Source organism: Enterobacter cloacae complex sp. IR53041, from assembly GCF_049238285.1.
GTDB classification, from domain to species: Bacteria; Pseudomonadota; Gammaproteobacteria; order Enterobacterales; family Enterobacteriaceae; genus Enterobacter; species Enterobacter roggenkampii.
The window spans coordinates 56,540-105,015 of sequence record NZ_JBMKHB010000017.1 but is presented as its reverse complement, the minus strand read 5'-3'; the positions used below and the strand labels follow the sequence as shown (position 1 = coordinate 105,015).

Genomic DNA, 48,476 nt, shown 5'->3' with positions numbered 1-48,476 from the left:
GCTGTTCCTGCTGTTCCTGCTGTTCCTGCTGTTCCTGCTGTTCCTGCTGTTCCTGCTGTTCCTGCTGTTCCTGCTGTTCCTGCTGTTCCTGCTGGGCAGGATTTTTATCAGCGGCCTGCTGAGCTGCAAGCTTTTCCGCTTCACGCTGAGCGCGCTGCTCTTTGGTTAATCCGGCCATTGGGCCTCCAGAAAAACAAAGGGGCCGAAGCCCCCTGGGTTAACCCATGATGATGGCGGAATGACGTGGCGCCACAGCAGCCACGCCCCACGCCAGACCCACTTCATAACGCACCTGACGGTACTGGCGGTACAGCGCCACCTGGAAGGTGATGCCAGATACCGGGTCGGTCACATTCATGACGTCATCAGCAGTATCGCCACCTTCAGGCATCGCCGGGGTACGACTGGCCAGCAGGAATGCCCCGCGGTCAAACGCCATGTTCGGAACGAATTCGCTCAACACGGTGACATCAGCCTGATCTGCCAGATCCTGACGGAGGCCCGGCGCGCTAATAGTGATAGTGGAAGACGTAGCCGCAACGACCAGATACTGATTGTCATCACCGGCAAACTTCACCGCAGTCCCTGCAGCAATACCGCCGGTGCCAGCAGAGATAGCGATGATGATATCGCCCTCTTTCTTTGCGCCATTGACCCTATAGCCAGCAGCAGCGCTTTTCGCGGTACGCTTGATGCTGAAGGATTCGTGGAGGTTGAAGCCCATGATGCGACCGATAACACCTTCACGCAGCAGCTGGTCGGTTCCCGCTTCGTTCGCTTTGAAGAGGACAGCCTGTTTACCACGGATGGATGCCATCGCTTCGCCACCCAGCACCATACGCAAATCGGTAGTCGGCGCACCGTTATCGGTCAGGATTTGACGCGCCAACGCAGCATCAGTCAGATCGTCTTTGATGCTGAACGGGGTATTCTTCGGCGCGCCAACAGCGCGGGAGGAGTTGAGGTACAGCGCAGCGAGGTCTGCATCCACTTCGTTCGCCAGCGCACGGAAAGCCTGCTTGAACTGGTCAGCCAGGATGGTGTTGTAGGTACCAGCCGGGCCCAGAGCCAATTGCTCTTCACCATTCCATTTCACCGGGGCCATTTTGGATTTGGTGATTTTGACATCCACACCACCGATGGTCTGGTCGCCAGAATTAGGCGCTGAAGGACCAGGGACAATATCTTCAGTGGTGGCTGCAGGTGCGACTGGCGCACGTACGGTCTGGTCTTTTGCAGCAGCATCCGCTTTCGCGTCACGCGCCACCGCAGGAATAAAACCAGTTTGCTCGCGGGACACTACGTCCAGCGCGGTATAGATGGTCGGGATCAGACCAGTAAGGGTATTGCCTGCCATTTATGGCTCCTTTCGATTTAATCGACGATGCTGATGCCGTCTTTCAGCGCTGCTTGCTTGCCAGCGTTATCCAGGGAATCAAACGCACCGCGTTTCATGGTTTTTTGCCCGGCCTGGTGCTGCGACTGGTGAGAACCGCCGCCGCTGTTACCGGACGCTTTGAGGATGTAATCTTTCTGCGGATGCGACTCGACCAGAGACTCCAGGGCCTCATCAAAGCTGGCTAACTCGCCGGGCTTGGTGCGAGAGAACACCTTATTGCCCTGGCCGTCGTAGGCCACAACCTTCCCTTCTTCGATTTTGAAGTTCTGACCGAAGTAGGAACGCACGAACTCAGTCGGGATCGCCATCTTCTCGGAAATGAACTTAGAGCCACCGAAGCGGCCGCCGATCATCTCGTCGTAGAGTTGAGTTTCCAGCTGCTGGGTCTTGCTGTTCGCTTCGTCCAGCTGCTGTTGGAAAACTTTGGTGATCTCCGCCTTTACCTGGTCAACGGCACCAGCATCGATCAGTTTTTTCTGGTCGATTTTGGTCATCATCTCCAGGGCTTCGAGCGCCTTGGCCGGGTCGGTGATGCCCGAGAATTTCGCGAGATTGGCTTCCGCCGCTTCCTTCGCTTCGCGGTGAGTTTTCGCCTCGCCATTCAGGGAGGTGATTTTGGTCATCGCTGCGACCGCATCGAACGGGATCTCTTTGCCATCATCATGGATGTACACAGGCATGCCGTTTTCAACGACCACATTTCCGTTAGCATCAAGTTTCAGTTTCATTGTTTTTGCTCCAGCCTTCCGGCCATACGTAATGGGTCATCCGACCCGGGCACCGCGTCGCATCCGCTCAGCGGCAGGCATAAAAAAAGCTGCCCGGAGGCAGCCTGATGTTGATGGGGTTTGTGTTACTGGAACGCCGACGCATCCACGCGGCGTAGCTCGTCCAGGGTCAGGAACTCCCCGGCATCGTTGAACATCTCCGGCACGGTGATTTTGCCGTCACGCAGCATCTGCGCGCGAGTAACGCCCAGCACCTGCTCCTGCCGCGCGTAAGGCTGCCTCGCAAGCCAGTCGGCATAGCTGGTATGCGCTGGCACCTGTCCGTCCATTGAGGCGCGCGTGGCGATGCTCAGCTCGCCAGAGGCTATCTGCATCTCTTCCCACGATTTAGTGATCAGAATTTCGCATGAGCGACAGCAGAAATGAATTTTGCCGGGCCCGCGCAGATATGGGATTGCATGGCCCAGCGGCTTACCATCGAGCGAATAGAGTTTGCGGTCGCGGATGATGCACCACTGGCTGGTGTGGGTGTCCAGAGTCGAAGACCACTGTTTGGCCTTCACGATATCGCTGTTGGCTTGTGCAAACTCCTGGCGCGCCGTTGCTGCCATATGGTTCACCGCGGTGCGGGCAACAACAGCAAGGTCACGACGTGAGGCATTGATAACCCCGTCTTGGCGGTTAAGTTGCGGCGTGCCGGCGACGCGCTTCACGATCTGCTCGACGGTTTCACCCTGAAGAAATCCGGTACGCACCGCACTGGTGATTTTATCCAGCCGATCTGATTCAAGCTTTTGGCCCCACTCTTTCAGCAATCTCCCCTGAAAAGGTTGCGCCACCGCAGAGGCGTAGACCTGCTCTGGGGCAATGCTTTGCAGCGGGACGTGTTTCAGCACCTGCCCGGGTATAAGGCTGCTGAACAGGTCCATCTGATACCCGGTCTCATAATCCGTGTAACGTGCCAGCTCACGCGCCAGGGACGCATTAACCGGTTCGTAGGCTTGATGGTTCAGTTCACGAACACCGGCCAGTAGAGAGGCCAGGCGACGCGCACTGTAGGTATCAGCGCGCTTGCCATCCAGCAGCACCAGCAGCCTGGCGGCCAGTTCAGCATCTAACTTGTTCAGCAGCGCGACCATGCGCCGGGCGACGCCGGTACCGTAACGCGTCACGTACAAGCCGTGCGCGATGGTCTCGTCCAGTAGCCTGTCATTCACGGAACGGGCCATATCATACCCCCGGCGGTGGTTCACTCAGTGACGCAGACTCGGCCAGCAACTCGCTCAGCACCGTATCAGGATCCGCGTCGGCATCAATCAGGTTGAGTTTTTGCAGGGCTTTAATCGCATCGATACGGCGAAGGTCACCGCCCTGGCGCAGGGACTGAATAGCCAGCGCAGCAGGCGGGTTGAATTCTTTCGACTCAACATCCAGCTCGGTGCGCACATCTACGTTGCCGCCCTCCTTCTCGCCGATGTACTCAGCCATGATCTGCAGGATGTTGTCGATCGCGTCTTCGAGGCTGGTGGCCATTGTGTAGAGCGGCGACTGCTCCTGCATTTTCTCTTCGGAGGTCTGGTCTACCGATTTGGTCGAGGTATTCTCCGTTCGCAGCAGCTTCGCGCCAGCCTGGCGCATCTGCTCCACCAGCTCTGCCAGCGACTCTTTGCCGGCACCGATAGAGGAGCCAGTGTGCTCGACGTATTCCAGTCCCTGCCTTTGCCGATCCGAGAACGACGTGGCAGAAGAAGACCCAATTACCAGCTCCTGGTTTTCTTCCAGTCCGAACACCGTCAGTATAGGCACCCGGGCGACGTGCAGTATGTTGTCCTGCTCACTTTGGCTCTGCCAGTGCTTGATATTCAGCAGGGCCATGTTGAGTAGAGGCGGTGAACCACACATAAACCCGGTGCGCTTGGTGTAGAGCGTCACCAGGGTGATATCTTTACGAGAGGTCTCCCATTGATCGAATATTTCCCAGTTCGCCGCGCCCTCGGTACCTCTGGACTTGCGGTAGATTTCCACCTTTCCCGGCGTCAGATAACGTATCTGTTCCACCTTTGTTTGCCCGAAGTCGTCACCGTCCTCGACAACCACCTCTTTGATGCGCAACGCGGTGAGAACCAGCTTACCGTCCGCCATCTTCGACTTCCATCCGATTACCTGGCGGGGATTAAGCATTGTGACGTACGGGCGCGCTCCGGTAGCTTTCTCATCCGCTTTGGTTTTTACCCTTTCTGGGTCCACCCTGGGATAGTCCACCAGCGCATGGGAGAGGCCATACTGCATCGCCAGGCCGAAGAATGACTGAGCCCAGACATCAAGGCGTGTACCTTCCAGGTCGATGTTCTTCGCATACTCGCGCAGTTGATCAGGAACGTTCTCGGCCAGCTTAATCGGCTCGGCGAATACACGCCCGATGTTTTGCTTAATGGTCTCTTCGTAGGCTGGCAGAAGCGTGGCCACGGCGAGGCGTTTTTTGTAATCCTCTTTGTCTTCCTTGGGCCAGCGAGGGAGATAGGACTCGCCCAGCTGGCGCATATACAGCGTGCCGCCCATCAGGGCATCGTTGATATCCCACGCCTCGACCATGTTCCCATAGTCCAGATTTGGGGTTGAAATATCAGGCATGGGATTAGATCCGTAGGTTGGTGACTTTGCCGACTTTCTTCGGCGGTGAATGCAGGACGGCATATCGAGTGCCATCCCAGTCGTGATCTTCCTGCTGAGTGTCTACGTCATCAGGGTTCTTACTGTCGCGAACGAGCACCGGAACACGGCTTATCCAGCCGCGGCAATAGTCGAAGACGTAGAATGCTGGTTTCTCAGGTACACCAGATTCCAGCTTCTTACCCTCAAGGACGGCCTCCAGCATGTCAGCAAAGAGGGCCGCTCCGTTTACGCGCGATCCCGGTTTCTTGTTGGATGGAACCCACTTAACGCCCTGCGATTCCATCTTCTGGGCAATAGAGAGCTCGTCATCGCCAGTGTTGTAGATGGCACCGTCAGCTGGGCCCGGCACAACCTTTTTGCAGATACCGGGCATGATGTTCAGTTGCCCCTGAGTTATCCCATTGAGTTTTATCTCTTCAGGTTCAGGCAGCTCTTCGCCCATCAGCCGCTTATCTATCCAGGCCACACCCTTGGCGACGTTTGTCGAGCTCATATTGAGCCCTTTATTCAGCTCGTCAGGTGGACAGCCATACCACTCGCCAATCAGGATCAGCGACCCGGCTGGCGGGCAGAACTGGCGACCATCAGGCAGCTCTGCGGCGGTACCGTCGGCGCGAGCCCACCAGAGATTAGAGAACGGCTTCGACTCGCCCCAGTCGTGGGAGCGGTCAACAGTCCAGCTATCAGGGATGCGGAACGGCTTGATGACGTGATGCGAGGCATTCCACAGATGGTCGAAGCGTCCACCACTGGTGACGTCCCAGGAACCCTCTACCCATGCTTTGCGTCGGTTAGGGTCTTTGATGGCCATCAGGGTAGCGATGTACTGCGGATCCAAATACGGGTTCTCTTTGAACGAGCCGTGAATCGCAACGCGGGTAAGCGTGATTTCCTCTTCTCGTTCAGTCTGGGGGTTGAATACCATTTGCCGGTCGCGCTGAACGGTTCCGCGTGGCGCTGGCTCAATGAAGCGTTTCTTCACCCAGGTGTGCCCGATACCAAACGGGTTGGTTGTGCTGAACGTCTCCAGCGGGATCGGCCTCAGTAACTTGCCATTCTCCAGCGGGTAGTTTTCCGGCCTGAACGATGAACGTCGGCAGGAGAACATCATTTCGTAGAATTCCGGGGACTGCTGTTTAGTCAGTTCGTTAAAGCCAATGAACGGGAATTCCTGCCCGTGGAAATCCCAGTAGTCGTCCGCCTCTTTGCCAAATCGGAAGAGCAGTTCCTCGCCAGTAGGCCATACCCATCGCAATTCGCTCGCAGATGACAGATAGCGCGCACCGTCGTTGAACAGGCGAAACATACGCTTCGACTGAGTGATGATGTCGGCAAGGTTCTTATATTCGGTGTCGAAGATGACGCCGCGCCAGAACGAACCATAGCCCACGCCGACATTGCGCCGGAACCTGGCTAACTGCGCAGCGGTTTTACCCGGGCCGCGAGTGCCTTCGAACAGGATTTCGTTACACGGGCAGCTCAGCGCCAGAGACTGCGATCCAGGCAGTGGCTTCCATACAGCTTTGTAATTCATCCACCGAGCACCCCGCCCTGTTGTCTCTGCGCCGCCGCTTCCCAGTCATCCACGCTGTCACTGGTTGGCACCAGCATGACGTTATGCGTTACCTCTTTCGTTTCCGCCTTATTCTCGATGCTGTACGCCTCACGCTCGAGGCCGATCAGCGTCTTCAGGCTGTCACTCAGGTCTTTCATGGATTTAACACGGGAAGGCAGGCTGATTATTTTGTGGTACAGATCGTTGAGTTTATCCATACCTTTGTCATCTTCACGTCGCATCAGTTCCCCGAGCTGTTCAAGCGCGGCCACGTCGCCACACTCTCCGGCCAACTCATCGAATAGCGTGTTGGTCAGTTCGCGAGCCCGGCGGATATCTCCTCGGTGTTCCATTCGAACAGTGGCGATCACCTCTGCCGTCGCCTCGATTAGTTGCCGCTCTGAAATAGTGCTTTCGGTGGCAACCTGCCTGGCAACCTCACGTTTGGCAACCAGCGCATCTGCCTTTGCCTGGACTTTGGCTTTTAGATCTCGCTCCCATCCATCCTTTTTGGCTCTCTTGCTGATGGCCTGGTGAGAGATGCCATATTTTCCGGCTAACTCCCTTACCGATAGCACTCCAGCCCGGTAAGCCGATTCGATAGCCTCCCAGTCCGGTTTTGCCATAATACTTACCTCACGTTGACATTATCGAAGCCCCTCAGTGAAGAGCTTCTGTAATGCCACGATCAGCCAATAAGCAACTCGGGCTGCGTTACCTGCATGATGTGCTCATGCTCGAGCTCCAGGACGCGCTTCTCTTTCTTCCGCTCGTTCATCAAACGGCTTCCGATCGTGCCTTTCAGCTTTGAGCGCGTTTCTTTGATGGCGTAGCGATGCTGCAATTCTTCACCCATCGCCATGCGCCGGTTTAGCTGCTCGGCCATCCAGTTGAAGGCATTGATGTAACACTCCTTCACTGCGGCAGCTGTTTTGCCAGTGAATCCCATCACTAGCATCATGCATCCGTCGCGAGTGATGTTATACATAGGCTGAACATCGCCATTTTTATCAATGAAATCAATGGGCGCAAAATTGCGCTGGGTGAAGTCATCGGAGCATTTCAGGTTACGTATGGCACGCAAAACGTCTTTGTGTCGCTTGCCAAAGTAATCCGCCACCTTGAGTGATGTGGTGATTATCTTGTTGTCGAGGGTCGTGACCATTTCGCGGAAGTCGAAGGCCGGAATAACTGACGGATTATTCATAGCGTCTTTACCTTTTAGAAAGTGAGCCTGTCTCACAGAAAAGCCGCCCGAGAGAGGTCGCCACCTATAACGGCTTTTCTCAGGCTCGCTTACTGAAAGGCTCTCGTTGATGTGCGCGTGAGATGCGCATAAAAAAGCCCCGCTATTGCGAGGCTCTTGATGATTCGATTTTCCTGATTGCTGCCTTATCCAGATTGCACTGCCCCAGCGCCGTGTAGAGCTGAGCGTTTAACTCGAGACTTGCCTGCCATGTGAACGGAACCACCATTCCGGGGATCGGTGTGTCTGCGGTCAGGTCAGCGCTTATCGGCACCACCGGGGCCGGAACGTAAACTGTCTGCGTATTCCCGCAGGCTGTCAGCAGCGGCAGAAGGAACAAGCTGGTTAGCACACGGATCGCCTTCAAGCGCCTGCCTGATGTAGACAATGCGCGTCTCGCCTTTTTTGGCCAGTTCGTTCTTTGCATTCTGGGTAGCCTGTGAGATGTCGCGGATGAGGTTCATCGTGGTGATCACGTTGTTGGTGATCGCCTCCGATGTATCTGCCCTGCCCGTTGCCTTGTCCCGCTGGTCTTTGTAGGTAATGGCGTTGTCGCGGTAGTGGTTCACGAGGAGCGCCAGCACGCCGATTAACGCCAGCACCAGAAGCTGCAGCCAGTAACGCTTAACCAGTGCGCCAATCACGACAGGAACAGAGCGCGCTCCGCCTCACGCCGACGGGTCAGCCCATTCAGGACCTTGCCGCCAGCTTTATTCCAGCGCAGGAACTCATCGGCAGCGCCAGCGTAATCACCGGTGTTGAGTTTTCGCAGAAGGGTCGATGTCGACAGTGACCGGGCGCCGAGGTTGTAAGTGAACGACACCAGAGCATCGAATTGCCCCTGAGTCAGGTCAACTTTGACCAGGCGGGACACGTCGTTTTCATAGCTGACCAGCCCGGTCTTCAGCAGGCGTTCTGCAGTTTCCTGCTTAATCGTCATCCCGGCTCGGATCGGTTTTCCGTCGACAGGCTTGGTCCAGCCATAGCCGATCGTCCACACTCCGACGCTGTCCTGGTACGCGGTGAGTTTGCAGCCTTCGAATTGCTTGATCAGGGCAATGCCTTTATCACTGATTTGCATCACCGCCTCCAAAGCGAGAATTAAACACCCGGGAAGCCATAACCTTAACCTGCTCTACGCCAACAAACCCTAGCGCGCCGCCGATAGCTATCGACAGAGACTGTGGAAGGTTAAAGTAATCAAGAGCTGACACAGCAGTAAGGGTCAGAGCCCCACAGATTGCCCCCTCAAGGAGCATTTTCTTCCAGCCGCCACCGCCGTAAGCGATTCGCATGGCGGCCATGACAACCGATAGCAATACGGCACCCATCGGCGTTTCGCCACGCCACCAACTGTGGAGTAGTTCGATAAACTCCGTCCAGGAGTGGGGATCGTTATGCATTTTCATAGTCTCTAACCTCCGGCTTAAAAGCGGGGGCTGTGTGTTTGAAAGGGGTAAGGCCCTCGGGACGATTTAACAAGTAGGCGTGTCGATGATGGTTCCCGGAGCCTGAAATAAAAAAACCCGGCGACAGGCCGGGAAGATGAGGGCAAGTTAATGTCGGCTCTCTGGCCGAAGGGTCCCAGGTTGTGGGTTTGGTTTGTGGTGGCCAGCGCTGCTATCCGGCATTCACGGCTATCGCTTTACGACGCCATCAGGACATTCACCACAACGAGGATCGCTTTGCCGTGCCAGGGAAATGTACCTGGTCTCGCCGGGATGCCGTCACATACTCAAAGCGATTTCCGTTATGCAGAAATGAAAAAGCCACCGGCGTTAACCAGTGGCTCTAAATTATTGGTGATGGCTCAAGTCGGGTTTTGGCTGTCGCCACACAATTCAGCTTTTGGGCTTTCGATGTCCCCGATTCATGAGCGCTGTCATCTTGCACTTCATCACCGCGCTCTTTCGCCTTTGACGTCCGAGCATATACTGAATTATGCACTTTCATTTCGCCAAATCAACACTTTCAGATAAATATTTTCTAATTAAGTGGCCTGAAGTTCGTTTTCTTTCTCCATCTCACGTTGTAAGGCATAAAAGAGTTCTGATTCAAAAACCTTCTCGCACCACACGACCCGGCGGCGGCACTGCTGCACATCCACGCCGGTTACTCTGCTCATTGCCTGAGCGATATGTTGAGTGCAGTTGCGCTCACAATAACGTTTAATTGCATAATCGCGGACTGGGCTTTCCCGGTGAAACAGCTTAACCATCACTTTTTCTACGAACGCGGCATCATCTGATTCTTTGGCGAGAGCGATGATGTTGCTGGCTGATGACTGAGGGATAACCAGTTCGCGAGCTTTTTTATAAAGCGCCTCACCTCTCAGCGCCCCTCCTTCATCGCTATAAAGCCAGTTGACCATCCTCTCGATGTGTCCACCCATATCAGGACTCCATTGGCTGCGGATCATCAATCGGCCAATGACGTTAATGGCACCGGCAGGAGAATCATCGCCACGGTTAATGCGACCCCACACAGTCAGCATGTACTGCACCCATGCCCGTTGCTTTGGGGTTATGGTCTTTTTGGGATGCTTCCAGACACGGCGGAAGTGAGCGTCATCGACAAAGTTGACCATGGAGTAAATTGGTGTGAGCTTTCTCATGCTGCTTCCTTCTAAGGTTGTTTGGTCTGGCTGTGCTTTGCTACTGGCGGTAGGCTGGCGCGCTTAACGCTTTCTGCCTGGTACCGGGTTATCTCGTCTCTGGTCACGGCGCGCACTCCCCGATGATGATCTGCCCCTTCTCTCCCCAAAGTTTTGTCACCCGTCCATCCCAGACTCGGCTGTCGTCGTCGAAAATGGCATCGAGTAGCGCTTTTTCCAGGTTGTCTTTATCCGGTTTCTGCTGATGCGCCTGGCCGTTGAGTTGCGCGCGCTTCTTCTGGCTCCAGCTTTTTGGCATGGGAATGATGAAGGTGATGTGATAACCGGACTCAGGCAGACAGATCCCGAGCTGGCGTACTTCGGCTTTAAAAGCCCAATATGCTGCTGTTGCCGGACGTTTTACCCACCGGTCCCGTTGAGTCATGCGGGGTTTGCTGACTGGCGTGATATCGAAAATATTCATATTTTCACGAGCCCCTCTCTCAGCCAGATGACCTGCGTGCGAGCCATGCCTTCCAGCGCGCACTCCTTTGCATATTCCGCATCGACCAGACGGGTGCGGCGATCAATCTCGTCGTGGCAACTGCTGCATGCGATGGTGGCGATCAGGTCAGGCGGCTTGATTCCGGTCCCGCAGAGGCCAGCAATACGGATGTGGGCCAGTACCGAGGTTTCAGAGTTGCCGTTGCATATGCCTGGGATCCGAACCTGACATTCGCGGCCGCGTGCCGCTTTGCATAAATTAGCCATGCGCCTTCCTCGCCGCGAGACGCAGCCATTTCTGATCCACCAGGCGGGCGGTGTAGTCCTTGAAAGTCGGGATGTCGGAGGGCTTAACCACTGACTTACGCTGGCGGCGCGCCGGAACGCGGAAGATTTCGTTTGTGATGACTCGTGCGAGAGGACTACCCACGGGAAGCCCTCCATTCTTGCGCCCAGGCGATGCGCTTACTGGATGCTTCGGAGAACTTCACGCCGCGGTCGGTGCCGAACCAGTAAATCGCCTCAATGACGTCGACCATGTAGCGCTTGCTGGATTTGGATGTGCGGACGCCGAAATATACCCGGCCGCCGTTGATGCCCGGCGCGGATTTCTGCTCCTGGTCCTGGGTCTGGTTCACCAGAACGGTGATGAGGTCCTTCCACTCTTCGCGGGTCAGCTTTTCGCCGTACCAAACCACCTGGTCAGACAGGTCTTTCAGCAACGGCCACATCAGACGGTTTTGCTTGTCGGTGCGCGTCTCTTCTCGGGCCTCAACGACCATCGGCGCGCGAGGGTTTACCGGCAGGGTGCGAATGTACGCGATGAGGTTGTCTTTAACGGTGTCGTTAACGATGCAGTAGTGCTGCTTCATACGCCACCTCCGAGAGGTAACGCAGAATGCAGAAAATCGCAGGTGCATTTCTGCATCTGTGACAAAGTGAGGAGTTCAGATTGTGGTCGCATTTAAGTCCCCTTAAATGCGCAGAAGTCACCGGAGTTGTTCAGGCTCCGATGACATGATTATGGACGGTTGATTCAACAAAATCAACGCGAGAAAAAGGCCTCCGGAGAGGCCCTGGCTGTCGATATGGGGATTCCCATATCGCTTGTATGGCAGTTACATCAAATCGGGCAATTTGAAGCCTGCCATGTCTTCCGCCCGGATTGGAGGCGATAGGCAGTCAGCAAACACCAGGGTGCCATCGAGCAAAATCACGAAACCCCACCCCATAAACAGGTTGGCACTACACCAGTCAGCCTTTAGGGGCACATCTGGCATCTTGTCTGGAAAGACTGGGTAATGCTCAGCCAGCCACTCCATTGCGTCGCAGCGATTGAGAGTATATTTGTCGTACATCATGCCTCCTGCTGTGGTGCTGCTGGCAGAGGCATCCAGTGGGTCACTCCATAACCATCCTCAAGCGGGAACACATTCACGGTCGCATTACCTCGCCTGAATGTTGAGCCGGTAAACTGGGCATCGTGGATGCTTGGTGGAACAGTATCAGAATTGAAATTTATGAAAATAAGCACCCTATCATTCTTAGTCGGCATCCGATCACTGCACGTAATCCACCCCTGTACAGGCTCAGCACCCTGAAGCATGGCTGCGCGATAGGCGTTCCAGCCGACAGCTTTTCCGTGTTCAAACGCGCTGTCAAAGTCATCATCCATTTCCATCGCATCAGGTACAGATACCGGCGCTGGCGGGGCGGCGTATAGCGCAATGAATCCTTCGCCAGGCTCAGAATACACAGAGCATGATTCGATATGCGCTGACTTTATGAGGTCAGTATATTCAGCGTCGATGTACCCAACCGGCCCCGCTTCGAGCGATGCCAGCGCGATACGCATTGCCGCCAGTGTATTGGTTCCATCTTCGCCAAGTCCGAACGGGATATCATCGCGGATGGCTTCCATGTCGGCAATTTTCTGCTGCAGCCATTCTTTGGTAATTGTGCTCATGATGCCTCTCCTTTACCGGCTGCGGCTGCGCGGTCAATAATCTTTATGAACTCAGCAGCGCCAACATCACCGAGACCCGCGTACTCGCTGATAAACTTCCGAGCAGATGCGATGATTCCGCACTGGTCAGCAATCCGCTTCTCTGCGGCTTCCAGCGCCTTGACCAGCTCATCAACGGTTCCGGCCGCTTGGCGCGCGTAATCGGTAATTGCCAGCTCGCATTCAATTTCAGTGCCGTTTTCGTTGGTGTGGCAAACAGCAAAGTAGTCGGAGTCGATTTCGTTATAAGCCAAGTGCCTCAGTGTGTCGGCAACCAGCACGCCGTTTTCAATAAGCAGCTCTGTCTCGCGTTTGTCGATGTTGCTCATTGGGCGGCCTCCTGCTTAATTGCTTCGATGCCATTCGCTGTAATTGAGTATCCGCAAACAGTGTTGGTTATCAGCCCTTTGCGCAGTAAAGCGTTGAGAGTTTGTCGCCAGATTGCGTATGGCCTTTCACCTTTGAAAACGCACGACAAGACCTCAATTTGCTTAGCTGTTAATTTGCTCATGACTGCACTCCTTTGCGAAGCTGGGCGGCGAATTCACCGCAGATAGTTGCTGCTTCATCAAGCCCGACCATTTCATCTTGATAGCAATTAATAATTGCGTTGCTAATTTTCAGGCAAACTTCGTCTACCGCGGCGGCTCGCACTTCAGCCAGGAAAGCCTGGTACGCAGGAATCTGCAACACAGCCAGTGACTTGATAATCTTCTGCACTTCCGGAGGGCATTGCTCATAATGCTCGTCAGTGATGAATACTGCCTCGTTGTGGATTTCTTCGACTGCACGCAACTCCGCGGCCAGCGTCGCGCATCTGGCTTCAAGTTCTTCGTATGTTGGTTTCATGCGGCAGCTCCTTCAAATTGGTAAGAAATTTTAATTCCCAGCTTTTTAGCCATGGCATGCTCAGCGACGGCACCTTCCGACTCTTGCCACCCATGCAGCATGTGAATGGCGTCGGCGCAGCGAAGCATCGCCAGGCAGATGTCCATATACTCACGCTGAGATAAACCATCCGGGAGCGTGGCCGGATTTAATGCCACATGACCACCTGATAACATCTGCTGTGCTACTGCGTTAAACATCGGACGGTTGTAGTTTTCGTAACCCGTCATTGGTCCTGCGATGTAAATTTTCATACCACTGCCCTCTCGTACTTGTCTTATAACTCGCCCATTTGCCTGTGGATTTCCGCAAGGTCACACCCTGCGCAGCCCAGAGCTTCGGCTATGAGTTCTTCCTGTTCTTTGGATGGCCCGGTTTGCAGAATTTGATTAAGCTTCCTGTGCGATACACCGCAGTGCCTGGCGATGCTGATGAGCGTTACACCGTTATCCTTCGCCATGGTCCTGACCATCCAGCGATAATCACTCCATTCGCTCATACCCCTACCCTCCCCCAAACCATCAATACTCGCTTCATAGCCGCGCGGTTACGGCATTCCTGAAATATTCCGTTGGTGCAGTTGCGCGCGGTACCATCCTGCTCTTCCGGCGTCGCCAGGCGATAAGTCACCGTTCGCCAGACCTTGCTCACCCGGACAATCTTGCGGGCCCGCTCCAGATCGATAGCGTTCTTCGTGATGCAGTTGATGGTCATGCCACACTCTGTGGCCACATCCTTCGCGGTGAAGGTCCGGTGCGTTTCGAGATAACGCAGAATTGCCTGTTTGCATTTCATCTCACACCATCCCGTTCGACTTGTTGCGGTTGTACTTCGCCAGCAGCAGCTGGATCGGCGTCGGACCGTGTTCGGCAGCCGGTGCTGCAATCGCCCGGCGTACAGGCGGCACTGGCTTACCCTCAAAGACGCGCTTTTCCCACATATCCAGCAGTTCACCGGCTTCACGCGCCAGCTCACCATGCGTTAACTGGCGCTCTGTGCTGCGATGACGCAGTTCAACGCAGATGTGGTACATGACCGGCTGTGACCAGGGGAATTGCTCGCTGGAGGTGAATTCGAACGAACGGTTACGCCAGTCCCAGTATTCGGCGATCACCTGGTCAACGGTGACGCCCAACGCCCCGCCACTCTGCTTGCACCAGGCAACAAACTGGCCCGGCGACGGCAGGAATGGACGCTCCTGGCGGCGGGCAATGCGCATACCGGCATCAACCTGAGCCATCGAGTGGATCCCGTTCTCCTGAAACGCCAGCAGCCACTGACGGCGGAATTCGTTCAGGTCGTCCTGAGTGCGGAAGTTCGCCATGCTGGCCGGGAACGCGGCACGCAGTTGGGTGAACAGCCCGTTGAATACCTGAGCCACCTGCTCGACCGGCGCGCGCTCCTGGTACTGCTCTGGCAGGTTGTGGGCCATGCGACTCATCTGCTCGCGGTCATGGTTACGCATCTGCTCTGCAAGAGATTTCATCGAATCACCCCATAGGCCCAGTCAGTGTTGTTGAAGTCCAGATCCGGCTTTCCGCCTCGCTGCTCACCACCAGCACTGCGCTGCATCGTCAGCTTGTCCCACTGCTTACGCAGGCTTTCCGGGCTCAGGATGTTGGTCTGCCAGAAGTGGTGTTTGCTTGCCCAGTCGTACAGCGCGCAGATGTCCTGGTGCGACCTGTTGTCTATCTGGCGCATCAGGCGAACGGTGTTAGACCAGGAGGTCATGTCCGGGGCTTTGCAGGTTGGGTTAATCAGCTTCACCCTGGTGGAAATCCACTGGGCAGTTTTGAGGTCTTCAGCCGATCCCCACTTAGCACCGGATGGTGTGTAAATCGCAGCTTCTGGATGAGCTGATAAAAATTTCTTGAGACGTGCGTCAGAGGATTCGTCAGAATTCTCGGACGATAAGTTATTTATATTCTTGTTATTACCTTCTTGTTCATGATGTGCGGGGAATTGTGCGGCCTTATGTGCGGTATACCCATCTGAACCCGCGCCGTTACTGGCTTCATCATGTGCGCCTGTATGTGCGGCTTTATGTGCGGGTAAATCGTCCATTTTTTGAGCATATTCGACGTAGTTCGTGATGGTGATCACCCTGCCTTTTCGCTTCTCTCCTTCGATGGAAATCATCCCTTCGCGGACGAAAACAGACAGCATTCTCTCCACTGCGTCGCGGCTTGTCGGGTTGCCCTGGCGGTCACACAACTGAAGGCCTAGATCCGCAGCAGTGACGACCAGTTGACCGGGTTGCAGAGGCCATTGCTTGCCCTTGAAGAATGCCGTGTATGGCTGTCTGGCTGCGTCAATGAGCAGGTTCTCCCACAGCGCGCGCAGGAAAACATCCTTAGCCCAGGACTTCTTCTTGATGCTCCGGTACAACGGGACGTAACCAGATTTCTGGTTCTCCATCCTGTTGCTCCTTGCGGCTGAGTGCGCCGCGAAATTTGCGTAAGCGACGTTCGACACAGTTAAACCTCCTGCGCCTGGCATTTTGGATTAGCATTTGTCATAATGACCTCGCACTTGTTATCTGCATTTGCACCTGAAAGTCGGTTCTGTTCGCGCAGACCGGCTTTCGCCATTTCTGTAGTTCTCACATAACCCCCAGCATCGAAGTGACCATCGTCATCAACGGCCCTACCTGCTCCGGCATGAGGCGGAACAGCGAAGCTATACCCTCGCTTACCTCTTTCAGCTTCTGATGCTCTGGCGCGCCGAGGAGTACAGCCTGCTTTGCTTCGGCGCACTCTTTCATGGCCTCCGCAATCAACTCCTCTTTCGTCTTGCCTTTCACCAGACCGAACTGACGGGCCACCTGCTCGTTATCCCGAGCCATCACATCAACAATGACGGGGATCAGCAGCACCAGGCCTTTATCGTTCTTAGGGCCAGGGTCGTTAATCATCCGGAAGAAGTTCTGCTTGGTGTTGTGCTCAGAACCGGCCAGCAGCAATCCACGACCGCCGCGCGCCAGCCACTCCTTTGCCACCAGTTGCGAAATGTGAACCTGAGCCTGTCCGGGCGTTGCCTTCTGCCAGGCGCGAACAGCTTCGCGAATCCTGGTCAGCTTACTGTTATTGCGCGGAACGCTTTGATTTATCGAAATCATCGGACTAGCAGTGAATCCGTTATTCTCGTGATACGTAAGTGAATGCATTGCTTTCCCTTTCGTGGTTAGGGCCGCCGTTAAGCGGCATGGTTCTCTGGGTGTGGAAACAGGTCGGGAAGATCAGGTCGAATTTCGTGCGCCTTAATCTCGCCACCAGTAGCGTTTACGATGGCTGTTACTTTTTCCGGAGATACGGAACCACCGTTAAGCCACTTGTGAACCGCTGGCTGGCTAACGCCGCAAATATCTGCGAGTCGCTTCTGGCTGCCAACGATTTCTAAAGCTCGTTGAATAACTTTGTTCATGGATTTTACCTATCCGATTACTGGATTAATGAAAAGATAACCCAAGTTATGGGTATTGTCCATAACCTTTGTTATTTTACTCTACATAACCTCGGTTATATATTGATAAGATGAAAACATTTGCAGAACGACTGAACGCGGCTATGTCGGCCGCTGACATATCTCAAGGACAGTTGGCTGATAAAGTCGGTATATCCCAGCCTGCAATTCAAAAGATGACGTCAGGTAAAACGAGCGGCAGCCGTAAGATGGTCGAGCTAGCTCATGCTCTGGGTGTAAGGCCGGAATGGCTTAGTTCTGGAGTGGGGGAAATGCGGATTGATGGTAATGTGCCATCGGCGGCCCAACCGGTCTCGGAAACAATTGATGTCTTTCGGGTTGATGTTTTAGACCTGAAAGTAAGCGCTGGTCCGGGGTCTTTTATGATTTCTGAATTTGTTGAGGTCCTGCATGCTATTGAGTTCACAACTGAGCATGCCAGATCTCTTTTCGGGAACCGCACTCAAAATGATGTGAAGGTGATGACCGTAGACGGCGACAGCATGTGCCCGACAATACAGTCTGGCGATCGCCTCTTCTTTGACGTTTCAGTGAGGAACTTCAAAGTTGACGGGGTGTACGCTTTTGTTTTCGGCCAACACTTCCATGTTAAACGCTTGCAAATGCAAGGTTTGCAACTGGCTGTGCTATCTGACAATCCAGCTTACAAAGACTGGTATGTGACAGAAGAAAATCAGGACCAGTTGTACATCATGGGTAAGGCGCTGATCCATGAGTCCATTGCTTACAACAAGCTTTGACAGCTGGGGCTTCTGCAAGGTGTTCTGGTCGGCGCATAGCTGGTAGATACTTTGCTGCGCTTGGACAAAATACTGCCTGGAACTTCGGCAGTAATTTTCTGCTAAAGATGTTGGGTGCTTTTCCGATATATAAAAGCAGACGCAAATTTACATGATCTTTTGTGCTGTATCGCTTGCTGAAAGCTAGGTTTTGCGTAAACTTCAATTACTCAAATTTGAGTTAACAACATATAGGACAACCCACATGAAAAAATCTGCAAAGCTCTTTTTCAGCGCTATGGGCTCTATCCTTGACCTTTGCCCAGCAGGCGGTTACAGCGAATATCGTTACACGACTACGGACGCCGACTTGATCAAGTCTGATTGGGTTCGTGTCGGTGGTTATATGAGACACGCGGTAACCGATAATGAGCAGAAAAAAACCTCAAAGAAAGCCTCAAACCGCCGATCCGAGAAATCTTGTTAACCAACCTGCCACGTTAGGGCGAGTCCAGGACGGTAAAACAGAGCTTCTTGTAAATGAGGTTGTAAAAAACCCCCAAGTTCTTGAACGTCTCATGGATAGGCCTGAAATGGCAGGCATCATGATGCAAGTTACTCATACCAGATCAGGCCCTCTTCCTGATGCCGATGAGTTGGCTAGATACGAAAGAGTATCTCCAGGCTTTGCACGTGAAATAATGGAAATGGCTAAAGCCGAACAAAAACATCGACATGAGCATCTAAAAAAAGGACAAAATGGAGCCATCTGGCGAGATCGGTTAGGTCAGATATTTGCCATGATTTCTGTTCTTATTTTCGCTGGCTTAGCTTATGTGATGATCCAGCATGAGGCTTTTGGCTGGGCAACCGGTTTGTTAGGGGTCGAGCTAGTTGCATTAACAAGCGTTTTTGTAGCTGGACGAAAGGTCAAACAAAGTCCAAATCAAATCAAAAAATGATCATACCCGGCCGCCGCGCCGGGTTTTTTATTGCACACCCATAAAGCTATCCGCCATTCTGCCGATAACTATTCAGCCTGAAGCTGATAACAATAACTATCGCAACACTACCTGCCCGCCCGTGCGGGCTTTTTTATTGCCCCTTCCTCACCAACTCCGCAGCATCCCTGTTAGCTCCCTTCCCTATCACATTGCCGGTTTCATGCCGGTACCGTTCCAGCTTGTCGATGATGTTTTGCTGGGTCATGGGTAAATCAGCCAGTGACAACTCCATGACCGCCCGCCCCATCGCCTGAATTTTCATGCTTATACGCTCTTCATCCAGAACCATGCACATCCCTCCTGCTGTTTTTTTAAGCATAGCACTCATGATTTACAAAAATAAATTCATTTAGTTATCATTAATTTATAACTTATGTGATTGATATTATAAATTAGGTTATTGCCATCACTCATAACTAAGGTTATCTTTAATCCATCGAAACGAAACATCGACAGCTGAGCGAAGTTAGCCAGCGGCGAAGTGGAGATTCGGTCAGTCGAACGGCGCGACAGTAAACCATGCGTCGGACGCCCGGCGGGCTCAGGGAGAGCGGCAATGGTGCGTAACTGGAATGTTTTGGGGTGTGGTCAGTGAGAACGGCCTAATCGTGAAGAGGGCGCGGCTCATGCGGCTGGTTACCGCCCACACCGACCAAAGCATTTCTCCCGCATCAGCGGGTAACTACAGAGCCAACCTCAAGCACCGGGCGCCGATGCTTGGTGATGGTAATAATGCCATCTCAACCGCACAGGAGACGATGATCCTGTTCTGGTTGGATTGGAAAAGTCTTCTTGGCCCGCCAGCGCGCGGGCATTTTTTTGGAGGTTGCATGTTTGCTACTGACATCTCACTGAAATACGGCACTCATCAGCCAGAGACGATTCTGGAAACAATGCCGATTGAAGAAGCCTCCGAAATCATCAAGGAGAAGCTTCGTGATGAAGTGCGCCAGGAACTCGAGTGCGAGTATGGCGATCGCCTTTATGAGGCTGAAGAAGAGGCATCAAACTGGGAAAGCAGAGCTGATGACTATGAAAGCGATGCGACTTGCCTGGCTAAGGCCATAAGAGAGGCTTTTGAATCTGCCAGCTTTGAAGATGCAAAGGTGATCCTCCAGCGAGCGATGCAAGACCACAAAGACTATTTCTGAAGACCCGCTACGGCGGGTTTTTTATCGGCCATACATAGGCAGATTTTCGAGTCTGCCCATTTATGACAACTGGCGGCCATCCACCGCCAATTGAAACACTGAAAAAATGCGTTGAAGTCTTGTATTAACTGTTCCGTTCGCCGCGATAAGGCCAAGAGGATTTATGAGTGATTTGGAGTTGGGCTTAAAGATATACGCATTATGGTTTGTCGGGATGTTTCTGCTCGGCATAGCAATCAACTCGCTGACGAAAAAAGAACATCGCCAGCCACTTACAAAACTAGCCATTGACCATGTACGCATGTCTTCCGCAATAACCATTGTGGGCCTGATTGTGTGCGGTATGGGCTGGTTCTTATTCAAGGTGGTGTGAGATGACAGTCACCCACAACGGCAAGCAGTACACAGCCAAAAAGCTCAACGATAACGAGTGGCAGCTGACGTCGGTATCGAACCCGCGTGAAAAGCTGACGCTGAACCGCTGGCACATGAAGCTGGCTGACCTCCTGGAACAGGTTGAGGTGAAGGCATGATCAACCACTACGGCACCACCCCGCTCATTCGCCAGTGCGTCACGCCCGGGATGATGGCAATGCATGAAGGCCGAACATATCGGGTCTCAGCGGTCATTCAGGAGCGCAAATGGGTTTACCTGCACACCGATGCAGAAATCATCCGCCTCAGTGACTGCGTGATTGACGTTCTTCTGGACGGTCACGGCAACCCTATCCAGCACTAACCACCCCATTCAACCGATCGGCCTGGCATTACGCGGGCGGCATCTGCACATCCATATTTCAGGAGTTCAGCCATGAACGCATACCTCACTTACGATCGCATCGAAGATCGGCGCTGGGTTGAGCAGCAGCTCACCGACGAGAAAGAGAAGTGGATCGACGACCGGGCGAAAGAGTTGATCGCCATGTTCCCTGCGAAACCTCTGGAAATGAGCAGCTTGTTCCTGCCCCAGGAAGCCCAGTTTGCGCTTATCGGAGAAAAGGCCGAAGAGGCATACAACAAATACATTTCGGCCTGCGCATATGCCCGCGCCGAAGAAGAATGGCAGCGCCAAGCGCCCTGCCCGTTCTAAGGAGTGATCATGAGCTTAACCCTTGTTGATTTCGTCAAACAACAGGAGCCGCTTTTCATTAAGGCGGCCACTGACGAGCGGATGGTGTGGGCGAAGGAAAGTCAGTTCGCCATCCAGCTATTTCAGAACAACGACTACCTCGCGAAAGTTGCATTCCAGAACCAGACCAGCACACAGAACGCGATTATCAACGTTGCGGCCATTGGCATTTCGCTAAACCCAGCCCAGAAGCTGGCTTACCTGGTTCCGCGTAAAGGGGCTATTTGCCTCGACATCAGTTACATGGGGCTGATGCACATCGCGCAGCAGTCTGGCGCCATTAAGTGGTGTCAGTCGGCAATTGTCCGCAGAAACGACCAGTTCCGCCGGGAAGGACTCGATAAGCCGCCGATCCATATCTACAACGACTTCGATACCGAAGAGCAGCGCGGGGACATCGTAGGCGCGTATGTAACGGTAAAAACTGACGATGGTGATTACCTCACCCATACGATGCGCATCGATGCCATCTACTCCATCCGTGACAGGTCTGAAGCATGGAAGAAGTACAAATCTGACAACAGCAAGAAGTGTCCATGGGTCACCGATGAAGAGCAGATGATCCTCAAGACGGTCGTGAAGCAGGCAGCAAAATACTGGCCTCGACGTGAGCGCCTGGATGCAGCCATCGACCATGTTAATACCGAGGGTGAGGAAGGTATCAACTTTGCAGCAGAGCGCCAGCAAGAGCGCGATGTAACCCCAGCAGGGGACGAAATTATCAAAGAGATTAACGACGTACTTATCGCAATGGATAAGACGTGGGAAGAAAACCTGCTCCCAGTCTGTTCGCAAATTTTCCGTCGTGATATTCGCGATTCATCCGAACTTACGCAAGCCGAGGCAGTTAAGGCCCTCGGCTTCCTCAAGAAGAAGGCGGCAGCATGACACCATCCCTGCTTTCATTGTTGCGAAGCGGAAAACACAGCATTCGCGACATGGCAAAGATTTTAGGAATTTCAAGGTCTCGCGTTTCATGGTTCATCGCCGAGCTTGAGCGGCGTAAATGGATAGAAGTCACCAGGTGCGCGATATGGTTTCACGATGGCATCCGTTCAAATAAGCAGAACGTATACAGGGTAAAACTATGACACCAGAAATTATCCTGGCCAGGACCGGCATAGATGTATCCACCGTAGAGCAAGGTGATGAAGCATGGGCCAAATTAAGGCTCGGCGTTATAACCGCCTCAGAAGTGCACAACGTCATCGCCAAGCCAAGATCGGGAAAGAAGTGGACTGACATGAAAATGTCCTACTTCCACACGCTGCTCGCAGAGGTATGCACCGGCGTCGCGCCAGAGGTTAACGCCAAGGCGCTGGCCTGGGGCAAGCAGTACGAGGAAGATGCACGCACCCTCTTCGAGTTCACCACGGACGTGAAAGTCACGGAGTCTCCGATCCTGTTCCGTGACGAGAGCATGCGCACTGCGTGCTCCCCTGACGGCCTGTGCAGTAACGGGTTCGGCCTTGAGCTTAAATGCCCTTTTACCTCTCGCGACTTCATGAAATTCCGCCTTGGCGGTTTCGAAGCCATCAAGTCTGCGTACATGGCCCAGGTGCAGTACAGCATGTGGGTGACTGGAAAAGACGCCTGGTTCTTTGCCAACTACGACCCGCGCATGAAACGCGAAGGCATTCACCACGTCGTCGTTGAGCGGGATCCTCAGTACATGTCCGATTTCAACGAAATGGTGCCGGAGTTTATCGAGAAGATGGACGAGGCGCTGGCGGAAATCGGCTTTACGTTCGGGGAACAGTGGAAATGAAACGCACACCCTTCTACCGCCGGCCCGGGCGAACCGGGCAATTCTCTGGCCTACGTGAACGCGTTATCTGGATGATTCAGACGCGCGGCCGCCCGGTGACCGGCAGCGAAATCGCTGAGAAGTTTGGCGTAACCCTGATCGAGTTTAACCGGGTCGCCAACGGCATCACCCGCGGCTCCGGACAGATAGCGCAGATCGTTGAGTCGAAAAAATGGCTCAACGAGGACGGCATCTGTGACCGCACCTTCGACCTCGTAACGAAGCCGAAGGTTGTAACGCCGCAGGGTAAATCTCGGCTGTTCACCCGGCGCGCCATTGAGCAATCGCAGGAAGGTAGACGGCAGGAGTGCATAGCGCGTGCCGCCCGCCGTAGCCGCCTGATTGCTCAGGGCCTCTACATCGACGAAATGGAGTCCATCCTATGACTCACGCTCACGACGACATCAGGGTTGGCACACTGTGCCTTCCCTTCATTGGTAACGGCTGGCTAATGCCATGGGGTGAAGTTGTCAGCAATCCATTAAAGGCGCAGCGGCTAGCTGAGGAATATCGGGAAAGGCAGGAGGCGGCATGACTGATTACACCGGCAGCAACACGCCAGCGGATCAGCGAGACCTATGGCGCACTCCACCATCGCTGTTCGCTTCCCTTGATGCTGAGTTCTTCTTCCAGCTGGATGCCGCCGCGGCTCCTCATAACGCACTGTGCCGGAAGTTCATCACCGCCGAGCAGAATACGCTGGAAACGCCCTGGGCTGATTATCTGAGCATTCCCGGCTACGTCTGGCTGAACCCGCCATACAGCGACATTACACCGTTTGTTAATAAGGCCGCCGCCGAGAGCGCAAATCAGATCGGCACGGTCATGCTGGTTCCGGCAGACACTTCGGTTGGCTGGTTCAAAGAGGCTATCCAGACCGCCAGCGAGGTGCGCTTCATCACAGCCGGGCGGCTGGCATTTATCAACCCGGTCACCGGTAAGCCGGTAAGCGGCAACAACAAAGGGTCGATGCTCATAATCTGGCGACCGTACCCGCGTACACACTGCCACTTCGCAACTGTGGATCGGGATGAGCTGATGGCTTTCGGGGCGAAACTTCTCGCCCGTCGGGAGGCCGCATGACGCCAGCAAATGAAAACGCCGTCCGCGCAGCCTGCCGCCGCTGCACCGAGGAAATCCAGCAAGCCATGCGCAAGAAGCCAAAGCCTAACTGGAACGAAACGGTGCCTCCCATCATCAACAAGCATCACAAGAAAATTGAAGCTCTGGGAGTTAGCCTCCTGGAGTTCGTCGTATACACAGGTCGGCTTAATCGCCGTTTCGGAGTTGATTCATGAGCGATTCGATAGCAAACGGCGCGAAATTAACGCCGGAAACATTCGCAGATTTCATTGACCGTTTGACATATCACCATCGCGGAGAGGGTGTTAATCGTCACGCCACCGCCGATCCGATTTTCATGGTTCAGAAGCAGGCAACCATTTATGGCCTGGCAGAAGAGTACGGCGAATCGAAGATAGTCCATTTCGAGGAATGCGAATGGGACAGCCCGCAGGAGTATTGGGACGATCTGGATGAACAGCAGCAGGAAGAGTTAAACGCCATTTGCATTGACCAGTGCGACACTGCCTTTACCGATCTCGATGAAGACGCTCAGTGGGAAGTACTGGCTGACCTTGACGGCCACACTGTCTGCGGTACACGCAAAGAGTGGCAGAACATCAACGCTCATTTTACCCGTGAAGCGGCGGAGGCTTTCATTCGCCGCAAACAGCATGACTATCCTCCTCTGCGGGTCTACGTCGAGAGCATGTACTTCGGCTGGGAGTATCAGGAAATCATACGTGCTCTATGCGACGGAAGACTGGTGCTAGCCGAAAAAGATGGCGGTGCAGCATGAACAGAGCCTCACCCGTTGATTTGAGGAAAAGCCTCGAAATTGCCAATAACCTCGCGCAAATCGGGATTCGCTTTGTGCCGATCCAGGTGGCGACCGAGGAGGAATTCCAGACGCTGGCCGCCGAGTTATCCCGACGGCTTGAGCAGATGGCGGTCGAAGCCGAGAAGAATGAAGGCGGTGCAGCATGAAGGCACTAATAACCAGGTCGCTATCGCGGCCTTTTTTATTGCTGGCGTTCACATTCAACAGAATTAATCGACAGTTCCGGGAGCATTGACCATGGCCGACATCATCGATACCGCAGCAGAAATTGAAGAGCTTCAGCGTAACGCTGCCCTCTCCGCTCACCGCGTAAACCGTAACGCCATATCAGCTGATCGTTGTGAAGAATGCGACGAACCAATTCCCGAGCCGCGACGCGCTGCCGTTCCCGGCTGCCAAACGTGCGCGGAGTGCCAGGGCGTTATCGAATTGAGGAATAAGCAGAGGGGGATCCAGTGAAAGAGCGCGGAATGATTTTTAACGGCGAGATGGTCCGGGCCATTCTCGACGGCCGGAAGACTCAGACGCGGCGCATCATGAAAATTCAGCCGTCTGATGGCTTCCACCCAACGCATAACGGTTACGATCTGGATTTAAACGCACATTGGTACACACCTGGCGTGGTCGATAAAAATGGATACCTGCAGCCAGCAAAGAAAGATGTATTTGGCGTTGCTGATGAGAATGAAGGCTACACCTGCCCGTTCGGTGCAGTCGGCGATCGCATCTGGGTGCGTGAGGCTTTCCAGGGTCCGCTGGTTTCTGAGGAGTTTCTCGAAGAATACCGTGCCTATCCTGAAAAATTCGAAAATCCTGAATACTGCGAATATGCCGCAGACGGTGGACCAAGGCCGGAATACTGCGACCTTGACGATAACCTTCGTCATGGTTGGCGACCATCAATCCACATGCCGCGCTGGGCCAGCCGACTCACTCTGGAAATCACCAGCGTGCGGGTTGAGCGACTTAGGGATCTGAGTGAGGACGATGCAAAGTCTGAAGGCATCACGCCTCCTTCTGGCGGAGTTCTTCCCGGATGGGAATATCGCATTAACTTCCGTGAGCTTTGGATGAGCATCTACGGTTCCGATAACTGGGAAGCTAACCCATGGGTCTGGGTAATCGAATTTAAGGTGGTGCCCAATGTTCAGGATAATCCAGCCTAATACCTGGTACGCCGACATGTTCGGTGAGCCATGCAAAATCCTCCGCGCTACCCACGAAGTAATCCACTACATCCGCAACGGTCGCACCTGCATCGCCAGCATGGGCCGCTTTAACCAGGACTTCGAGCCGCTGACCAAAGCACAGGCTGAGCGGATCGCCGAAGAAATAGAAACAGCAGAACACCTGAAGAAGCTGCGCGCCCAGCGTGCGGCATGAGGAGTAATTATGGCAACAATGAAACAACTTGTTGAGTCAGAAATAAGTGACTTCTTTGCTATTTTTGGCAGCCCCGGCGAGCCGGTGACTATTGAGGAGGCGCAGAAAACGCTTCTCTTACGAATTTCCCCTTTGCTCAGCACAGATATGGCATGGATCAAATGCCCCGAACGTCTTCCAGAAACACATGAACAGGTTTTGGTTAACGATCTCAATGGTGAGGGCGTGCTTATTGCCTGGCGAGCTGAATGGCAGAGCGTTTCCGTCCCCACAGGAAAGTGGCAGTGGGTTTTCCAGATCGAAGGCATTGAGCATGATGACGTTCGAATCGAAGAGTGGCTTCCATACCCATACCCTTCTGCCTGACGCAACTGATAGCCAGTTATGAGCTGGCTATTGGGTGCGAAAGCACTGCTCCGTTATCCCTTTTGCCCGGTCCCGCGCCGGGCTTCTTTTTGCCTGATTTCGATTAATCAACACGTCAACGCGGCCTCGCATATAATGCCCGGCGGCTAAGGAGTTATAATGGCTAAGCTTCTCAACTTGCAGGAATGGGCTGCTGAGATCTACACGACTCCACCCTCCCTTTCTACTCTGCGTCGATGGACGCGGGAGGGGCGAATTTATCCTGCGCCAGAGCTGCACGGAAAGGAATATAAGGTTCAGCCTGACGCTATCTACGTGGATCCGCGCAAGAAGAATCTGCGCGCTAAACCGAAACACACCAAACTGCCGTCCGGCGGCACCTTACTGGAGAGACTGACTCATGGCGAAAAGGCCAGTACGTTACGACGCTAACCTGCCCCGTAACCTGACCTACCGTAAAAGAGACAGACTTTACAGCTGGCGCAATCCGGTGACCGGGCAGGAGATATCTCTTGGCCGAATTGATCGCAAGGACGCTGTTGCCCAGGCCATTGAGGCCAACAACTACATCGACCAGAATTACCTCCCCTCTTCTCTCTTGGATCGCATAAAAGACGTTCCCACTTTCACAGTGGCCGCATGGCTGGAGCGTTACGAGGTGATTCTCGAGCGGCGCGAGCTGAAACCAAATACGATGAAGGTCAGGCGAAACCAGATCGCCACCATAAAGGAAGAGTTCGGAAAAATACCCCTCGCCTCTGTCACGACAAGGGAAATCGCCTCATTTCTTGAAGCGTACATTCTCTGCGATAAAAAGAGCATGGCTTCCGGTCTGAGGTCTGTACTGATGGACATCTTCAGGGAGGCGATCGTAGAAGGACATGTCGACAGGAACCCGGCTGAGCCGACGCGAACGCCGACGCCGAAAGTTAAGCGAGAGCGCCTGTTGCTCGAACAATTCACCATCATCCGCCAGGCCGCGTTAACCCATTCTGACTGGGCGCCAAACGCATGCGATCTGGCGCTGGTCACCGGCCAGCGGCGGGAGGATATCTCACTGTTCAGGTTCAGTGACATTAAAGACGGGAGGCTTTTCGTTACTCAGGAGAAAACAGGTCACAAACTGGCGCTTCCCCTTGATTTGAGGCTGGACGTCGCCGGGCTTGTGTTGCAGGATGTCATTGAGCGATGCTCGGTAAATAACCCTTCCGACTTTATGCTCTACTCGCCGGTTCGCCGCGGTGGGAGAAAGCCGGGGCCGCTAACGCCTGACGGTCTTACCCAGGCGTTCGCAGAGATAAGGGATTCGACCGGGTTAAAATTCGGACCTAACCCACCGCCTTTCCATGAGATAAGAAGCCTGGCGAGCAGGCTCTATGAAAAGGAGCGAGGGGAAGAATTTGCTCAGCGTTTACTCGGCCACAAAAATTTAACAATGACCAAAAAATACCTGGACGCACGCGGTGCAGAGTATGTTATGGTTTAGACAGGATATGGAAAATTCGAGTAAATTTCGGGGGATTTCGTGTTAAGACCGAAAAAACCCTTGCAAAACAAATAGATAAAAAGAGACCGAATACGATTCCTGTATTCGGTCCAGGGAAATGGCTCTTGGGAGAGAGCCGTGCGCTAAAAGTTGGCATTAATGCAGGCTAAGTCGCCTTGCCTTTTAAGAATAGATGACGACGCCAGGTTTTCCAGTCCACAGCTAAAGCGGTCGGAAAAAAAGCGCCAGAGCATCATAAAATGTGAAAAACCGCAGTGCTTTCGCAAGCATCTGCGGTTTTTTATTGGAAACCTGAACGTTAGCAGAGCTTGTCGGCGCGCTCGATAAACGGGGCCAGGCTCATTTTCTGTCCCGGATTCGCCGGGTCATCGATCTGAATGATGCTAATCGGCTGGCCGCTGCTCTTTCCGCTGGCCACCTGCTGCTCGGCGGTTTCATTTAACGGGTATTGCACCAGCGTGCTCGGGTTGATGGCATACAGCGCATGGCCCGGACGGCAGGTCAGCATCACCTCTTCGCGGTTGAACGCCCATTTATCCTTACCCACTTCAAAACGGCTGACGGTGATAACCTGCGGTGCGGCAAACGCGCTCCCCGTGCAGGCCAGCAATATGAGAGAAAGTACTGTCTTTTTCATATGATATTTAACCTTGTCAGAAGGGTTCCCAGGTGGCGAACAGACTGACCGTTGCCAGTACCAGCGCCCCCAGCACCACTTCTGCCTGTGTCATCCTGATAAAAATCTGTTGTGCTCGCCCGGTCTCCGGACGAAACCGTGGCACCAGAAAATACCGATTTGCCAGCGCAATTACCACCATCAACGCCACCAGCGCACATTTGAACAACAAAAACTGCACGTAGTCAGCCTGCCAGGGAACATGGACGCCCAGTATCATGAGCGCATTGATCGCTCCGCTGAGCAGCACGCCCGCGACCGCATAATGGCCCACGCGCGAGAAGCGCATCATGGTATAGATGGCGGCATTCTGCCAGCGCCCGTTCGCCAGACGCATGCAGAACAGCAGGGGCAGTAATCCGCCAAGCCAGGTAGCAGCACAGATCAGGTGAAAAGCGTGATTAAGGCGCTGCAGCGCCCCCATCGGACCGTCGTTCATCGCCGCGTGCCCTACCCCCGCCAGCAGGATAAGCTGCCCCATGGCGAGCAGCAGCAGCCGCGAACCCTTCAGCGGCGCGAGCCATGCTGCAGCGACCGTCATCGCAGCGAGAATCATTTGCCACAGCCAGACGCCGCCAAACTGTGTCCTCATTACGCCGGACCAGACCTGTGGGGCAAATACATCGCCCCAACCGTTACCCATCTGCCCGCCCTGAAGCATAAACATCAGGAGTGCAGCCGCCAGGCTCACAAAAGCCGCCACTTTCTGCTGCAGCTGGAAACGTCGGGACATCAGCCGCTGGAGAGAGGAAGGCGCAAACCAGACGCTGTAAAGCGCGTTGCCAAAAATCAGCATCAGCGCCCCGAAATGGATAAAGCGCAACCCGATATAACACAGCGCCAGCATGCTATTTCACGCTAAAGTGATAGCTACCTTTGGTTTTATGACCGTCTACAGAGACGACATGCCAGTCTACCCGGTACGTCCCTGGCGTCAGCGTTTGGTCCAGCGGAACGGTGAGCTGCGCCTTGTTCTTTTCGTCGCGCGTGGCGGTTCCCGTTTTGATGACCTGCTTTTGCGCATCCGTCACCACCACACCGCTAAATTCCGGTTCGATGCCTTCTGAAAAATTCAGCGTTAGTGCCTGCGGAGCGCTCACCACGCTTTCCGATGCCGGGATCGGCTGCTTAAGGTGCGCATGCGCCAGCACGGAGGGGGTCATCATTGTAGAGGCCAGAAAAACCAGTGCGCATACCGCGCGGGAAGCGGAGAAACCCATCGCAATCATTCCTTTTTGTTATGTCTGTATGCTAAAGAATAACGCTGTATAATAAACGAGTCGAGGATCATCCTGCCTCCGCTTGTCATCGTCGTGCAATCGCGGTAACGTTGCCGCCGCATAAAAAGGAGAAGGTAATGAAGATCAATCTGGCCGCCCTTCCACAGGACGAGATGGATAAAGTGAATGTCGATCTCGCTGCCGCTGGCGTCGCGTTTAAAGAGCGTTACAACATGCCTGTCGTGGCTGAAGTCGTTGAACGGGAACAGCCCGCCCATCTGCGCGACTGGTTTCGCGAAAGACTCATCGCCCACCGTCTCGCCTCGGTCAACCTCTCCCGTTTACCGTACGAACCTAAAGTTAAATAAGCTTAACGAGCCGTTACACTTCCTTACGCTGAATCTGGCAGGATAAGAAAACCCTGATAAATTTAGGTGTATTCTTAAATCCCTGCGACTCAGTGTATAAGGAAGTCACGATGTCACATTGGAATATAGCGGCGGCCCAGTATAGCGGGCAGCATCAGAGTGTCGATGACCATATCACGCACCACCTGCGCTTCATCGCCGAAGCAGCACGGCAGGGGTGCGATCTGCTGGTGTTTCCTGAACTGTCATTAACAGGCTCGGGTACGACGACGTTACCTCTCCCACCCGACGACGCCCAGCTGGAACCGCTGCTCGACGCGGCGCATCGTTACCGGATAACCGTGATTGCCGGGCTCCCCGTGGAGCGGGATGGTCAGCGCCAGAAAGGTCTCGCGCTCTTCACCCCCGCTCGTCAACGCATCCTTCGCTACCCGCAAGGTGGCGGAGCCAGCCTGGTACCGGGAGAGAAACAGCTTAGCATTATTGATGCGCATGCCGATTCCCCCAATCTCGATCCCAGAGCGTCGCTGTTTACCAGCTGTCAGTCAGTGGAGGATAACCGCTGGCGGCAGTCCATCAGTACCCTGCAGCGCTTCGCGCATAAATATGCCATAGCGGTGCTGATGGCGAACGCCTGCGGCGGTAGCGCGCTGTGGGATGAGAAAGGCCAGCTGATCGTTCGCGCGGATAAGGGCGAGCTGCTGTTGACCGGCACGCTCGGCGGAGAGGGTTGGCAAGGCGATATCATTCCTTTAGGCTAGGCGTTTTAAGCTCAGGAGTGTTCAATGCTGCGCGTCATCGATACCGAAACTTGCGATCTTCAGGGCGGAATTGTGGAAGTGGCCTCTGTCGACGTGGTTGATGGTAAAATCGTCAACCCAATGAGCCATCTGGTGCGTCCTGACCGCCCCATCAGCCCTCAGGCGATGGCTATCCATCGCATTACCGAATCGATGGTGGCGGACAAGCCGTGGATCGAAGAGATCATTCCCCACTATTACGGTAGCCCCTGGTACGTCGCGCATAACGCCAGTTTTGACCGCCGGGTGCTCCCTGAAATGCCGGGGGAATGGATTTGTACCATGAAGCTGGCGCGTCGCCTCTGGCCGGGCATTAAATACAGCAACATGGCGCTGTACAAGTCCCGCAAGCTCAGCGTCCGCACGCCTGAGGGGCTTCATCATCACCGCGCCCTGTACGACTGCTATATCACCGCCGCGCTACTCATCGATATTATGAACACCTCGGGCTGGACGCCGGACGATATGGCAACGATTACCGGACGCCCCGCACTGCTGACCACGTTTACCTTTGGTAAATACCGGGGCAGAGCGGTGTCGGATATTGCGGATAAAGACCCGGGCTATTTGCGCTGGCTGTATAACAACCTTGACAAAATGAGCCCGGAACTGCGCCTGACGCTAAAGCACTATCTGGGCGAAGCTTAACGCTCTGCACGGCCTGGCAGCGTCTCCTGCGCCAGGCCAATCAGGAAGGCATACTCCAGCGCCGCCCCTTCATACGATTTAAATCGTCCCGATTTCCCGCCGTGTCCGGAATCCATGTCGGTACACAGCAGCAGCAGGTTGTCGTCGGTTTTCAGCTCCCGCAGTTTCGCCACCCATTTTGCCGGCTCCCAGTACTGCACCTGAGAGTCATGCAGACCGGTGGTGACCAGCATGTGGGGATAGGCTTTCGCCTCGACGTTATCGTAAGGGCTGTACGTTTTCATATAGCGGTAGTAAATCTCATCCTGCGGATTCCCCCACTCTTCAAACTCCCCGGTCGTCAGCGGAATGGATTCATCGAGCATGGTCGTCACCACATCTACAAACGGCACCTGCGCGACAATCCCCTTAAAGCGTTCAGGACGCTGGTTGATAACCGCCCCCATTAGCATACCGCCCGCGCTGCCGCCCATGCCAAAGCAGAGTTTCGGATCGCCATAGCCCTGATCAATCAGCGCATCGCAGACGTCGAGGTAGTCATTGAAGGTGTTTTTCTTTTTCAGGAATTTCCCGTCCTCATACCAGTGCTGCCCCAGCTCACCGCCGCCGCGAATATGGGCGATGGCGAAAACAAAGCCGCGGTCGAGCAGGCTTAAACGGCTGCTGCTGAAATCAGCATCCATGCTGGAGCCGTAGGAGCCGTAGCCGTACACCAGGATCGGGTTTTTGCCTTTCTGGAAATGGGCTTTGTGATAGACGAGCGAGACGGGGACCTCGACGCCATCCCGGGCGGTGACCCACAGGTGCTCGCTGCGGTAGTTTTCGGACTCAAACCCTTTAACCTCGGTCTGCTTTATCACCTGACGCTGCCCGGTATCCATGTCCAGCTCAAACAGGGTGTCCGGTGTGGTCATGGATGAATAGCCGTAGCGCAGCCGCGAGGATTCGGGTTCAGGATTGAATCCAATCCACGTCACATAGGCCGGGTCGTCGAACGCAATCCCCACCACTTCCCGCGTTTTGCGGTTGATTTGCCGGATGCTGGTCAGCCCGCGCTGGCGCTCCTCCACCACCAGCCAGTCGGTGAACAGGGTAAACCCTTCCAGCATCACCTGATCCCGCGCGGGGATAAGCACCTCCCACTTGCGCTCATCGCGCACTTTGGTTTTATAGAGGCCAAAGTTTTTACCCTCGCGATTCGAGCGCAGATAAAAGCTGTGCTGGAAGTGATCCAGGCTGTACTCATGATCCTTTCGGCGCGGCAGGAAACAGAGCGGCTGGGCGTCCGGCAGTTCGGCATCCAGCAGCAGGACTTCCGACGTCGTGGCGCTGGCCAGGAAGATTATCACATAGTGGCGCGAAGAGGTTTTATGCAGGCTGACATAAAACGTTTCGTCTTTCTCTTCATAGACCAGCTCGTCGTCTGCGGAGTCCGTTCCGATGGTGTGCCGCCATACCTGATAGGGCAGCAGCGTAGAGGCGTGCTTTTTGACGTAGTACACCGTCTCGGAATCATTCGCCCAGACAAAATCCGGGGAGACGTTTTCCAGCATTTCCGGATACCAGTTGCCGGTGTCCAGATTGCGAAAACGCAGGCCGTATTGGCGACGGGAGAGATAATCCTCCGCCAGCGCCATCACCACGTTATCCGGCGAAATGGACATGCCGCCCAAAGTATAAAACTCGCTGTGGGCCGCGCGCTGGTTGGCATCCAGCAGAATATCCCACGCATCCCATTCGGCGCTCAGGACCGACTGACGCTGGTAGATGGGATACTCGTTGCCGGGCTCATAAATATGGCGATAGCGATAGCCATTTTTGGTCCAGGGCGCGGAGATATCGCGCTGAGGAATACGCTGCACCATTTCATTCAGCAGCTGGTCCTGAAGCGTCTGCTGGCTGGACATGACCTTGCGGCCATAGTCGTTTTCCTCGTGCAGGTAGTCGAGCACCTCTGGCCGGGAGCGCGAATCGTCCCGTAGCCAGTAATAGTTGTCTATACGCGTATCGCCATGCGTGGTGATCGCATAAGGTATACGTCGGGCTTTCGGTGGCATGTCGTCATTCTTTTTCGTTTTACACCCTATAAGGTTGGCAAAACCCACGCATGATGCAAGCGAAACAGGGTCGCAACGGCGAGCACTAGCCCTGTAACGCCTGTTTTTGTTCCCGAATATCCCGCTCAATGCCCTCACGCACGTCCTGCGGGATCTTCAGCGCGTCGCCAAGCGCATTCAGGTAGCTGCGCTCCATAAAGTGATCGATATCGATGGCGGCACAGCTGAGGAAATAGAGTTCAAGCGCCTCTTCCTCATTTTTCACGCTTTGCGCCAGACGCTGCGGATCCAGGGGCTGTTCGATGGCCTGCGCCACCAGCGCTCTGCCCTTCTCTTCGACGCCGGCTTCGCGCAGCTGCTGTTCGATCGCCAGCCGTTCCTTATCGTCGATATGTCCGTCACTTTTCGCGGCAAAAACCAGCGCAAGAATGAGCCTTTCGGTACGCAGATCCAGCGGCGAGGTGTGCTCGCCGTAGTGCGGTTCATCACTGTGCGCGGTCCGGACCCTGTCCTTGTATTTATTCCACAGGACGGTGCCCGCAATGGCGCCCCCACCGGCCAGCAGCGCGCCTGTCCCATACTTTGCCAGCAGCTTGCGCGAGGATTTATTCGCGACCAGCAGGCCTGCCAGCCCGCCGAGCGCCCCGGGCACCAGTAGTTTGCTGAGATCCCGCTCGCCGGAAGACGACGTTTTCTGCCCTAACAGTGATTGCAATTGATTTAGCCAGCCAGACATGGTTTCCCTCACTTAACGGTGAACATGTTCCACAGCGTAAGCGAGCAGGCGTCAGGAAATGTCTGGGCGGGCTAAAGAAGCGCAAATTTCTTCTCCCCTCACCTGGCCGTGCACAAGACAGACGCAAACGTTTTCGTTTATACTGCCCGCAACTTTTTCAGGGGGATTGTTATGATTCGTTTAGGAACCGCGCTGCGACCTGCGGCGACGCGAGTGATGCTGTTGGGATCGGGCGAGCTGGGAAAAGAGGTCGCCATTGAGTGCCAGCGTTTAGGCGTGGAAGTCATTGCCGTAGACCGCTACGCCGATGCACCCGCCATGCACGTCGCCCATCGTTCTTATGTGATTAACATGCTGGACGGCGATGCCCTTCGTGAGCTGATTTCACGCGAGAAGCCTGATTTCGTTGTACCGGAAATTGAAGCCATCGCCACCGACACGCTGATTGCGCTTGAGCAGGAAGGCCAGCGCGTGGTGCCCTGCGCGAAAGCCGCAAAGCTGACCATGAACCGCGAAGGCATTCGTCGTCTGGCGGCAGAAGAGCTCGGGTTGCCCACGTCGAGCTATCGTTTTGCTGGCGATAAGGCCGCATTCCTGCAGGCCGTTGAGGAGATTGGTTACCCGTGCATCGTTAAGCCGGTGATGAGCTCCTCCGGTAAAGGACAGAGCTTTATCCGCGACAGCAGCACGCTGGACAAGGCGTGGGAGTACGCCCAGCAGGGTGGCCGCGCCGGTGCCGGTCGCGTGATCGTTGAAGGGGTGGTGAAGTTTGATTTCGAGATCACCCTGCTGACCGTCAGCGCCGTTGACGGCGTCCATTTCTGCGACCCGATTGGCCACCGCCAGGAAGATGGCGATTACCGCGAATCCTGGCAGCCGCAGCAGATGAGCGCCCTGGCGCTGGAGCGTGCGCAGGCGATCGCCCGTAAAACCGTCCTGGCGCTGGGCGGCTATGGCCTGTTTGGCGTGGAGCTGTTTGTGTGCGGCGATGAGGTGATCTTCAGCGAAGTCTCCCCTCGCCCGCATGACACCGGCATGGTCACGCTGATTTCGCAGGATCTCTCCGAGTTCGCCCTGCACGTGCGCGCCTTCCTCGGCCTGCCCGTCGGCGGTATCCGTCAGTACGGCCCGGCCGCCTCGGCGGTGATCCTGCCGCAGCTAACCAGCCAGAACGTTAAGTTTGATAACGTCGACGCGGCGGTGGGTGCCGGGTTGCAGGTCCGTTTGTTCGGCAAGCCGGAGATCGACGGAACCCGTCGTCTTGGCGTGGCGTTAGCCACCGGAGATAACGTTGATGACGCCGTGGCGAGAGCGAAAGCGGCCGCAGCAAGCGTTAAGGTAACGGGATAAAAAAACGGGCCGAAAGGCCCGTTTTTCATGCGGCGAATGACTTACTGCTTCGCGCCTTCTACCGCTTCGCGAGCCAGTTTGGTGATGCGATCCCAGTCGCCCGCTTCCAGCGCATCCGCCGGAACCAGCCATGAGCCACCGATGCACAGCACGCTTTTCAGCGCCAGGTAGTCACGGTAGTTGGCAGGAGAGATACCGCCCGTCGGGCAGAAGCGTACCTGAGAGAATGGACCGGCAATGGCCTGCAGCGCTTTGGTACCGCCGTTCGCTTCCGCCGGGAAGAATTTGAACTCTTTCAGACCGTAGTCCATGCCCAGCATCAGTTCAGAAACGGTGCTGATGCCCGGTATCAGCGGAATGGAACCTTCGGTGGCGGCTTTCAGCAGCGACTCGGTCAGGCCCGGGCTGATGGCAAACTGTGCGCCCGCTTCGGTCACTTCAGCCAGCTGTTTTGCGTTCGTTACGGTACCCGCACCGATAATGGCGTCCGGCACTTCTTTGGCAATCGCGCGAATGGCATCCATCGCGCAGGCGGTACGCAGGGTCACTTCCAGAACGCGAACGCCGCCCGCAACCAGCGCTTTCGCCATCGGTACAGCGTGCTCCAGCTTGTTTACCACGATAACCGGCACGACAGGGCCAGTGGTCAGGATTGCTTCTGCACTTGTTTTCCAGTTTTTCATCAGAGTCTTCTCTCGCCAGATCGTTAAAATCAAGTCGTCTTAAAACGTAATACAGGTTGCGCCCTGCTCAGCACCGGAGAGATTCTCACGCAGTGCGCCAAACATTTCGCGTCCTGTTCCCACGCGCGACGCGCTCAGGTCAGGAATATGGGGCTGACGTGCCGCCAGCTCGGCGTCATCCACCAGCAGGGTTAACTCGCCTGTCTGACCGTTAACGCGGATCATGTCACCGTCACGCACTTTCGCCAGCAGGCCGCCGTCGTACGCTTCCGGCGTCACGTGGATAGCTGATGGCACTTTACCTGAGGCGCCAGAGAGGCGTCCATCGGTCACCAGTGCAATTTTGAAACGGCGGTCCAATAATACACCAAGTGGTGGCATAAGTTTATGTAATTCTGGCATCCCGTTGGCTTTAGGGCCCTGATGACGCACCACTACCACGCAGTCTTTGTCGAGCAGACCGGCGTCAAAGGCAGGTAATACGTCGTGCTGGCTTTCAAATACCACCGCTGGCGCTTCGATAATCTGATTCTCTTCCGGTACGGCTGAGGTCTTCATTACCGCGCGACCGAGGTTACCGCTCAGCACCTTTGTGCCACCGTGAGGAGAGAAAGGTTTGTCGATGGTGGCGATAACCTGCGCATCAAGAGATGCGGTCGCCCCTTCGCGCCAGTCCAGCTCGCCGTTGTTCAGCCATGGCTCCTGGGTGTAGCGCTGCAGGCCAAAGCCCGCTACGGTGTTAACATCTTCATGCAGCAGACCGCCCTTCAGCAGCTCGCGCATGAGCAGCGGTACGCCGCCTGCGGCCTGGAAGTGGTTGATGTCCGCTGGACCGTTTGGATACAGGCGCGCCATCAACGGCACCACGGAAGAGATCTCGCAGAAGTCATCCCAGTTGATCAGAATGCCCGCGGCACGCGCCATGGCCACCAGGTGCATGGTGTGGTTGGTCGAACCGCCGGTGGCCAGCAGCGCGACAATCCCGTTGACGATAACTTTTTCGTCGACCATTTTGCCCATCGGCATCCATTCGTTGCCGTTTCCGGTCAGACGCGTGACCTGACGGGCCGCGGCCTCGGTCAGCGCCTTGCGCAGCGGTGCATCCGGCTGGATAAAGGACGAGCCCGGAAGCTGCATCCCCATAAACTCCACCACCATCTGGTTCGTGTTCGCGGTACCGTAGAACGTACAGGTGCCCGGCGCGTGGTAGGATGCAGCTTCCGCTTCCAGCAGCGCCTGACGATCTGCTTTTCCTTCCGCGTACAGCTGGCGAATGCGCACTTTTTCTTTGTTCGGCAGGCCGCTTGCCATTGGGCCCGACGGCACGAAGATCGCAGGCAGATGACCAAACGACAGCGCGGCCATCACCAGGCCCGGAACAATCTTGTCGCACACGCCGAGATAGAGCGCGCCATCAAACATGTTGTGTGACAGGCCCACCGCCGCGGACATGGCAATGACTTCACGGCTCAGCAGGGAGAGCTCCATACCGTCCTGACCCTGCGTCACGCCGTCGCACATGGCGGGTACCCCACCCGCCACCTGGCCGACCGCATTCACGCTGTGCAGCGCTTTACGGATGATATCCGGGTAAACCTCATAGGGCTGGTGCGCGGAGAGCATATCGTTATAGGCGGTAATGATGGCGATATTGTTACGCAACATGCTTTTCAGCGACGCTTTATCGTCAGGCTGGCAGGCGGCGAAGCCGTGCGCCAGGTTACCGCAGGCCAGCTGGGAACGGTGAACGGTGTTGCTCTTCGCCTGTTCAATCCGGGCGAGGTAGGCCGAACGGGTCTCTTTCGAGCGCTCAATAATGCGCTGTGTTACGCGTAACAATGTCGGATTCATAAAAGCTCCTCTCATTTATCTGTCCGGGCTCGGGAGTTTACAAAGTCGCTGGCAGTTTTTAACAACGCTGAAACGCTTGCTGTCCGGAGCTCAGGGGCAAAATCACTTCCGGCAGTGTAATAAAAAAAGCTCCGCGGGTGAATCCACGCGGAGCTTAAAAGTTGAAAATTGTGCCACGAGCTGTGTTAGATCATGTTACCGGTAAAATAACACTTTCGGGCTAGCGGATTATCTTACTCAAACTCGTTCCAGGAGCGGCCATCACGGGTGATCATTGCCACCGACGCGACAGGTCCCCATGTGCCCGCCTGATACGGTTTTGGCGCATCCTGATCGGCAGCCCAGGCTTCGGTGATGGAGTCGACCCATTTCCACGCCTCCTCCACCTCATCGCGACGCACGAACAGCGCCTGGATACCGCGCATGGTTTCCAGCAGCAGACGCTCGTACGCATCGGCCAGGTGCGTCTGGTTAAAGGTTTCGGAGTAGCTCAGATCCAGCTTGGTGGTCTGCAGGTTGTGTTTGTGATCCAGGCCCGGCACTTTGTTCAGGATCTGGATGTCCACGCCCTCGTCCGGCTGCAGACGAATGGTCAGTTTGTTCTGCGGCAGCTCCTGCCAGGACTCTTTGAACAGGTTCAGTTCCGGGTTCTTAAAGTAGACAACCACTTCGGAACATTTCGCAGGCAGACGCTTACCGGTGCGCAGGTAGAACGGAACCCCCGCCCAGCGCCAGTCGTCGATGTCCACGCGGATGGCCACGAACGTCTCGGTGTTGCTGGACTTGTTCGCGCCCTCTTCTTCCAGGTAGCCAGGCACTTTTTTACCTTGCGCAAACCCGGCGGTGTACTGGCCGCGAACGGTCTTCTCGCGCACGTTGGAGCGGTCGATGCGGCGCAGCGACTTCAGCACTTTCACTTTGGCGTCACGGATGCTGTCCGCCGTCAGATCAGACGGAGGAGACATGGCAATCATGCACAAAATCTGCAGCAGGTGGTTCTGGATCATGTCGCGCATCTGACCTGCCTGGTCAAAGTAACCCCAGCGACCTTCAATCCCCACCTCTTCCGCCACGGTGATTTCCACGTGGTCGATAGTGCGGTTGTCCCAGTTATTTACAAACAGGGAGTTAGCAAAACGCAGCGCCAGCAGGTTCAGCACCGTCTCTTTACCGAGATAATGGTCGATACGGTAGACCTGGCACTCTTCAAAGAACTCGCCTACCTGGTCGTTGATTTCACGCGAGGTTGCCAGGGACGTACCCAACGGCTTCTCCATCACGACGCGCGCCGGTTTGGCGTTCAGTTTGGCTTCGCCCAGGCCCTTGCAGATGGCGCCGAAGGTGCTTGGCGGCATGGCGAAATAGTTAATGGTGACACGGTTTTTCTGATCCAGCATCGCGCCCAAGCGAGCGAACGCGCTGACGTCATTCACGTCAAGGTTGCAGAAATCGAGACGACCGCTCAGGGTATCCCACAAACTTTCATCAATTTTTTCCTTCATGAAAGTTTCGAGCGCCTCGCGGACGACTTTGGTATAAGCGTCCTTGTCCCAGTCGGCGCGCCCAACACCCAGGATACGCGTATCCGGATGAATTTGGCCCGCTTTCTCCAGTTGATACAGGGAAGGCAGCAATTTTCGGCGTGCAAGATCGCCTTTCGCGCCGAAAATGACCAGGTCACATGCCTGGGCTGTTTGCGTTACCGCCATGTCATTCTCCTCAGTTGGATCACCTGGTACTTCTGCCAGGTATCGTTGTAATTTTATTACAATGCACTGTACTGCTTTTACGTCATTCCCGAAACCATTAGCGCTTATCGTCGCGTGCGATACCGCGATTTTTCACCCTTCGGATGATTTCGACGGCTTAATGACGCAACAACCGTCGTTTCTTTGCGCAACAGGGTCATAGCAAAACCCGACATCGATCAAGTAATGAAAAAAAACAACAACATTATCTCGTCGATTGTTACCCTTAATGGAAGCCACAGGGGTAATATCGGCTAAATCGAATCACGATTTCATCAATTAATGAAATCGTTTACACCCATGAGCGTCCTGTTAACATGAACATGCTGGAAAAAATCCAGTTTCAACTGGAACACCTTAGCAAATCCGAGCGAAAAGTGGCCGAGGTCATTCTCGCCTCTCCCGCTCAGGCGATTCATTCAAGCATCGCCGCTCTGGCACAGGAAGCGGGTGTTAGCGAACCCACGGTCAATCGTTTCTGCCGCAGCCTGGAAACGCGCGGCTTTCCTGATTTTAAACTGCATCTGGCACAAAGTCTGGCTAACGGCACCCCTTATGTTAATCGTAATGTGGATGAAGACGACAGCGTTGATGCCTATACCGCGAAAATTTTTGAGTCGGCCATGGCTTCGCTTGACCACGTCCGTCAGTCTCTGGACATGAGTTCCGTGAATCGCGCAGTGGATTTACTCACCCAGGCCAAGCGAATTGCCTTCTTTGGGCTCGGGTCGTCGGCGGCCGTCGCGCATGACGCCATGAACAAATTTTTCCGCTTTAACGTCCCGGTGATTTATTCCGATGACATTGTCCTGCAACGCATGAGCTGTATGAATTGCAGTGAAGATGACGTCGTGGTACTGATTTCGCATACTGGCCGCACTAAGAGTCAGGTAGAACTGGCGCAGCTGGCCCGTGAAAACGATGCCATGGTGATTGCGCTGACCACGGCGGGCACACCGCTGGCCCGTGAGGCGACGCTGGCGATCACTCTCGACGTGCCGGAAGACACCGACATTTATATGCCAATGGTCTCCCGACTGGCTCAGCTCACCGTGATTGACGTGCTGGCGACCGGTTTTACCTTACGCCGGGGGGCAAAATTCCGGGATAACTTGAAGCGGGTCAAGGAAGCGCTGAAGGAATCGCGTTTTGATAAAGAATTGCTTATAAAGAGCGATGTTCGATAGTTGATAACGAAGACGTCACGAATAATGACGAAGTAACGATTTACGGCATTCGGTCCCCTCTCCACTGCCTTGCAGCAGATGAAGGCCGATTCAATGTTCACGCAACACCAAAGTTGTTTCAGTCAACGGAGTATTACATGTCCAGAAGGCTTCGCAGAACCAAGATCGTAACCACCTTAGGCCCGGCCACCGATCGCGATAATAATCTCGAGAAAATTATCGCCGCTGGCGCCAACGTGGTGCGTATGAACTTCTCTCACGGTACGCCAGAAGACCATAAATTACGTGCCGATAAAGTGCGTGAAATCGCAGCCAAACTGGGCCGTCACGTTGCGATCCTCGGCGATTTGCAGGGTCCTAAAATCCGTGTTTCGACCTTTAAAGAGGGTAAAGTTTTCCTCAATATCGGCGACAAATTCCTGCTGGATGCCAACCTGGGCAAAGGCGAAGGCGATAAAGAGAAAGTCGGTATCGACTATAAAGGCCTCCCGGCTGACGTCGTACCTGGCGATATCCTGCTGCTTGACGACGGTCGCGTGCAGCTGAAAGTGCTGGAAGTTCAGGGCATGAAAGTGTTCACCGAAGTCACCGTCGGCGGCCCGCTCTCCAACAATAAAGGCATCAACAAGCTGGGCGGCGGCCTCTCTGCGGAAGCGCTTACTGATAAAGATAAAGCGGATATTGTGACTGCTGCGCTGATCGGTGTTGACTACCTGGCTGTCTCCTTCCCGCGTTGCGGCGAAGATCTGAACTATGCGCGTCGTCTGGCGCGTGATGCAGGCTGCGATGCCAAAATCGTCGCCAAAGTTGAGCGTGCGGAAGCCGTTTGCGATCAGGATGCTATGGACGACGTGATCCTTGCCTCTGACGTGGTGATGGTTGCGCGTGGCGACCTGGGTGTGGAAATCGGCGACCCTGAGCTGGTGGGTATTCAGAAAGCCCTGATTCGTCGCGCACGTCAACTGAACCGCGCGGTGATCACCGCCACTCAGATGATGGAATCGATGATCACCAACCCGATGCCAACCCGTGCAGAAGTGATGGACGTGGCCAACGCCGTGCTGGACGGTACCGATGCGGTAATGCTCTCTGCGGAAACCGCTGCGGGCCAGTATCCGGCAGAAACCGTGGCCGCCATGGCACGTGTTTGCCTGGGTGCTGAAAAGATCCCAAGCATCAACGTCTCTAAACACCGTCTGGACGTGCAGTTCGACAACGTTGAAGAAGCGATTGCGATGTCTGCAATGTATGCGGCAAACCATCTGAAGGGCGTTACCGCGATCATCACCATGACCGAATCTGGCCGCACCGCGCTAATGACCTCTCGTATCAGCTCGGGTCTGCCGATCTTCGCCATGTCCCGTCACGAACGTACGCTGAACCTGACGGCGCTGTACCGCGGCGTGACGCCGGTACACTTCGACAGCACCAATGACGGCGTGGCCGCGGCGCACGATGCCGTAAACCTGCTGCGCGACAAAGGCTATCTGGTCTCTGGTGATATCGTCATTGTGACCCAGGGCGATGTGATGAGCACCATCGGCTCAACCAACACCACGCGCGTTATGACCGTCGAGTAATAACGTCTCTGTTAAAAAGCCCTCTCCAGATGGAGAGGGCTTTTTTTATTTCGTTGGATAAAGCTCTTTGCGTTTATACGGCTCTTTTTCACCCGGCTTACGCGTTTTAAGCAGCTTCAGGATCCACGTGTATTGCTCGGCATGCGGCCCTACCAGGATCTCCACCTCTTCGTTCATCCGACGGGCAATGGTGTGGTCGTCAGCGGTCAGCAGATCGTCCATCGGCGGACGAACCTCAATGCTCAGGCGATGCGTTTTACCGTCGTAGACCGGGAATAGCGGGATCACGCGGGCACGACACACTTTCATCAGGCGGCCAATCGCAGGGAGCGTCGCTTTATAGGTCGCAAAGAAATCGACAAACTCGCTGTGCTCGGGGCCGTGGTCCTGATCCGGCAAATAGTAGCCCCAGTACCCCTGGCGTACCGACTGAATGAACGGCTTAATGCCATCGTTGCGCGCATGCAGGCGTCCGCCAAAACGACGACGCACCGTATTCCAGACAAAGTCGAAGATTTTATTGCCCTGGTTATGGAACATTGCCGCCATCTTCTGGCCCTGAGAGGCCATTAGCATCGCCGGAATATCAACGCCCCAGCCGTGTGGGACAAGGAAAATGACTTTCTCGTCATTGCGGCGCATCTCCTCAATGATATCCAGCCCTTTCCAGTCAACGCGATCGACAATTTTCTCCGGCCCTTTCAGCGCCAGCTCTGCCATCATCGCCATGGCCTGCGGTGCGGTGGTATACATCTCATCAATGATTGCCTCGCGCTCGGCGTCGCTCTTTTCAGGAAAACAGTAATAGAGATTGATCTGCGCGCGACGGCGGGCACTCTTGCCTAAGCGCCCGGCAAGACGGCCAATTTTACCCAGAACAGGATCGCGGACGGAAGCCGGCAGCAACGCTATCCCCGCAAAGGCGTAGACACCGAGCCAGGCGCCCCAGTTGCGCGGATGGCGGAAGGATTTTTCAAACTCAGGAATGTATTCAATATTGTTTTTTTGGGTTTCCATGCTGGATCCAGGGTCTGATGACGCAAAATTAATTCAGATAGTGTAGCGAGGCAGTCGTCCGCGCACAAAAGAAAAAGCCGGCGTCAGGGTGCGCCGGCTTTTTTAACAAAAACAGAGGGCTTAGTCTAAGCTCAGCTGCGGCAACACCTCTTTCACCTGCGCCAGGTAATCCGTACGATCTTTACCCGTCAGGCCTTCGGTGCGCGGCAGTTTTGCCGTCAGCGGGTTCACGGCTTGCTGGTTGATCCACACTTCGTAGTGCAGGTGCGGGCCGGTAGAGCGACCGGTATTACCGGAGATCGCAATGCGGTCACCACGCTTCACCTTCTGTCCTGGTTTAACCAGCAGCTTACGCAGGTGCATATAGCGGGTCGTATACGTGCGACCATGTCGTACCGCAACATAATATCCGGCTGCGCCGCTACGTTTGGCCACCACCACTTCGCCATCCCCAACCGCGAGTACCGGTGTGCCCTGCGGCATAGCAAAGTCAACGCCACGGTGCGGTGCGACGCGTCCGGTGACCGGGTTCAGACGACGCGGGTTAAAGTTGGAGGAGACGCGGAACTGTTTCGCCGTCGGGAAGCGCAGGAAGCCCTTTGCAAGGCCCGTACCGGTGCGGTCGTAGAACTTGCCGTCTTCGGCACGGATCGCGTAGTAATCTTTGCCCTCGGAGCGCAGACGCACGCCCAGCAGCTGGCTTTGCTCGCGCTTGCCGTCCAGCATTTCGCGGGACATCAGGACGGAAAACTCATCGCCTTTTTTCAGCTTGCGGAAATCCATCTGCCACTGCATGGCTTTGATCACCGAACTGATTTCAGCGCTGGTCAACCCTGCGTCGCGCGCGCTGGAGACAAAGCTTGCGCCCACGGTGCCTTTGAGAACGCTGTTGACCCAGTCGCCCTTCTGCATTTCGCTGGTCATTTTGAAACCGGTTGCCGTGCGATCGTAGGTGCGGGTTTCACGGCGGGACATTTTCCAGGTCAGACGCTGGAGATCGCCATCGGCCGTTAACGTCCAGGAGAGCTGTTGCCCAATTTTCAGGTTGCGAAGATCTTTATCTGCCGCCGCCAGCTGGCTGATATTGCCCATGTCGATGCCGTACTGGTTCAGCACGCTGCTCAGCGTGTCCCCGGTAGAAACTACATATTCGTGGATACCCGCTTCATTCTCGGTTTTATCGTCCAGTTCATCCTGTGGAATGGCTTCATCTTCCTGAGCAGACTGGTCGATAGGCTCACTGGCTTCAGGCAGCAAAGAGCGGATTTCGCTCTTTTCTAGCTCGATGGTTTTGATGATAGGGGCAGAACTCGGGTGGTAAACATAGGGCCGCCAGACGGCGACCGCTAAGGTGAGTACTGTAAGCGACCCCAGCATGACGCGGTGGGGTCGAGGCAGATTGTTAAATGCCAGGGCGACAGAGCGGGCTATCTGTTGCACGTATTCACTTCCTCGTTAATCTCCTTTCAGGCAGCTCGCATACTGGTTCGCCAGTTGGCTGAGGAACTGCGAATAGCTCGCTTTGCTCAACTGGATATTCGTTCCTAGCGGGTCAAGGGTCCCCATGCGCACGGATGTCCCCCTGGCCACGGCTTCTACGACCGCTGGCCTGAACTGTGGCTCAGCAAAAACGCATGTCGCTTTTTGCTCAACCAGCTGTGTTCTGATTTCATGTAAACGCTGCGCACCAGGTTGAATTTCAGGGTTGACGGTAAAGTGCCCCAGCGGGGTCAAACCGTAGTGTTTTTCGTAATAGCCGTAGGCGTCATGAAAAACGAAATACCCTTTTCCTTTCAACGGTGCGAGCTCATTACCTACCTGCTTATCGGTTGCGGCTAATTGTGCCTCAAAATCTTTCAGGTTGGCGTCTAGTTTGGCTCGACTTTGCGGCATAAGTTCCACTAATTTGTCATGGATTGCAACCGCTGAAAGCCGCGCTATCTCTGGGGATAACCAAAGATGCATGTTGTACTCGCCGTGATGGTGATCTCCATCACCTTTTTCACCGTCGGCAGCATGATGGTCATGTTCATCGCCGTCGTCATCCGTCCCTTTCATGAGTAACGGTTTCACGCCTGGGAGGGCGGCAATCGCGACCTGTTTTTCGCCCGCCACCTGTTTTGCTGACTTCTGCATAAACGCTTCCATTTCCGGACCAATCCAGACAACTAAGTCCGCGTTTTGTAAGCGTTTTACGTCTGAAGGGCGCAGGGAGTAGTCATGCTCGGATGCACCATCCGGGAGCAGAACCTGGGTTTCTGTTACTCCGTCAGCAATGGCTGACGCGATAAACCCGAGTGGTTTAAGCGAAGCGACAACCGCAGCGTTAACATCTTGTGCGGTTGTGCCCCAAAGGGCAGCGGATAATGCTGCGAAAAGAAGCGTATTTTTATGTAACATAATGCGACTAATCATCGTAGTGAATGCGTGGAATGTGATATTATAACATTCGTTGACTTCTTCAAGCTTAAAATGACATGACGACATTGGTTTCTCTTGAAAATATTTCGGTCTCATTTGGCCAGCGCCGCGTCCTCTCTGACGTGTCGCTCGATCTGAAGCCCGGCAAAATTCTGACGCTGCTCGGCCCCAATGGCGCAGGCAAATCCACCCTGGTTCGCGTGGTGCTGGGTCTGGTCGCACCCGATGAAGGCGTGATCAAGCGTGAGGAAAAATTGCGTATCGGCTATGTGCCGCAAAAACTGCACCTTGACGCCACGCTGCCGCTGACGGTGAGCCGTTTCCTGCGCCTGCGCCCCGGCACGCGTAAAGCCGATATTCTCCCGGCGCTGAAGCGCGTGCAGGCAGGCCATCTTGTCGATGCGCCGCTGCAAAAACTGTCCGGCGGTGAAACGCAGCGCGTATTACTTGCCCGTGCGTTGCTCAGCAGCCCGCAGCTGCTGGTGCTGGATGAGCCGACGCAGGGGGTCGACGTCAACGGCCAGGTCGCGCTATACGATCTTATTGACCAGCTGCGTCAGGAACTGAACTGCGCGGTACTGATGGTATCCCACGACCTGCATCTGGTGATGGCAAAAACTGATGAAGTGCTGTGTCTCAACCACCATATCTGCTGCTCCGGCACGCCAGAAGTGGTCTCCATGCACCCGGAATTTATCTCCATGTTCGGCCCTCGCGGCGCTGAACAGCTCGGCATCTATCGCCATCATCATAATCACCGCCATGATTTGCAGGGACGAATCGTTCTGCGTCGGGGAAATGGACACTCATGATTGAACTGTTACTGCCCGGCTGGCTGGCCGGGATTATGCTTGCCTGCGCCGCGGGTCCACTCGGCTCGTTTGTGGTGTGGCGCAGAATGTCTTACTTCGGCGATACCCTGGCGCACGCGTCCCTGCTGGGCGTGGCTTTTGGCCTGCTGCTGAACGTCAACCCGTTCTATGCGGTGATTGTCGTCACGCTGCTGCTGGCGGCCGGTCTGGTCTGGCTGGAAAAACGCCCTCACCTCGCCATCGATACCCTGCTTGGCATCATGGCGCACAGCGCCCTGTCGCTGGGCCTGGTGGTGGTCAGCCTGATGTCCAATATCCGCGTGGATCTGATGGCCTACCTGTTCGGTGACCTGCTGGCCGTCACGCCTGACGATCTCATCGCTATCGCCATTGGCGTTGTGGTGGTGCTCGGGATTCTGCTCTGGCAGTGGCGTAACCTGCTGGCGATGACCGTCAGCCCCGATCTGGCGTTCGTCGATGGCGTGAAGCTGCAGCGCGTTAAGCTGCTGCTGATGCTGGTAACGGCGTTAACCATTGGCGTGGCGATGAAGTTTGTCGGCGCGCTGATTATTACGTCGCTGCTGATCATCCCTGCGGCTACGGCGCGTCGTTTTGCCCGTACGCCTGAGCAGATGGCCGGTGTCGCCGTAATTATCGGGATGATTGCGGTAACGGGTGGGCTAACCTTCTCGGCGTTCTATGACACGCCTGCGGGGCCGTCCGTGGTGCTGAGTGCGGCGGTTTTGTTTATCTTCAGTATGATGAAGAAGACCGCGCAGTAGCGGGTATGTCCCCGGTGGCGCTTCGCTTACCGGGGCTATAAATTATCGCTGCTTACGGCATTGCCGGTGGCGTAATGCCGAAATGATTCCACGCCCGCACCGTGGCCATACGTCCACGCGGGGTGCGCTGCAGGAAGCCCTGCTGGATCAGATACGGTTCAAGCACGTCCTCAATGGTTTCACGCTCTTCCCCGATTGCTGCCGCCAGGTTATCCAGCCCGACCGGGCCACCAAAGAACTTGTCCAGCACCGCCAGCAGCAGCTTGCGGTCCATGTAGTCAAAACCTTCGGCATCAACGTTCAGCATATCCAGCGCCTGCGCGGCGATCTCAGCGGAGATCGAACCGTTGTGCTTCACCTCAGCAAAGTCACGCACGCGGCGTAGCAGGCGGTTGGCGATACGCGGCGTACCGCGGGAACGCTTCGCCACTTCAAACGCCCCCTCTTCGCTCATCTCCAGCCCCATATAGCGGGCGCTGCGGCCAACGATGTGCTGG

At 55.0% G+C, this 48,476-nt stretch carries 71 protein-coding genes and 1 pseudogene (1 of these 72 cut by a window edge); 30 read left to right on the top strand and 42 right to left on the bottom strand.

Annotation, left to right across the window (positions count from 1 at the left end):
* Positions 1-217 precede the first annotated feature (217 nt).
* The 29 genes and pseudogenes from ACOTXF_RS13965 to ACOTXF_RS13825 form a co-directional block, all read right to left on the bottom strand.
* Complete coding sequence (locus ACOTXF_RS13965; RefSeq protein ID WP_213839341.1) at positions 218-1,357, bottom strand: P22 phage major capsid protein family protein; 1,140 nt, start codon at positions 1,355-1,357, stop codon at positions 218-220.
* A 17-nt stretch (positions 1,358-1,374) separates the two neighbouring features.
* Entirely contained in the window at positions 1,375-2,127 is a 753-nt protein-coding gene (locus ACOTXF_RS13960; protein WP_045418828.1) for a DUF6651 domain-containing protein, read from the bottom strand.
* A 125-nt stretch (positions 2,128-2,252) separates the two neighbouring features.
* Complete coding sequence (locus tag ACOTXF_RS13955; protein ID WP_421635283.1) at positions 2,253-3,356, bottom strand: phage minor head protein; 1,104 nt, start codon at positions 3,354-3,356, stop codon at positions 2,253-2,255.
* A gap of 1 nt (position 3,357) precedes the next feature.
* Positions 3,358-4,758 (bottom strand): DUF4055 domain-containing protein, encoded by a 1,401-nt coding sequence (locus tag ACOTXF_RS13950; protein WP_421635282.1) that lies wholly within the window; start codon positions 4,756-4,758, stop codon positions 3,358-3,360.
* 4 nt (positions 4,759-4,762) lie between these two features.
* Complete coding sequence (locus ACOTXF_RS13945) at positions 4,763-6,334, bottom strand: terminase (RefSeq protein WP_045618042.1); 1,572 nt, start codon at positions 6,332-6,334, stop codon at positions 4,763-4,765.
* Positions 6,331-6,981, bottom strand: coding sequence for a hypothetical protein (locus tag ACOTXF_RS13940; RefSeq protein WP_421635281.1), 651 nt, complete (start codon positions 6,979-6,981; stop codon positions 6,331-6,333). Before ACOTXF_RS13940 ends, ACOTXF_RS13945 begins: the two co-directional genes overlap by 4 nt.
* Before the next feature lie 62 nt (positions 6,982-7,043).
* Positions 7,044-7,562, bottom strand: coding sequence for a Rha family transcriptional regulator (locus tag ACOTXF_RS13935; protein WP_001064347.1), 519 nt, complete (start codon positions 7,560-7,562; stop codon positions 7,044-7,046).
* A gap of 142 nt (positions 7,563-7,704) precedes the next feature.
* Complete coding sequence (gene lysC, locus ACOTXF_RS13930) at positions 7,705-7,875, bottom strand: Rz1-like lysis system protein LysC (RefSeq protein ID WP_001472852.1); 171 nt, start codon at positions 7,873-7,875, stop codon at positions 7,705-7,707.
* Positions 7,859-8,245, bottom strand: coding sequence for a DUF2570 domain-containing protein (locus ACOTXF_RS13925; protein ID WP_248250110.1), 387 nt, complete (start codon positions 8,243-8,245; stop codon positions 7,859-7,861). Before ACOTXF_RS13925 ends, lysC begins: the two co-directional genes overlap by 17 nt.
* On the bottom strand, positions 8,242-8,685 hold the full coding sequence (locus tag ACOTXF_RS13920) for a lysozyme (RefSeq protein WP_421635280.1): 444 nt from the start codon (positions 8,683-8,685) through the stop codon (positions 8,242-8,244). The genes ACOTXF_RS13925 and ACOTXF_RS13920 overlap by 4 nt, the downstream gene beginning before the upstream one ends.
* Complete coding sequence (locus ACOTXF_RS13915) at positions 8,669-9,010, bottom strand: phage holin, lambda family (RefSeq protein ID WP_048976644.1); 342 nt, start codon at positions 9,008-9,010, stop codon at positions 8,669-8,671. The genes ACOTXF_RS13920 and ACOTXF_RS13915 overlap by 17 nt, the downstream gene beginning before the upstream one ends.
* Positions 9,011-9,591: 581 nt before the next feature.
* On the bottom strand, positions 9,592-10,215 hold the full coding sequence (locus ACOTXF_RS13910) for a hypothetical protein (RefSeq protein ID WP_058690087.1): 624 nt from the start codon (positions 10,213-10,215) through the stop codon (positions 9,592-9,594).
* An 11-nt stretch (positions 10,216-10,226) separates the two neighbouring features.
* Positions 10,227-10,322 (bottom strand): hypothetical protein, encoded by a 96-nt coding sequence (locus tag ACOTXF_RS13905; protein WP_213802837.1) that lies wholly within the window; start codon positions 10,320-10,322, stop codon positions 10,227-10,229.
* Positions 10,319-10,678 carry a RusA family crossover junction endodeoxyribonuclease gene (locus tag ACOTXF_RS13900; RefSeq protein WP_049126116.1) on the bottom strand — a complete coding sequence of 120 codons (360 nt, stop codon included), beginning with the start codon at positions 10,676-10,678 and terminating at the stop codon, positions 10,319-10,321. The genes ACOTXF_RS13905 and ACOTXF_RS13900 overlap by 4 nt, the downstream gene beginning before the upstream one ends.
* A complete protein-coding gene (locus ACOTXF_RS13895; RefSeq protein ID WP_064489575.1) occupies positions 10,675-10,965 on the bottom strand; it encodes a DUF1364 domain-containing protein in 291 nt (96 codons plus the stop codon). Before ACOTXF_RS13895 ends, ACOTXF_RS13900 begins: the two co-directional genes overlap by 4 nt.
* Positions 10,958-11,128 (bottom strand): NinE family protein, encoded by a 171-nt coding sequence (locus ACOTXF_RS13890; RefSeq protein WP_421635279.1) that lies wholly within the window; start codon positions 11,126-11,128, stop codon positions 10,958-10,960. Before ACOTXF_RS13890 ends, ACOTXF_RS13895 begins: the two co-directional genes overlap by 8 nt.
* Entirely contained in the window at positions 11,121-11,570 is a 450-nt protein-coding gene (locus tag ACOTXF_RS13885) for a recombination protein NinB (RefSeq protein ID WP_163313499.1), read from the bottom strand. Before ACOTXF_RS13885 ends, ACOTXF_RS13890 begins: the two co-directional genes overlap by 8 nt.
* A gap of 246 nt (positions 11,571-11,816) precedes the next feature.
* Complete coding sequence (locus ACOTXF_RS13880; protein ID WP_154816286.1) at positions 11,817-12,059, bottom strand: hypothetical protein; 243 nt, start codon at positions 12,057-12,059, stop codon at positions 11,817-11,819.
* Positions 12,056-12,664 (bottom strand): DUF551 domain-containing protein, encoded by a 609-nt coding sequence (locus tag ACOTXF_RS13875; RefSeq protein WP_421635278.1) that lies wholly within the window; start codon positions 12,662-12,664, stop codon positions 12,056-12,058. The genes ACOTXF_RS13880 and ACOTXF_RS13875 overlap by 4 nt, the downstream gene beginning before the upstream one ends.
* Positions 12,665-12,789: 125 nt before the next feature.
* Positions 12,790-13,005, bottom strand: a pseudogene (locus ACOTXF_RS13870) (ead/Ea22-like family protein); the annotation flags it as partial.
* Between the two features lie 23 nt (positions 13,006-13,028).
* Positions 13,029-13,214 (bottom strand): hypothetical protein, encoded by a 186-nt coding sequence (locus tag ACOTXF_RS13865; protein WP_126508598.1) that lies wholly within the window; start codon positions 13,212-13,214, stop codon positions 13,029-13,031.
* Positions 13,211-13,552 carry a hypothetical protein gene (locus ACOTXF_RS13860; RefSeq protein ID WP_421635277.1) on the bottom strand — a complete coding sequence of 114 codons (342 nt, stop codon included), beginning with the start codon at positions 13,550-13,552 and terminating at the stop codon, positions 13,211-13,213. Before ACOTXF_RS13860 ends, ACOTXF_RS13865 begins: the two co-directional genes overlap by 4 nt.
* On the bottom strand, positions 13,549-13,845 hold the full coding sequence (locus ACOTXF_RS13855; protein WP_023303592.1) for a DUF4406 domain-containing protein: 297 nt from the start codon (positions 13,843-13,845) through the stop codon (positions 13,549-13,551). The genes ACOTXF_RS13860 and ACOTXF_RS13855 overlap by 4 nt, the downstream gene beginning before the upstream one ends.
* A gap of 23 nt (positions 13,846-13,868) precedes the next feature.
* Positions 13,869-14,090 carry an XRE family transcriptional regulator gene (locus ACOTXF_RS13850; RefSeq protein WP_421635276.1) on the bottom strand — a complete coding sequence of 74 codons (222 nt, stop codon included), beginning with the start codon at positions 14,088-14,090 and terminating at the stop codon, positions 13,869-13,871.
* Positions 14,087-14,386, bottom strand: a complete 300-nt coding sequence (locus ACOTXF_RS13845; protein WP_421635275.1) for a protein ren — start codon at positions 14,384-14,386, stop codon at positions 14,087-14,089. Before ACOTXF_RS13845 ends, ACOTXF_RS13850 begins: the two co-directional genes overlap by 4 nt.
* A gap of 1 nt (position 14,387) precedes the next feature.
* The gene (locus ACOTXF_RS13840; protein WP_421635274.1) at positions 14,388-15,077 is read right to left on the bottom strand and encodes a replication protein P; all 690 of its coding nucleotides are present in this window, start codon (positions 15,075-15,077) and stop codon (positions 14,388-14,390) included.
* Positions 15,074-16,009 carry a replication protein gene (locus ACOTXF_RS13835; protein ID WP_017383042.1) on the bottom strand — a complete coding sequence of 312 codons (936 nt, stop codon included), beginning with the start codon at positions 16,007-16,009 and terminating at the stop codon, positions 15,074-15,076. The genes ACOTXF_RS13840 and ACOTXF_RS13835 overlap by 4 nt, the downstream gene beginning before the upstream one ends.
* A gap of 184 nt (positions 16,010-16,193) precedes the next feature.
* Entirely contained in the window at positions 16,194-16,757 is a 564-nt protein-coding gene (locus ACOTXF_RS13830) for a toxin YdaT family protein (RefSeq protein ID WP_063612939.1), read from the bottom strand.
* 29 nt (positions 16,758-16,786) lie between these two features.
* Positions 16,787-17,014 carry a transcriptional regulator gene (locus ACOTXF_RS13825; protein WP_016042179.1) on the bottom strand — a complete coding sequence of 76 codons (228 nt, stop codon included), beginning with the start codon at positions 17,012-17,014 and terminating at the stop codon, positions 16,787-16,789.
* 110 nt (positions 17,015-17,124) lie between these two features.
* Between ACOTXF_RS13825 and ACOTXF_RS13820 the strand changes: the two genes are divergently transcribed.
* Together ACOTXF_RS13820 and ACOTXF_RS13815 are read left to right on the top strand one after the other, a co-directional pair.
* A complete protein-coding gene (locus ACOTXF_RS13820; RefSeq protein ID WP_016042178.1) occupies positions 17,125-17,814 on the top strand; it encodes an XRE family transcriptional regulator in 690 nt (229 codons plus the stop codon).
* Between the two features lie 407 nt (positions 17,815-18,221).
* Positions 18,222-18,755: a DUF2335 domain-containing protein gene (locus tag ACOTXF_RS13815; RefSeq protein WP_208558436.1), complete on the top strand. Its 534-nt coding sequence runs from the start codon at positions 18,222-18,224 to the stop codon at positions 18,753-18,755.
* Between the two features lie 133 nt (positions 18,756-18,888).
* Here the strand turns inward: ACOTXF_RS13815 and ACOTXF_RS13810 are convergent, their stop codons facing one another.
* Positions 18,889-19,086, bottom strand: a complete 198-nt coding sequence (locus ACOTXF_RS13810) for a hypothetical protein (RefSeq protein ID WP_049122774.1) — start codon at positions 19,084-19,086, stop codon at positions 18,889-18,891.
* A gap of 337 nt (positions 19,087-19,423) precedes the next feature.
* Between ACOTXF_RS13810 and ACOTXF_RS13805 the strand changes: the two genes are divergently transcribed.
* The 20 genes from ACOTXF_RS13805 (at position 19,424) to ACOTXF_RS13710 (ending at position 28,022) form a co-directional block, all read left to right on the top strand.
* The gene (locus ACOTXF_RS13805; protein ID WP_421635273.1) at positions 19,424-19,948 is read left to right on the top strand and encodes a hypothetical protein; all 525 of its coding nucleotides are present in this window, start codon (positions 19,424-19,426) and stop codon (positions 19,946-19,948) included.
* A 163-nt stretch (positions 19,949-20,111) separates the two neighbouring features.
* Complete coding sequence (locus ACOTXF_RS13800; RefSeq protein ID WP_220419467.1) at positions 20,112-20,321, top strand: hypothetical protein; 210 nt, start codon at positions 20,112-20,114, stop codon at positions 20,319-20,321.
* Between the two features lies 1 nt (position 20,322).
* The gene (locus tag ACOTXF_RS13795) at positions 20,323-20,481 is read left to right on the top strand and encodes a hypothetical protein (protein ID WP_048206839.1); all 159 of its coding nucleotides are present in this window, start codon (positions 20,323-20,325) and stop codon (positions 20,479-20,481) included.
* Entirely contained in the window at positions 20,478-20,687 is a 210-nt protein-coding gene (locus ACOTXF_RS13790) for a cell division protein FtsZ (protein WP_006809788.1), read from the top strand. Before ACOTXF_RS13795 ends, ACOTXF_RS13790 begins: the two co-directional genes overlap by 4 nt.
* A gap of 72 nt (positions 20,688-20,759) precedes the next feature.
* Positions 20,760-21,038: a host nuclease inhibitor GamL gene (gene gamL / locus ACOTXF_RS13785; RefSeq protein WP_045341999.1), complete on the top strand. Its 279-nt coding sequence runs from the start codon at positions 20,760-20,762 to the stop codon at positions 21,036-21,038.
* A 9-nt stretch (positions 21,039-21,047) separates the two neighbouring features.
* Entirely contained in the window at positions 21,048-21,965 is a 918-nt protein-coding gene (locus ACOTXF_RS13780; RefSeq protein ID WP_063159472.1) for a recombinase RecT, read from the top strand.
* On the top strand, positions 21,962-22,168 hold the full coding sequence (locus ACOTXF_RS13775; RefSeq protein ID WP_421635272.1) for a winged helix-turn-helix transcriptional regulator: 207 nt from the start codon (positions 21,962-21,964) through the stop codon (positions 22,166-22,168). The genes ACOTXF_RS13780 and ACOTXF_RS13775 overlap by 4 nt, the downstream gene beginning before the upstream one ends.
* Positions 22,165-22,845 (top strand): lambda exonuclease family protein, encoded by a 681-nt coding sequence (locus ACOTXF_RS13770; protein ID WP_045324630.1) that lies wholly within the window; start codon positions 22,165-22,167, stop codon positions 22,843-22,845. The genes ACOTXF_RS13775 and ACOTXF_RS13770 overlap by 4 nt, the downstream gene beginning before the upstream one ends.
* Complete coding sequence (locus ACOTXF_RS13765) at positions 22,842-23,270, top strand: hypothetical protein (RefSeq protein ID WP_032634805.1); 429 nt, start codon at positions 22,842-22,844, stop codon at positions 23,268-23,270. Before ACOTXF_RS13770 ends, ACOTXF_RS13765 begins: the two co-directional genes overlap by 4 nt.
* Positions 23,267-23,419 (top strand): DUF1317 family protein, encoded by a 153-nt coding sequence (locus tag ACOTXF_RS13760; protein ID WP_006809793.1) that lies wholly within the window; start codon positions 23,267-23,269, stop codon positions 23,417-23,419. The genes ACOTXF_RS13765 and ACOTXF_RS13760 overlap by 4 nt, the downstream gene beginning before the upstream one ends.
* Entirely contained in the window at positions 23,416-23,967 is a 552-nt protein-coding gene (locus ACOTXF_RS13755; RefSeq protein ID WP_097290174.1) for a phage N-6-adenine-methyltransferase, read from the top strand. The genes ACOTXF_RS13760 and ACOTXF_RS13755 overlap by 4 nt, the downstream gene beginning before the upstream one ends.
* The gene (locus ACOTXF_RS13750) at positions 23,964-24,182 is read left to right on the top strand and encodes a hypothetical protein (protein ID WP_097290175.1); all 219 of its coding nucleotides are present in this window, start codon (positions 23,964-23,966) and stop codon (positions 24,180-24,182) included. The genes ACOTXF_RS13755 and ACOTXF_RS13750 overlap by 4 nt, the downstream gene beginning before the upstream one ends.
* Complete coding sequence (locus ACOTXF_RS13745; protein WP_063409879.1) at positions 24,179-24,745, top strand: hypothetical protein; 567 nt, start codon at positions 24,179-24,181, stop codon at positions 24,743-24,745. The genes ACOTXF_RS13750 and ACOTXF_RS13745 overlap by 4 nt, the downstream gene beginning before the upstream one ends.
* A complete protein-coding gene (locus ACOTXF_RS13740) occupies positions 24,742-24,933 on the top strand; it encodes a DUF1382 family protein (protein ID WP_421635271.1) in 192 nt (63 codons plus the stop codon). Before ACOTXF_RS13745 ends, ACOTXF_RS13740 begins: the two co-directional genes overlap by 4 nt.
* 91 nt (positions 24,934-25,024) lie before the next feature.
* Positions 25,025-25,246 carry a TraR/DksA family transcriptional regulator gene (locus ACOTXF_RS13735; RefSeq protein WP_421635270.1) on the top strand — a complete coding sequence of 74 codons (222 nt, stop codon included), beginning with the start codon at positions 25,025-25,027 and terminating at the stop codon, positions 25,244-25,246.
* Positions 25,243-25,953: a hypothetical protein gene (locus ACOTXF_RS13730; RefSeq protein WP_421635269.1), complete on the top strand. Its 711-nt coding sequence runs from the start codon at positions 25,243-25,245 to the stop codon at positions 25,951-25,953. The genes ACOTXF_RS13735 and ACOTXF_RS13730 overlap by 4 nt, the downstream gene beginning before the upstream one ends.
* Positions 25,931-26,170, top strand: a complete 240-nt coding sequence (locus tag ACOTXF_RS13725; RefSeq protein WP_059596181.1) for a DUF4222 domain-containing protein — start codon at positions 25,931-25,933, stop codon at positions 26,168-26,170. Before ACOTXF_RS13730 ends, ACOTXF_RS13725 begins: the two co-directional genes overlap by 23 nt.
* Positions 26,171-26,179: 9 nt before the next feature.
* Complete coding sequence (locus tag ACOTXF_RS13720; protein ID WP_421635268.1) at positions 26,180-26,536, top strand: DUF551 domain-containing protein; 357 nt, start codon at positions 26,180-26,182, stop codon at positions 26,534-26,536.
* Between the two features lie 159 nt (positions 26,537-26,695).
* Positions 26,696-26,968, top strand: a complete 273-nt coding sequence (locus tag ACOTXF_RS13715) for an excisionase (protein ID WP_103142239.1) — start codon at positions 26,696-26,698, stop codon at positions 26,966-26,968.
* Positions 26,937-28,022 (top strand): tyrosine-type recombinase/integrase, encoded by a 1,086-nt coding sequence (locus tag ACOTXF_RS13710; RefSeq protein WP_421635267.1) that lies wholly within the window; start codon positions 26,937-26,939, stop codon positions 28,020-28,022. The genes ACOTXF_RS13715 and ACOTXF_RS13710 overlap by 32 nt, the downstream gene beginning before the upstream one ends.
* Positions 28,023-28,341: 319 nt before the next feature.
* Here ACOTXF_RS13710 and ACOTXF_RS13705 read toward each other — a convergent pair whose 3' ends face one another.
* From ACOTXF_RS13705 to yobA, 3 genes are read right to left on the bottom strand one after another with little or no spacing between them, the layout of a single operon-like run.
* Positions 28,342-28,680 carry a YebY family protein gene (locus tag ACOTXF_RS13705; RefSeq protein ID WP_008500468.1) on the bottom strand — a complete coding sequence of 113 codons (339 nt, stop codon included), beginning with the start codon at positions 28,678-28,680 and terminating at the stop codon, positions 28,342-28,344.
* Between the two features lie 16 nt (positions 28,681-28,696).
* Positions 28,697-29,566 carry a copper homeostasis membrane protein CopD gene (gene copD, locus ACOTXF_RS13700; protein ID WP_049120303.1) on the bottom strand — a complete coding sequence of 290 codons (870 nt, stop codon included), beginning with the start codon at positions 29,564-29,566 and terminating at the stop codon, positions 28,697-28,699.
* A gap of 1 nt (position 29,567) precedes the next feature.
* On the bottom strand, positions 29,568-29,939 hold the full coding sequence (gene yobA, locus ACOTXF_RS13695) for a CopC domain-containing protein YobA (protein ID WP_047747387.1): 372 nt from the start codon (positions 29,937-29,939) through the stop codon (positions 29,568-29,570).
* A 137-nt stretch (positions 29,940-30,076) separates the two neighbouring features.
* Between yobA and ACOTXF_RS13690 the strand changes: the two genes are divergently transcribed.
* From ACOTXF_RS13690 to exoX, 3 genes are all read left to right on the top strand, one after another.
* The gene (locus tag ACOTXF_RS13690; protein WP_008500465.1) at positions 30,077-30,307 is read left to right on the top strand and encodes a DNA polymerase III subunit theta; all 231 of its coding nucleotides are present in this window, start codon (positions 30,077-30,079) and stop codon (positions 30,305-30,307) included.
* 110 nt (positions 30,308-30,417) lie between these two features.
* Positions 30,418-31,068, top strand: a complete 651-nt coding sequence (locus ACOTXF_RS13685; protein ID WP_032675034.1) for a carbon-nitrogen hydrolase family protein — start codon at positions 30,418-30,420, stop codon at positions 31,066-31,068.
* Between the two features lie 24 nt (positions 31,069-31,092).
* A complete protein-coding gene (gene exoX, locus ACOTXF_RS13680) occupies positions 31,093-31,755 on the top strand; it encodes an exodeoxyribonuclease X (RefSeq protein WP_008500463.1) in 663 nt (220 codons plus the stop codon).
* Here the strand turns inward: exoX and ptrB are convergent.
* On the bottom strand, positions 31,752-33,812 hold the full coding sequence (ptrB, locus tag ACOTXF_RS13675; RefSeq protein WP_047747385.1) for an oligopeptidase B: 2,061 nt from the start codon (positions 33,810-33,812) through the stop codon (positions 31,752-31,754). The two genes, exoX and ptrB, sit on opposite strands and share 4 nt — an antisense overlap.
* A gap of 85 nt (positions 33,813-33,897) precedes the next feature.
* Positions 33,898-34,548, bottom strand: coding sequence for a tellurite resistance TerB family protein (locus ACOTXF_RS13670; protein WP_021240435.1), 651 nt, complete (start codon positions 34,546-34,548; stop codon positions 33,898-33,900).
* Positions 34,549-34,719: 171 nt separating this feature from the next.
* On the opposite strand from ACOTXF_RS13670, the gene purT reads away from it, so the two are divergent.
* Positions 34,720-35,898: a formate-dependent phosphoribosylglycinamide formyltransferase gene (gene purT, locus ACOTXF_RS13665; RefSeq protein WP_234115275.1), complete on the top strand. Its 1,179-nt coding sequence runs from the start codon at positions 34,720-34,722 to the stop codon at positions 35,896-35,898.
* Positions 35,899-35,939: 41 nt separating this feature from the next.
* Here the strand turns inward: purT and ACOTXF_RS13660 are convergent, their stop codons facing one another.
* The 3 genes from ACOTXF_RS13660 to zwf form a co-directional block, all read right to left on the bottom strand.
* On the bottom strand, positions 35,940-36,581 hold the full coding sequence (locus tag ACOTXF_RS13660; RefSeq protein WP_047747384.1) for a bifunctional 4-hydroxy-2-oxoglutarate aldolase/2-dehydro-3-deoxy-phosphogluconate aldolase: 642 nt from the start codon (positions 36,579-36,581) through the stop codon (positions 35,940-35,942).
* 39 nt (positions 36,582-36,620) lie between these two features.
* Positions 36,621-38,432: a phosphogluconate dehydratase gene (gene edd / locus ACOTXF_RS13655; protein WP_048962834.1), complete on the bottom strand. Its 1,812-nt coding sequence runs from the start codon at positions 38,430-38,432 to the stop codon at positions 36,621-36,623.
* A gap of 233 nt (positions 38,433-38,665) precedes the next feature.
* Positions 38,666-40,141, bottom strand: coding sequence for a glucose-6-phosphate dehydrogenase (gene zwf / locus ACOTXF_RS13650; RefSeq protein ID WP_008500457.1), 1,476 nt, complete (start codon positions 40,139-40,141; stop codon positions 38,666-38,668).
* 356 nt (positions 40,142-40,497) lie between these two features.
* Here zwf and ACOTXF_RS13645 point away from each other — a divergent pair, with 356 nt between their 5' ends.
* Both ACOTXF_RS13645 and pyk read left to right on the top strand, forming a co-directional pair.
* Positions 40,498-41,367, top strand: a complete 870-nt coding sequence (locus tag ACOTXF_RS13645; protein WP_008500456.1) for a MurR/RpiR family transcriptional regulator — start codon at positions 40,498-40,500, stop codon at positions 41,365-41,367.
* 137 nt (positions 41,368-41,504) lie between these two features.
* Entirely contained in the window at positions 41,505-42,947 is a 1,443-nt protein-coding gene (gene pyk, locus ACOTXF_RS13640) for a pyruvate kinase (RefSeq protein ID WP_008500455.1), read from the top strand.
* A 45-nt stretch (positions 42,948-42,992) separates the two neighbouring features.
* Here the strand turns inward: pyk and lpxM are convergent, their stop codons facing one another.
* The 3 genes from lpxM to znuA form a co-directional block, all read right to left on the bottom strand.
* Positions 42,993-43,964 carry a lauroyl-Kdo(2)-lipid IV(A) myristoyltransferase gene (lpxM, locus tag ACOTXF_RS13635; protein ID WP_008500454.1) on the bottom strand — a complete coding sequence of 324 codons (972 nt, stop codon included), beginning with the start codon at positions 43,962-43,964 and terminating at the stop codon, positions 42,993-42,995.
* A gap of 120 nt (positions 43,965-44,084) precedes the next feature.
* Complete coding sequence (gene mepM / locus ACOTXF_RS13630; RefSeq protein ID WP_232926576.1) at positions 44,085-45,404, bottom strand: murein DD-endopeptidase MepM; 1,320 nt, start codon at positions 45,402-45,404, stop codon at positions 44,085-44,087.
* A gap of 15 nt (positions 45,405-45,419) precedes the next feature.
* Positions 45,420-46,364 (bottom strand): zinc ABC transporter substrate-binding protein ZnuA, encoded by a 945-nt coding sequence (gene znuA, locus ACOTXF_RS13625; protein WP_025910050.1) that lies wholly within the window; start codon positions 46,362-46,364, stop codon positions 45,420-45,422.
* Between the two features lie 77 nt (positions 46,365-46,441).
* Here znuA and znuC point away from each other — a divergent pair, with 77 nt between their 5' ends.
* Together znuC and znuB are read left to right on the top strand one after the other, a co-directional pair.
* Positions 46,442-47,197: a zinc ABC transporter ATP-binding protein ZnuC gene (znuC, locus tag ACOTXF_RS13620; protein WP_008500451.1), complete on the top strand. Its 756-nt coding sequence runs from the start codon at positions 46,442-46,444 to the stop codon at positions 47,195-47,197.
* Entirely contained in the window at positions 47,194-47,979 is a 786-nt protein-coding gene (znuB, locus tag ACOTXF_RS13615) for a zinc ABC transporter permease subunit ZnuB (protein WP_021240439.1), read from the top strand. The genes znuC and znuB overlap by 4 nt, the downstream gene beginning before the upstream one ends.
* A gap of 52 nt (positions 47,980-48,031) precedes the next feature.
* Here the strand turns inward: znuB and ruvB are convergent, their stop codons facing one another.
* Positions 48,032-48,476: the end of a Holliday junction branch migration DNA helicase RuvB gene (gene ruvB, locus ACOTXF_RS13610; protein ID WP_008500449.1), read on the bottom strand. Its footprint extends 566 nt past the window's final position; the window shows 445 of its 1,011 coding nt (coding positions 567-1,011); the start codon falls outside the window, past its right edge; its stop codon occupies positions 48,032-48,034.

Bases quoted from the DNA above. Each gene is read 5' to 3' on its own strand.
- ACOTXF_RS13965 (WP_213839341.1), bottom strand. From the start codon at position 1,357: ATGGCAGGCAATACCCTTACTGGTCTGATCCCGACCATCTATACCGCG.
- ACOTXF_RS13960 (WP_045418828.1), bottom strand. From the start codon at position 2,127: ATGAAACTGAAACTTGATGCTAACGGAAATGTGGTCGTTGAAAACGGC.
- ACOTXF_RS13955 (WP_421635283.1), bottom strand. From the start codon at position 3,356: ATGGCCCGTTCCGTGAATGACAGGCTACTGGACGAGACCATCGCGCAC.
- ACOTXF_RS13950 (WP_421635282.1), bottom strand. From the start codon at position 4,758: ATGCCTGATATTTCAACCCCAAATCTGGACTATGGGAACATGGTCGAG.
- ACOTXF_RS13945 (WP_045618042.1), bottom strand. From the start codon at position 6,334: ATGAATTACAAAGCTGTATGGAAGCCACTGCCTGGATCGCAGTCTCTG.
- ACOTXF_RS13940 (WP_421635281.1), bottom strand. From the start codon at position 6,981: ATGGCAAAACCGGACTGGGAGGCTATCGAATCGGCTTACCGGGCTGGA.
- ACOTXF_RS13935 (WP_001064347.1), bottom strand. From the start codon at position 7,562: ATGAATAATCCGTCAGTTATTCCGGCCTTCGACTTCCGCGAAATGGTC.
- ACOTXF_RS13915 (WP_048976644.1), bottom strand. From the start codon at position 9,010: ATGAAAATGCATAACGATCCCCACTCCTGGACGGAGTTTATCGAACTA.
- ACOTXF_RS13910 (WP_058690087.1), bottom strand. From the start codon at position 10,215: ATGAGAAAGCTCACACCAATTTACTCCATGGTCAACTTTGTCGATGAC.
- ACOTXF_RS13900 (WP_049126116.1), bottom strand. From the start codon at position 10,678: ATGAATATTTTCGATATCACGCCAGTCAGCAAACCCCGCATGACTCAA.
- ACOTXF_RS13895 (WP_064489575.1), bottom strand. From the start codon at position 10,965: ATGGCTAATTTATGCAAAGCGGCACGCGGCCGCGAATGTCAGGTTCGG.
- ACOTXF_RS13885 (WP_163313499.1), bottom strand. From the start codon at position 11,570: ATGAAGCAGCACTACTGCATCGTTAACGACACCGTTAAAGACAACCTC.
- ACOTXF_RS13880 (WP_154816286.1), bottom strand. From the start codon at position 12,059: ATGATGTACGACAAATATACTCTCAATCGCTGCGACGCAATGGAGTGG.
- ACOTXF_RS13875 (WP_421635278.1), bottom strand. From the start codon at position 12,664: ATGAGCACAATTACCAAAGAATGGCTGCAGCAGAAAATTGCCGACATG.
- ACOTXF_RS13865 (WP_126508598.1), bottom strand. From the start codon at position 13,214: ATGAGCAAATTAACAGCTAAGCAAATTGAGGTCTTGTCGTGCGTTTTC.
- ACOTXF_RS13860 (WP_421635277.1), bottom strand. From the start codon at position 13,552: ATGAAACCAACATACGAAGAACTTGAAGCCAGATGCGCGACGCTGGCC.
- ACOTXF_RS13855 (WP_023303592.1), bottom strand. From the start codon at position 13,845: ATGAAAATTTACATCGCAGGACCAATGACGGGTTACGAAAACTACAAC.
- ACOTXF_RS13850 (WP_421635276.1), bottom strand. From the start codon at position 14,090: ATGAGCGAATGGAGTGATTATCGCTGGATGGTCAGGACCATGGCGAAG.
- ACOTXF_RS13845 (WP_421635275.1), bottom strand. From the start codon at position 14,386: ATGAAATGCAAACAGGCAATTCTGCGTTATCTCGAAACGCACCGGACC.
- ACOTXF_RS13840 (WP_421635274.1), bottom strand. From the start codon at position 15,077: ATGAAATCTCTTGCAGAGCAGATGCGTAACCATGACCGCGAGCAGATG.
- ACOTXF_RS13835 (WP_017383042.1), bottom strand. From the start codon at position 16,009: ATGGAGAACCAGAAATCTGGTTACGTCCCGTTGTACCGGAGCATCAAG.
- ACOTXF_RS13830 (WP_063612939.1), bottom strand. From the start codon at position 16,757: ATGCATTCACTTACGTATCACGAGAATAACGGATTCACTGCTAGTCCG.
- ACOTXF_RS13825 (WP_016042179.1), bottom strand. From the start codon at position 17,014: ATGAACAAAGTTATTCAACGAGCTTTAGAAATCGTTGGCAGCCAGAAG.
- ACOTXF_RS13820 (WP_016042178.1), top strand. From the start codon at position 17,125: ATGAAAACATTTGCAGAACGACTGAACGCGGCTATGTCGGCCGCTGAC.
- ACOTXF_RS13815 (WP_208558436.1), top strand. From the start codon at position 18,222: ATGAGCAGAAAAAAACCTCAAAGAAAGCCTCAAACCGCCGATCCGAGA.
- ACOTXF_RS13810 (WP_049122774.1), bottom strand. From the start codon at position 19,086: ATGGTTCTGGATGAAGAGCGTATAAGCATGAAAATTCAGGCGATGGGG.
- ACOTXF_RS13805 (WP_421635273.1), top strand. From the start codon at position 19,424: ATGCGGCTGGTTACCGCCCACACCGACCAAAGCATTTCTCCCGCATCA.
- ACOTXF_RS13800 (WP_220419467.1), top strand. From the start codon at position 20,112: ATGAGTGATTTGGAGTTGGGCTTAAAGATATACGCATTATGGTTTGTC.
- ACOTXF_RS13795 (WP_048206839.1), top strand. From the start codon at position 20,323: ATGACAGTCACCCACAACGGCAAGCAGTACACAGCCAAAAAGCTCAAC.
- ACOTXF_RS13790 (WP_006809788.1), top strand. From the start codon at position 20,478: ATGATCAACCACTACGGCACCACCCCGCTCATTCGCCAGTGCGTCACG.
- gamL (WP_045341999.1), top strand. From the start codon at position 20,760: ATGAACGCATACCTCACTTACGATCGCATCGAAGATCGGCGCTGGGTT.
- ACOTXF_RS13780 (WP_063159472.1), top strand. From the start codon at position 21,048: ATGAGCTTAACCCTTGTTGATTTCGTCAAACAACAGGAGCCGCTTTTC.
- ACOTXF_RS13775 (WP_421635272.1), top strand. From the start codon at position 21,962: ATGACACCATCCCTGCTTTCATTGTTGCGAAGCGGAAAACACAGCATT.
- ACOTXF_RS13770 (WP_045324630.1), top strand. From the start codon at position 22,165: ATGACACCAGAAATTATCCTGGCCAGGACCGGCATAGATGTATCCACC.
- ACOTXF_RS13765 (WP_032634805.1), top strand. From the start codon at position 22,842: ATGAAACGCACACCCTTCTACCGCCGGCCCGGGCGAACCGGGCAATTC.
- ACOTXF_RS13760 (WP_006809793.1), top strand. From the start codon at position 23,267: ATGACTCACGCTCACGACGACATCAGGGTTGGCACACTGTGCCTTCCC.
- ACOTXF_RS13755 (WP_097290174.1), top strand. From the start codon at position 23,416: ATGACTGATTACACCGGCAGCAACACGCCAGCGGATCAGCGAGACCTA.
- ACOTXF_RS13750 (WP_097290175.1), top strand. From the start codon at position 23,964: ATGACGCCAGCAAATGAAAACGCCGTCCGCGCAGCCTGCCGCCGCTGC.
- ACOTXF_RS13745 (WP_063409879.1), top strand. From the start codon at position 24,179: ATGAGCGATTCGATAGCAAACGGCGCGAAATTAACGCCGGAAACATTC.
- ACOTXF_RS13740 (WP_421635271.1), top strand. From the start codon at position 24,742: ATGAACAGAGCCTCACCCGTTGATTTGAGGAAAAGCCTCGAAATTGCC.
- ACOTXF_RS13735 (WP_421635270.1), top strand. From the start codon at position 25,025: ATGGCCGACATCATCGATACCGCAGCAGAAATTGAAGAGCTTCAGCGT.
- ACOTXF_RS13725 (WP_059596181.1), top strand. From the start codon at position 25,931: ATGTTCAGGATAATCCAGCCTAATACCTGGTACGCCGACATGTTCGGT.
- ACOTXF_RS13720 (WP_421635268.1), top strand. From the start codon at position 26,180: ATGGCAACAATGAAACAACTTGTTGAGTCAGAAATAAGTGACTTCTTT.
- ACOTXF_RS13715 (WP_103142239.1), top strand. From the start codon at position 26,696: ATGGCTAAGCTTCTCAACTTGCAGGAATGGGCTGCTGAGATCTACACG.
- ACOTXF_RS13710 (WP_421635267.1), top strand. From the start codon at position 26,937: ATGGCGAAAAGGCCAGTACGTTACGACGCTAACCTGCCCCGTAACCTG.
- ACOTXF_RS13705 (WP_008500468.1), bottom strand. From the start codon at position 28,680: ATGAAAAAGACAGTACTTTCTCTCATATTGCTGGCCTGCACGGGGAGC.
- copD (WP_049120303.1), bottom strand. From the start codon at position 29,566: ATGCTGGCGCTGTGTTATATCGGGTTGCGCTTTATCCATTTCGGGGCG.
- yobA (WP_047747387.1), bottom strand. From the start codon at position 29,939: ATGGGTTTCTCCGCTTCCCGCGCGGTATGCGCACTGGTTTTTCTGGCC.
- ACOTXF_RS13690 (WP_008500465.1), top strand. From the start codon at position 30,077: ATGAAGATCAATCTGGCCGCCCTTCCACAGGACGAGATGGATAAAGTG.
- ACOTXF_RS13685 (WP_032675034.1), top strand. From the start codon at position 30,418: ATGTCACATTGGAATATAGCGGCGGCCCAGTATAGCGGGCAGCATCAG.
- exoX (WP_008500463.1), top strand. From the start codon at position 31,093: ATGCTGCGCGTCATCGATACCGAAACTTGCGATCTTCAGGGCGGAATT.
- ptrB (WP_047747385.1), bottom strand. From the start codon at position 33,812: ATGCCACCGAAAGCCCGACGTATACCTTATGCGATCACCACGCATGGC.
- ACOTXF_RS13670 (WP_021240435.1), bottom strand. From the start codon at position 34,548: ATGTCTGGCTGGCTAAATCAATTGCAATCACTGTTAGGGCAGAAAACG.
- purT (WP_234115275.1), top strand. From the start codon at position 34,720: ATGATTCGTTTAGGAACCGCGCTGCGACCTGCGGCGACGCGAGTGATG.
- ACOTXF_RS13660 (WP_047747384.1), bottom strand. From the start codon at position 36,581: ATGAAAAACTGGAAAACAAGTGCAGAAGCAATCCTGACCACTGGCCCT.
- edd (WP_048962834.1), bottom strand. From the start codon at position 38,432: ATGAATCCGACATTGTTACGCGTAACACAGCGCATTATTGAGCGCTCG.
- zwf (WP_008500457.1), bottom strand. From the start codon at position 40,141: ATGGCGGTAACGCAAACAGCCCAGGCATGTGACCTGGTCATTTTCGGC.
- ACOTXF_RS13645 (WP_008500456.1), top strand. From the start codon at position 40,498: ATGAACATGCTGGAAAAAATCCAGTTTCAACTGGAACACCTTAGCAAA.
- pyk (WP_008500455.1), top strand. From the start codon at position 41,505: ATGTCCAGAAGGCTTCGCAGAACCAAGATCGTAACCACCTTAGGCCCG.
- lpxM (WP_008500454.1), bottom strand. From the start codon at position 43,964: ATGGAAACCCAAAAAAACAATATTGAATACATTCCTGAGTTTGAAAAA.
- znuA (WP_025910050.1), bottom strand. From the start codon at position 46,364: ATGTTACATAAAAATACGCTTCTTTTCGCAGCATTATCCGCTGCCCTT.
- znuC (WP_008500451.1), top strand. From the start codon at position 46,442: ATGACGACATTGGTTTCTCTTGAAAATATTTCGGTCTCATTTGGCCAG.
- znuB (WP_021240439.1), top strand. From the start codon at position 47,194: ATGATTGAACTGTTACTGCCCGGCTGGCTGGCCGGGATTATGCTTGCC.